The sequence below is a fragment of the Anaerosalibacter massiliensis genome, from assembly GCF_024623155.1.
Lineage (GTDB): Bacteria > Bacillota > Clostridia > Tissierellales > Sporanaerobacteraceae > Anaerosalibacter > Anaerosalibacter massiliensis.
This window is the reverse complement of the sequence record NZ_JANJZL010000005.1, coordinates 115,343-173,013: the sequence shown is the minus strand read 5'-3', so window position 1 is coordinate 173,013 and position 57,671 is coordinate 115,343. Positions and strand designations below refer to the sequence as shown.

The 57,671-nt window shown below is 28.3% G+C and carries 54 protein-coding genes, 6 tRNA genes, 2 pseudogenes, 1 riboswitch and 1 other annotated feature (2 of these 64 running past the window's edge); of the genes and pseudogenes, 55 read left to right on the top strand and 7 right to left on the bottom strand.

The features are described 5' to 3' along the window. From dnaB to NSA23_RS09580, 8 genes and pseudogenes are all read left to right on the top strand, one after another. Positions 1–1,342 carry the 3' portion of a replicative DNA helicase gene (gene dnaB, locus NSA23_RS09615; protein ID WP_257490469.1) on the top strand. The gene continues 5 nt to the left of window position 1, outside the view, so only the last 1,342 of its 1,347 coding nucleotides appear in the window; the start codon falls outside the window, past its left edge; it ends in the stop codon at positions 1,340–1,342. A 64-nt stretch (positions 1,343–1,406) separates the two neighbouring features. Beyond that, complete coding sequence (locus NSA23_RS09610) at positions 1,407–2,621, top strand: FprA family A-type flavoprotein (RefSeq protein ID WP_042679182.1); 1,215 nt, start codon at positions 1,407–1,409, stop codon at positions 2,619–2,621. A gap of 53 nt (positions 2,622–2,674) precedes the next feature. Beyond that, on the top strand, positions 2,675–3,292 hold the full coding sequence (locus tag NSA23_RS09605) for a GNAT family N-acetyltransferase (protein WP_042679122.1): 618 nt from the start codon (positions 2,675–2,677) through the stop codon (positions 3,290–3,292). A 57-nt stretch (positions 3,293–3,349) separates the two neighbouring features. Further along, the gene (locus NSA23_RS09600; RefSeq protein WP_042679124.1) at positions 3,350–4,474 is read left to right on the top strand and encodes a DnaD domain protein; all 1,125 of its coding nucleotides are present in this window, start codon (positions 3,350–3,352) and stop codon (positions 4,472–4,474) included. Positions 4,475–4,591: 117 nt separating this feature from the next. After that, positions 4,592–4,678, top strand: a pseudogene (locus NSA23_RS09595) (IS607 family transposase); the annotation flags it as partial. Beyond that, the gene (locus tag NSA23_RS09590) at positions 4,671–4,874 is read left to right on the top strand and encodes a helix-turn-helix domain-containing protein (protein ID WP_246119168.1); all 204 of its coding nucleotides are present in this window, start codon (positions 4,671–4,673) and stop codon (positions 4,872–4,874) included. The pseudogene NSA23_RS09595 and the gene NSA23_RS09590, both read left to right, overlap by 8 nt. Before the next feature lie 15 nt (positions 4,875–4,889). Continuing rightward, a pseudogene (locus tag NSA23_RS09585) lies at positions 4,890–5,840 on the top strand (RNA-guided endonuclease InsQ/TnpB family protein); the annotation flags it as partial. 178 nt (positions 5,841–6,018) lie between these two features. After that, complete coding sequence (locus NSA23_RS09580) at positions 6,019–7,002, top strand: ATP-binding protein (RefSeq protein ID WP_042679126.1); 984 nt, start codon at positions 6,019–6,021, stop codon at positions 7,000–7,002. 55 nt (positions 7,003–7,057) lie between these two features. Here the strand turns inward: NSA23_RS09580 and NSA23_RS09575 are convergent. Then, a tRNA-Asp gene (locus NSA23_RS09575) sits at positions 7,058–7,134 on the bottom strand. Positions 7,135–7,140: 6 nt separating this feature from the next. Then, a tRNA-Glu gene (locus tag NSA23_RS09570) sits at positions 7,141–7,215 on the bottom strand. Between the two features lie 538 nt (positions 7,216–7,753). Between NSA23_RS09570 and NSA23_RS09565 the strand changes: the two genes are divergently transcribed. From NSA23_RS09565 to NSA23_RS09485, 17 genes are all read left to right on the top strand, one after another. Then, positions 7,754–7,927, top strand: a complete 174-nt coding sequence (locus tag NSA23_RS09565; RefSeq protein WP_187116624.1) for a hypothetical protein — start codon at positions 7,754–7,756, stop codon at positions 7,925–7,927. A gap of 271 nt (positions 7,928–8,198) precedes the next feature. Further along, entirely contained in the window at positions 8,199–9,476 is a 1,278-nt protein-coding gene (locus tag NSA23_RS09560; RefSeq protein WP_257490468.1) for a radical SAM/SPASM domain-containing protein, read from the top strand. 39 nt (positions 9,477–9,515) lie between these two features. Next, a complete protein-coding gene (locus NSA23_RS09555; protein WP_042679131.1) occupies positions 9,516–10,784 on the top strand; it encodes a TraB/GumN family protein in 1,269 nt (422 codons plus the stop codon). Between the two features lie 464 nt (positions 10,785–11,248). Next, positions 11,249–12,913: an ABC transporter ATP-binding protein gene (locus tag NSA23_RS09550; protein WP_042679184.1), complete on the top strand. Its 1,665-nt coding sequence runs from the start codon at positions 11,249–11,251 to the stop codon at positions 12,911–12,913. 118 nt (positions 12,914–13,031) lie between these two features. Continuing rightward, positions 13,032–13,397 (top strand): hypothetical protein, encoded by a 366-nt coding sequence (locus tag NSA23_RS09545; RefSeq protein WP_042679133.1) that lies wholly within the window; start codon positions 13,032–13,034, stop codon positions 13,395–13,397. A gap of 152 nt (positions 13,398–13,549) precedes the next feature. Further along, entirely contained in the window at positions 13,550–14,146 is a 597-nt protein-coding gene (locus tag NSA23_RS09540) for a hypothetical protein (protein WP_042679135.1), read from the top strand. A gap of 225 nt (positions 14,147–14,371) precedes the next feature. Next, a complete protein-coding gene (locus NSA23_RS09535) occupies positions 14,372–14,893 on the top strand; it encodes a transcription repressor NadR (RefSeq protein WP_042679138.1) in 522 nt (173 codons plus the stop codon). Between the two features lie 68 nt (positions 14,894–14,961). Beyond that, positions 14,962–15,984 carry a PTS sugar transporter subunit IIC gene (locus tag NSA23_RS09530; protein WP_042679140.1) on the top strand — a complete coding sequence of 341 codons (1,023 nt, stop codon included), beginning with the start codon at positions 14,962–14,964 and terminating at the stop codon, positions 15,982–15,984. A 76-nt stretch (positions 15,985–16,060) separates the two neighbouring features. Beyond that, positions 16,061–16,492, top strand: a complete 432-nt coding sequence (locus NSA23_RS09525) for a MarR family winged helix-turn-helix transcriptional regulator (RefSeq protein WP_042679142.1) — start codon at positions 16,061–16,063, stop codon at positions 16,490–16,492. Positions 16,493–16,569: 77 nt separating this feature from the next. Further along, positions 16,570–16,923 carry a carboxymuconolactone decarboxylase family protein gene (locus NSA23_RS09520; RefSeq protein WP_042679144.1) on the top strand — a complete coding sequence of 118 codons (354 nt, stop codon included), beginning with the start codon at positions 16,570–16,572 and terminating at the stop codon, positions 16,921–16,923. Between the two features lie 67 nt (positions 16,924–16,990). Beyond that, on the top strand, positions 16,991–18,661 hold the full coding sequence (gene lpdA, locus NSA23_RS09515; RefSeq protein ID WP_222704708.1) for a dihydrolipoyl dehydrogenase: 1,671 nt from the start codon (positions 16,991–16,993) through the stop codon (positions 18,659–18,661). A gap of 95 nt (positions 18,662–18,756) precedes the next feature. After that, positions 18,757–18,923: a binding site (T-box leader), on the top strand. 50 nt (positions 18,924–18,973) lie between these two features. Further along, complete coding sequence (gene serS / locus NSA23_RS09510; protein ID WP_042679149.1) at positions 18,974–20,248, top strand: serine--tRNA ligase; 1,275 nt, start codon at positions 18,974–18,976, stop codon at positions 20,246–20,248. Positions 20,249–20,364: 116 nt separating this feature from the next. Further along, positions 20,365–21,867, top strand: a complete 1,503-nt coding sequence (locus NSA23_RS09505; protein ID WP_050069710.1) for a M1 family metallopeptidase — start codon at positions 20,365–20,367, stop codon at positions 21,865–21,867. A 30-nt stretch (positions 21,868–21,897) separates the two neighbouring features. Next, a complete protein-coding gene (locus NSA23_RS09500) occupies positions 21,898–23,100 on the top strand; it encodes a D-alanyl-D-alanine carboxypeptidase family protein (RefSeq protein ID WP_257490467.1) in 1,203 nt (400 codons plus the stop codon). A gap of 79 nt (positions 23,101–23,179) precedes the next feature. After that, a tRNA-Arg gene (locus NSA23_RS09495) sits at positions 23,180–23,256 on the top strand. Between the two features lie 30 nt (positions 23,257–23,286). Next, on the top strand, positions 23,287–23,736 hold the full coding sequence (gene tadA / locus NSA23_RS09490; RefSeq protein ID WP_042679151.1) for a tRNA adenosine(34) deaminase TadA: 450 nt from the start codon (positions 23,287–23,289) through the stop codon (positions 23,734–23,736). Between the two features lie 4 nt (positions 23,737–23,740). Further along, positions 23,741–23,831, top strand: a tRNA-Ser gene (locus tag NSA23_RS09485). 32 nt (positions 23,832–23,863) lie between these two features. Here NSA23_RS09485 and NSA23_RS09480 read toward each other — a convergent pair. Further along, the gene (locus NSA23_RS09480; RefSeq protein WP_042679152.1) at positions 23,864–24,781 is read right to left on the bottom strand and encodes a DUF2935 domain-containing protein; all 918 of its coding nucleotides are present in this window, start codon (positions 24,779–24,781) and stop codon (positions 23,864–23,866) included. A gap of 318 nt (positions 24,782–25,099) precedes the next feature. On the opposite strand from NSA23_RS09480, the gene NSA23_RS09475 reads away from it, so the two are divergent. Then, positions 25,100–26,488 (top strand): sodium-dependent transporter, encoded by a 1,389-nt coding sequence (locus NSA23_RS09475; protein ID WP_042679153.1) that lies wholly within the window; start codon positions 25,100–25,102, stop codon positions 26,486–26,488. 26 nt (positions 26,489–26,514) lie between these two features. Here NSA23_RS09475 and NSA23_RS09470 read toward each other — a convergent pair whose 3' ends face one another. Genes NSA23_RS09470 through NSA23_RS09460 form a run of 3 tightly spaced genes read right to left on the bottom strand, consistent with a single transcriptional unit; the run spans position 26,515 to position 28,434 of the window. Then, positions 26,515–27,018, bottom strand: coding sequence for a hypothetical protein (locus NSA23_RS09470; RefSeq protein WP_042679155.1), 504 nt, complete (start codon positions 27,016–27,018; stop codon positions 26,515–26,517). Continuing rightward, the gene (locus NSA23_RS16515; RefSeq protein WP_042679157.1) at positions 27,009–27,566 is read right to left on the bottom strand and encodes a J domain-containing protein; all 558 of its coding nucleotides are present in this window, start codon (positions 27,564–27,566) and stop codon (positions 27,009–27,011) included. Before NSA23_RS16515 ends, NSA23_RS09470 begins: the two co-directional genes overlap by 10 nt. Next, on the bottom strand, positions 27,532–28,434 hold the full coding sequence (locus NSA23_RS09460) for a DUF5685 family protein (protein WP_042679159.1): 903 nt from the start codon (positions 28,432–28,434) through the stop codon (positions 27,532–27,534). The genes NSA23_RS16515 and NSA23_RS09460 overlap by 35 nt, the downstream gene beginning before the upstream one ends. Before the next feature lie 86 nt (positions 28,435–28,520). Further along, positions 28,521–28,651: riboswitch (cobalamin riboswitch) on the top strand. A gap of 16 nt (positions 28,652–28,667) precedes the next feature. Here NSA23_RS09460 and cobT point away from each other — a divergent pair. From cobT to NSA23_RS09435, 5 genes are all read left to right on the top strand, one after another. Then, the gene (gene cobT, locus NSA23_RS09455; protein WP_246119169.1) at positions 28,668–29,813 is read left to right on the top strand and encodes a nicotinate-nucleotide--dimethylbenzimidazole phosphoribosyltransferase; all 1,146 of its coding nucleotides are present in this window, start codon (positions 28,668–28,670) and stop codon (positions 29,811–29,813) included. A 4-nt stretch (positions 29,814–29,817) separates the two neighbouring features. Then, positions 29,818–30,354, top strand: coding sequence for a bifunctional adenosylcobinamide kinase/adenosylcobinamide-phosphate guanylyltransferase (cobU, locus tag NSA23_RS09450; protein ID WP_042679161.1), 537 nt, complete (start codon positions 29,818–29,820; stop codon positions 30,352–30,354). Then, positions 30,324–31,088, top strand: coding sequence for an adenosylcobinamide-GDP ribazoletransferase (gene cobS, locus NSA23_RS09445; RefSeq protein WP_222704709.1), 765 nt, complete (start codon positions 30,324–30,326; stop codon positions 31,086–31,088). The genes cobU and cobS overlap by 31 nt, the downstream gene beginning before the upstream one ends. Next, the gene (locus NSA23_RS09440) at positions 31,079–31,648 is read left to right on the top strand and encodes a histidine phosphatase family protein (RefSeq protein WP_042679164.1); all 570 of its coding nucleotides are present in this window, start codon (positions 31,079–31,081) and stop codon (positions 31,646–31,648) included. Before cobS ends, NSA23_RS09440 begins: the two co-directional genes overlap by 10 nt. Positions 31,649–31,857: 209 nt before the next feature. Beyond that, positions 31,858–32,040 carry a hypothetical protein gene (locus NSA23_RS09435; RefSeq protein WP_147524966.1) on the top strand — a complete coding sequence of 61 codons (183 nt, stop codon included), beginning with the start codon at positions 31,858–31,860 and terminating at the stop codon, positions 32,038–32,040. A 255-nt stretch (positions 32,041–32,295) separates the two neighbouring features. Here NSA23_RS09435 and NSA23_RS09430 read toward each other — a convergent pair whose 3' ends face one another. After that, positions 32,296–32,505, bottom strand: a complete 210-nt coding sequence (locus NSA23_RS09430; protein WP_042679167.1) for a hypothetical protein — start codon at positions 32,503–32,505, stop codon at positions 32,296–32,298. A gap of 256 nt (positions 32,506–32,761) precedes the next feature. Between NSA23_RS09430 and gltX the strand changes: the two genes are divergently transcribed. From gltX to NSA23_RS09310, 24 genes are all read left to right on the top strand, one after another. Then, positions 32,762–34,237: a glutamate--tRNA ligase gene (gltX, locus tag NSA23_RS09425; protein ID WP_042679169.1), complete on the top strand. Its 1,476-nt coding sequence runs from the start codon at positions 32,762–32,764 to the stop codon at positions 34,235–34,237. 123 nt (positions 34,238–34,360) lie between these two features. Continuing rightward, positions 34,361–34,435: transfer RNA gene (locus NSA23_RS09420), tRNA-Gln, on the top strand. Positions 34,436–34,446: 11 nt separating this feature from the next. Next, a tRNA-Glu gene (locus NSA23_RS09415) sits at positions 34,447–34,521 on the top strand. Between the two features lie 258 nt (positions 34,522–34,779). After that, the gene (locus NSA23_RS09410; RefSeq protein ID WP_042679171.1) at positions 34,780–36,840 is read left to right on the top strand and encodes a sigma-54 interaction domain-containing protein; all 2,061 of its coding nucleotides are present in this window, start codon (positions 34,780–34,782) and stop codon (positions 36,838–36,840) included. A gap of 266 nt (positions 36,841–37,106) precedes the next feature. Beyond that, positions 37,107–38,420 carry a branched-chain amino acid transport system II carrier protein gene (brnQ, locus tag NSA23_RS09405; protein WP_257490466.1) on the top strand — a complete coding sequence of 438 codons (1,314 nt, stop codon included), beginning with the start codon at positions 37,107–37,109 and terminating at the stop codon, positions 38,418–38,420. A 316-nt stretch (positions 38,421–38,736) separates the two neighbouring features. After that, positions 38,737–40,515 carry an indolepyruvate ferredoxin oxidoreductase subunit alpha gene (gene iorA, locus NSA23_RS09400; RefSeq protein WP_042679308.1) on the top strand — a complete coding sequence of 593 codons (1,779 nt, stop codon included), beginning with the start codon at positions 38,737–38,739 and terminating at the stop codon, positions 40,513–40,515. A 1-nt stretch (position 40,516) separates the two neighbouring features. Next, positions 40,517–41,110, top strand: a complete 594-nt coding sequence (locus NSA23_RS09395; RefSeq protein ID WP_042679306.1) for an indolepyruvate oxidoreductase subunit beta — start codon at positions 40,517–40,519, stop codon at positions 41,108–41,110. 84 nt (positions 41,111–41,194) lie between these two features. Then, complete coding sequence (locus tag NSA23_RS09390) at positions 41,195–42,097, top strand: bifunctional enoyl-CoA hydratase/phosphate acetyltransferase (protein ID WP_042679304.1); 903 nt, start codon at positions 41,195–41,197, stop codon at positions 42,095–42,097. 68 nt (positions 42,098–42,165) lie between these two features. Beyond that, positions 42,166–43,263, top strand: coding sequence for a histidinol-phosphate transaminase (gene hisC, locus NSA23_RS09385; protein WP_042679303.1), 1,098 nt, complete (start codon positions 42,166–42,168; stop codon positions 43,261–43,263). A 30-nt stretch (positions 43,264–43,293) separates the two neighbouring features. Further along, positions 43,294–44,361: a butyrate kinase gene (gene buk, locus NSA23_RS09380; protein WP_257490465.1), complete on the top strand. Its 1,068-nt coding sequence runs from the start codon at positions 43,294–43,296 to the stop codon at positions 44,359–44,361. A 164-nt stretch (positions 44,362–44,525) separates the two neighbouring features. Then, a complete protein-coding gene (locus tag NSA23_RS09375) occupies positions 44,526–44,876 on the top strand; it encodes a DUF1622 domain-containing protein (RefSeq protein ID WP_081915162.1) in 351 nt (116 codons plus the stop codon). A 75-nt stretch (positions 44,877–44,951) separates the two neighbouring features. Then, on the top strand, positions 44,952–46,013 hold the full coding sequence (locus NSA23_RS09370; RefSeq protein ID WP_042679300.1) for a 1-aminocyclopropane-1-carboxylate deaminase/D-cysteine desulfhydrase: 1,062 nt from the start codon (positions 44,952–44,954) through the stop codon (positions 46,011–46,013). A gap of 245 nt (positions 46,014–46,258) precedes the next feature. Beyond that, positions 46,259–46,402: a hypothetical protein gene (locus tag NSA23_RS09365; protein WP_187116629.1), complete on the top strand. Its 144-nt coding sequence runs from the start codon at positions 46,259–46,261 to the stop codon at positions 46,400–46,402. 240 nt (positions 46,403–46,642) lie between these two features. Continuing rightward, positions 46,643–47,092: an Hsp20/alpha crystallin family protein gene (locus NSA23_RS09360; RefSeq protein WP_042679299.1), complete on the top strand. Its 450-nt coding sequence runs from the start codon at positions 46,643–46,645 to the stop codon at positions 47,090–47,092. 701 nt (positions 47,093–47,793) lie between these two features. After that, on the top strand, positions 47,794–49,248 hold the full coding sequence (locus NSA23_RS09355) for a sigma-54 interaction domain-containing protein (protein WP_257490464.1): 1,455 nt from the start codon (positions 47,794–47,796) through the stop codon (positions 49,246–49,248). Positions 49,249–49,528: 280 nt separating this feature from the next. Further along, positions 49,529–50,962, top strand: a complete 1,434-nt coding sequence (nhaC, locus tag NSA23_RS09350; RefSeq protein ID WP_222704714.1) for a Na+/H+ antiporter NhaC — start codon at positions 49,529–49,531, stop codon at positions 50,960–50,962. A gap of 365 nt (positions 50,963–51,327) precedes the next feature. After that, the gene (locus NSA23_RS09345; protein ID WP_042679297.1) at positions 51,328–52,212 is read left to right on the top strand and encodes a DMT family transporter; all 885 of its coding nucleotides are present in this window, start codon (positions 51,328–51,330) and stop codon (positions 52,210–52,212) included. A 214-nt stretch (positions 52,213–52,426) separates the two neighbouring features. Continuing rightward, positions 52,427–52,738 carry a hypothetical protein gene (locus NSA23_RS09340; RefSeq protein ID WP_257490463.1) on the top strand — a complete coding sequence of 104 codons (312 nt, stop codon included), beginning with the start codon at positions 52,427–52,429 and terminating at the stop codon, positions 52,736–52,738. A 17-nt stretch (positions 52,739–52,755) separates the two neighbouring features. Next, positions 52,756–53,745, top strand: a complete 990-nt coding sequence (locus tag NSA23_RS09335; protein ID WP_257490462.1) for a V-type ATPase subunit — start codon at positions 52,756–52,758, stop codon at positions 53,743–53,745. Then, a complete protein-coding gene (locus tag NSA23_RS09330; protein ID WP_257490461.1) occupies positions 53,745–55,700 on the top strand; it encodes a V-type ATP synthase subunit I in 1,956 nt (651 codons plus the stop codon). Before NSA23_RS09335 ends, NSA23_RS09330 begins: the two co-directional genes overlap by 1 nt. Before the next feature lie 11 nt (positions 55,701–55,711). Then, positions 55,712–56,134 carry an ATP synthase subunit C gene (locus NSA23_RS09325; protein WP_042679289.1) on the top strand — a complete coding sequence of 141 codons (423 nt, stop codon included), beginning with the start codon at positions 55,712–55,714 and terminating at the stop codon, positions 56,132–56,134. A 2-nt stretch (positions 56,135–56,136) separates the two neighbouring features. Beyond that, positions 56,137–56,442 (top strand): V-type ATP synthase subunit F, encoded by a 306-nt coding sequence (locus NSA23_RS09320; protein ID WP_257490460.1) that lies wholly within the window; start codon positions 56,137–56,139, stop codon positions 56,440–56,442. Positions 56,443–56,454: 12 nt separating this feature from the next. Continuing rightward, complete coding sequence (locus tag NSA23_RS09315; protein WP_042679284.1) at positions 56,455–57,084, top strand: V-type ATP synthase subunit E; 630 nt, start codon at positions 56,455–56,457, stop codon at positions 57,082–57,084. Beyond that, positions 57,077–57,671, top strand: the beginning of a protein-coding gene (locus tag NSA23_RS09310) for a V-type ATP synthase subunit A (RefSeq protein ID WP_257490459.1). 1,178 nt of this gene lie beyond the right edge of the window; only the first 595 of its 1,773 coding nucleotides appear in the window; it begins with the start codon at positions 57,077–57,079; the stop codon falls past the right edge of the window. Before NSA23_RS09315 ends, NSA23_RS09310 begins: the two co-directional genes overlap by 8 nt.

Here is a 57,671-nt window from a genome sequence, read left to right as displayed (position 1 = left end):
TAATATAGATGCTCAAGTTTTAGGGAAATTACCTCCTCATAGCTTAGAGGCAGAGCAGTCCGTACTAGGAGCCATGATAGTAGATAAAGAGGCTATCAATACAGCTGTTGAGACAATCCAACCAAATGATTTTTATAAAGAAGCCAATAAGGAAATATATGAAACTATACTTGAATTATATAACAAAAATGAACCTGTAGATCTTATAACTCTTTCTGAAGAAATGAAAAGAAGAGGTACATTAGATAGTATTGGAGGTATTGGTTATTTAACTAGCCTTTCTGGTGGCGTTGCAACTACAGCAAATGTAGAGTATTATTGTAAGATAGTAGAGGAAAAGTCTACCTTAAGGCAACTTATTAAATCTTGTGATGAAATAGTATCTAAAAGCTATGAAGATAGTGAAGATGTAAATGCCATAATTGAAAAAGCAGAAAAAAATATATTTGATATAACTCAAGGAAGAAATAATGATGGTTTTTTCCCAATAAAAGAAGTTCTATTAGAAAGCTTTACAAAAATTGAAGAGATGTCTATGAAAGGTGATGGACTTACAGGACTTACTACAGGATTTATAGATATTGATGACAAACTTTCTGGATTACAAAAATCTGATTTAGTGCTTTTAGCGGCTAGACCAAGTATGGGAAAAACTGCATTAGGGTTAAATATTGCTTTAAATAGTTCATTGGAGGCGAATGCAAATGTGGCAGTATTTAGCCTTGAAATGTCTAAGGAACAATTAGTTCAAAGAATGTTAAGTTCCATATCCCATGTAGATTTACAGAATATAATTAGTGGAAAGCTTGATGAAGATGAATGGGTGAAGATAATTGAAGCTATGGGTCCACTATCCGAAACCAATATATACATTGATGATACAGCAGGTATATCTCTTATGGAAATGAAGGCAAAATGCAGAAAGCTAAAGATAGAAAGTGGATTAGATTTGGTAGTTATAGATTACTTACAGCTTATGCAGTCAGATACACCTCATGAAAGTAGACAGCAGGAGATATCTTCTATATCAAGAGGTTTAAAAGCTTTAGCTAAAGAGATGGATTGTCCAGTCTTAGCCCTTTCACAACTTTCACGTGCTCCTGAATTAAGATCTGACCATAGACCTATACTCTCAGACTTGAGAGAGTCAGGAGCTATAGAACAAGATGCAGACGTAGTAATGTTTCTATACAGAGATGAGTACTATAATGAAGATTCAGATAAGAAAAACATAGGAGAAGTTATTGTTGCAAAACATAGAAATGGTCCAACAGGAACTGTGGATTTAGTTTGGATGGGACAATATACTAAATTTGTAAACTTAGAAAAGTATAGAGACTAGAATTTTAAATGAGACTAAAATGGGTATAAGTATATATGGTGAGGAAGTTGAAGGGAGGCATATTATGGATAACAAACAAATTTTATCTGTAAATAATACGGTTAAATGGATAGGGGTATTAGACCCTGGATTAGTAACTTTTGATGTGGTCATGGAGACTAAGTATGGAACCACTTACAATTCTTATTTTATAGATGCAGAAAAAAAGACTATAATAGAAACATCTAAGGAAAATTTTAAGGATGAATATTTAGATAAAGTTAAGAGAGTAGTAGATCCAGAAGAAATAGAATATATAGTTTTAAATCATACAGAACCAGATCACTCAGGAAATTTAAGGTATTTATTAGAAATAGCTCCTAATGCAACAGTAGTAGGTAGTAGACCAGCTATAAATTTTTTAAAGCATATGGTAGGTAAAGATGATTTCAAACATATGGTAGTAAAAGATGGCGATACTTTAGATTTAGGTAATAAGACCTTAAAATTTATAGCTGCACCATTTTTGCACTGGCCAGATACTATGTACACTTATTTAGAAGAAGACAATATATTATTTACTTGTGATTCCTTTGGATGTCATTTTTGTGATGAGAGAATGTTTGATGACCTTGTAGATGACTTTGATGATGCTTTCGATTATTATTTCAAAGTAATACTACAACCTTTTAGTAACTATATGCTAAAAGCTATAGATAAAATAAAGGATATAGACATAGACATTATATGTCCAGGACATGGTCCAATTTTAAGAGATAATTGGCAAAAATATGTGGAACGTTCGAAAAAAATGGCAGAACAAGCAGATAGAAAACCAGAAAGACATAAAGTGTTTATACCATATGTATCTGCATATGGAAATACAGAAAAAATTGGAGAAAAGATTGGAGAAGGGATAAAAGCAGCAGGAGATGTTGATGTTGAAACAATGGATGTAGAATTAGTGGATTTAGATATTATTAAAGAAAAAGTAGAAGAAAGTACTGCAATAATAATTGGTTCTACCACTATAAATCAAAATACATTACTGCCTATTTACAAGCTTCTTTCTATGATAGATCCTATAACTAATAAAGGCAAATTATCTGGAGCTTTTGGTTCCTTTGGATGGAGCGGCGAAGCAGTAAAGATTATACAGGACAATTTGAAGAATTTAAAATTAAAATTATATGATGATAAGGGGCTTAAAGTTAATTTTATACCATTTGATGAAGCACTTGAAAAAGCTTATGAGTATGGAAAAGGATTTGGCGAAAAACTAGTAGAAAATGTAAAATAGTACTTCGAGGAAATTTCCTCGAAGTATTGTTTACTAAAATAGGATGGTTAGATATGGATATAATTAGAGGAAATAAAGTTAAACTTATCCCATTAAAACTAGAAGATGCCATATATATGAAAGACTGGGGAAAACATGAGACTCCCCTGTTAAATGATTATAATTTTCCTTACTCAAAATATGAAGATATAGCGGAATGGTATGATTATAAAATAAATAGTAGAAATAAAAAATATTTTGCTATTTATAATGAAGAGGGAAGAGTTATAGGATATCTAGGTATCAAGGGTATAAGAAAAATTAGGAAGAAGGCGACCTTGGGAATAGTATTTGATCCAAATTATGTAGATAAGGGCTATGGAACAGATGCTATAAAAACTTTTATAAATTATTTTTTTAATAAAATGAAAATGAGAACTTTATTATTAGAAGTAGCCAATTTTAATAAAAGAGCAATAAAATGTTATGAAAACTGTGGTTTTATAAAATATAAAAAATATCTTACTAAATATCATGATCAAACTATAGATAGGGAAAACCCATATTTTAAAAATGAAGAAAGTTGTTTTGTAATAAAATGGAATAAGATATATAATTATATTTATAAGATGAAGATAGATAGAAATACTTATCGTGAAACAAGGGGAGAAAGTGATAAAAACAATATTTAGCATAAATCTTGGAGAGCTTCTGGTGTTATAGATAGTTAAAAAAGTAGGTGAACTTTAATGAGTTTTAATTTGGAAACTACAGAAATAGATTTAGGGGATACTCCAATAGAAAATATATTTATAAATGATTTTATGCCTATGGCAGATGGAACATATGTGAAGGTATATCTTTTAGGGTTTAAATATGCTTATGATAAAGATAGAGATATAAAAGTTGATAATGAAACTATTGCTAAAAATTTAGATATTCCTCTTTCAGATGTTTTAAGAGCTTGGGATTTTTGGCATAAAAAAGGTATAATAGAAAAGATCCCTAAAGAGGATAGAGATGAATATAATTATGGAATTAAGTTTTTAAATCTTAAACAGCTTTATATAAAAAATAATTATAAGCCTGTTTCTTCAAACTCTAATATAGATGTTCAATCTAATAAAGCATATACCTGTTCTGAAAAAGATCTCATAGAAGCTAATAATATAAAAACTATAAATGAAATGTTTAATTCCATTGATTATATTATGAGAAGGCCATTAGTCCCTAATGAAAAGAAGAAAGTTCTAGAATGGATGTATAATTATAATATGAATCCTGATATAATAGTTAGAGCATTTTTTTATTCAGTAGAAAAAAAGGGCATAAGGAAAGTAAACTATGTAGAGGGAATAATTAGAAATTGGTATGATTCTGGAATAACAAATGTAGAAGCTCTACAAGAGCAATTAAAGAAAAAAGATAAAAAGTATTATAGATATGAGAGAATAATGCAGTACTTAGGCTATAGGAAGGAAATTCCTACAGAGAGTCAAATGAAAGTTATAGATAAATGGTTTAATGAATATAGTTTTTCCTTGGAAATAGTTTTAAAAGCTTGTGAGAACACTAATAAAACTTCAAATCCAAGTATTAACTATATAGATGGAATACTGTCTTCATGGTATAACAAGGGAATAAAGACTATAGATGATATTGAAAAGAAAGATAAATTGCCAGAAAATAAGGATAAGGCATATGAACAGGGAAAATCAGGAACAAAAAGGCAGGTTAGATCTACTGGAAGACCAGTAAAAACCAGATTTCATAATTTTGAGCAGAGGACTTCCAATTATAGTTCCGACGAATTAGAAGAAATTGCAAGAAAAAAAAGAGAAGAATATTATTTTAAAATTAAAGGGGATGATTAACAGTCAACAAAACATTATAATACTTTATAAAACATACTTGATTTTTATTAATGTCTGTAGTAAATCTTAATCAAGAGGTGGTATTTATGAAATATTATCAAATAGGAGAATTTTTAAATAATAACCGTATTCAGTTGTAGACTTCAGGGCAAAAGAGCTAATAAGGCTAAGAAGATGATTAAGGAGTTGGCTAAAGGTGATTAGAGGCATTAAAGTACAACTCAAACCAAATAACAAACAAAAAACTAAATTATTTGAATCAGCAGGAGTGGCAAGATTTGCGTATAACTGGACATTGAATAGGCAGCAAGAGAATTATAAAAATGGTGGTAAATTTATTTCAGATAAAGATTTAAGAAAAGAATTTACAAAATTAAAACAAACTAAAAGATATAAATAGTTAAATAATTTTAGTAACAATATTACAAAACAAGCAATAAAAGATGCATGTAATGCTTATATCAGATTTTTTAAAGGTGAAAGTAACTTTCCAAGATTTAAAAGTAGAAGAAGAACTAAACCAAGTTTTTATGTAGATACAGACAAAATACAATTTACTGATACCCATGTAAAATTAGAAAAACTAACTACCAGCAGAAAGAAAAACAAGCAACAATTTAACTGGATAAGATTGTATGAGCATAGAAGAATACCTTATGGTAAAGGTGTTAAATATATTAACCCAAGAGTATCATTTGATGGGGTAAACTGGTGGATAGCAGTGAGTATAGAATATCCTGATAATATAGAAATACCCACAAATGAGGGAATAGGAATAGATGTAGGTATAGAAAAATTAGCAGTTGTATCAGATGGAAATATTTATAAAAACATAAATAAAACTAAAGAAATAGAGAAACTAGAAAAAAGAAAGAAAAGACTACAAAGAAAGGTATCAAGAAAATATGAAAAAGGAAGGGAGGGAGACCGTTACAAGAAAACTAAAAATATTATAAGGCTAGAAAATCAACTTAAAAAGTTAAACCAAAGGCTTACAAATATTCGTCATAATTACTCCCACCAAATAACTACTGAAATAATAAAGCGAAAACCAGGCTTTATTGTAGTAGAAGATTTGAATGTATTAGGGATGATGAAGAATAAGCATTTATCCAAAGCTATACAATATCAAGGATTTTATGAATTTTATAGACAACTTCAATATAAATCAGAATGGAATAATATAAAGTTCATAGTGGCAGATAGGTTCTTTCCCAGTAGCAAAACTTGTAGCCAATGCGGTTCATACAAAAAGAATTTAAAGTTAAGTGATAGAAAATATATCTGCGAAGATTGTGGCTCTATATTGGATAGGGATTTAAATGCTAGTTTAAATCTTAAAAACTATGGTCAGGAAATAGCCTAAATCACTTAAACGATACTATTTCCATGTACCCATACGTTAGTGGGGAATTTAAGCCTTTGGAGTGCTAGATCACTTGAGTAGGATTAATCCGAAAAAGAGTATGATGATTAAGGAATGAAACGTAAACTTTTATAAGTTGGTTATAGAGTTTTATAAGTTTTCATTAACGGAATAGCCTATGGATAAAAGTATTTTAAATGATATTTTAAGTGAATATGAAAAAAAGAGGGATAAAGCTAAGTATGAGCAAAAATTAAGACAAGATGAAGTATATTTAAAAGTACCTGAAATTAAACAAATTGATGATAAAATATCTAAAACAGGATTTCTAATATCTAAGGCTATTTTAACTAATCATAAAAGTTATGAAAAAAATTTGAAGGAAATAAAGGAAAAAATGAAAAAATTAAAAATGAGAAAAGCATTCCTTCTTACAGAAAATAATATACCTTTAGAATATTTAGATGTAAATCATGAATGCAATAATTGTAAAGATACAGGATATCTTGAGAACGGAGAGAAATGTAATTGTTTTAAACAAGCTCTTATAAGAAGGGCTTATAAGATGTCAAATATTGAAGATAATTTAGATAAGGAAAATTTTAAAACCTTTGATATAAATATATTTCCCAATAAACCTTTTCAAGATGAAAAACTAACTCCTAGAGAAAATATGATGAATATATTAAGTATATCTGAAGGTTTTGTAAATAACTTTAGTGAAAAAAATGGACAAAATCTTCTTTTTTATGGGAGTACAGGATTAGGGAAAACTTTTATGTGCAATTGTATTGCAAAATCATTATTAGATAAGAATAAAATAGTTGTATATCAAACAGCTTTTACTATATTAGAAATAATAGAAAATCATAGATTTAATAAAAAAGAGAAAAAATTTGATTATGCAGATTATAATTATTTATTTGAAGCAGATTTACTAATAATAGATGATTTAGGAACAGAAGTGTCAAATACTTTTACTAATGCAGAAATATTTAATATAGTAAATACAAGACTTATAAGTGGCAAAAAGACTATTATCTCAACTAATTTAACACCTAAAGAAATATCTGATATATATACAGATAGAGTGTTTTCAAGGATTCTTGAAAAATTTATACCATTAAAATTCTATGGACCAGATTTAAGGTGGGAAGGCTAATATATAGTTAAAGTAAATAAAAAGAGCTTAGAATTTTCTAAGCTCTTTTTTTCTATGGCGACCTGGAAGGGACTCGAACCCTCGACCTCCAGCGTGACAGGCTGGCATTCTAACCAACTGAACTACCAGGCCAATATATGGTGACCCTACCGGGATTCGAACCCGGGATACCGCCGTGAAAGGGCGATGTCTTAACCGCTTGACCATAGGGCCATATTTTGTACAAAAATAAAACCAATTATATATTACCCTAAAACAAAGGGCTTGTCAATAGTTTTTAAAAATTATTTAAGAATGTATCGTTTTAAATAAGATCGAAGCAAGTCTAGAAGAATAATTGGACTAGAGATAAATCAGAAAATAGTAAATAACGACGTTAAGGCAAGAAAAATCTAGGATTTCTAAATATTTTTTCATTTTTAGCTTATAAATATAAAGAAATGTCGAAGGGAAAATCTTGAAGATATTTAATGTTTAATGTATGATAAATATATAGAGAATTTATACAAAATTCAAAATACAATTCATAAATGTTTCTGGCATCATAAATTTTTAAAAAACAAAGTTTTATAGTATGCATATGTAAACTTAAATAATATAAAGCATATATAATAGTAGATTATTTAGTATTAGCTCTATGACATACTTATTTGCAAAATGATAAAAGCATTGTTCCAGTTATATAATGCATAATATTTTAATATTCATATAACGGGTTGAAATAAATAATTAAATTAAGGAGGTGAAATTAATGGATATTATTAAACAAGGGGTTTTAAACACAGATCTTATAAAAATAGAACCAAAGAATAATCCTCCCATCACAACAGATCAAATAGGTCATCGTATATGTACAAATGAAGGCAGCGGTAATGGCAGTTATAAATGTCCATTTCTTGCTGCAAGCCCATGTCCTATACTTTAACACCAGATGTATAGTATTATATTTGAAATAAAATTTATTTAAGTTATTACTTTGTAGAAAATACGTTGCATGACATAATAGTCTTAAAATATAATTGTATTTTAAATAGATTATTAGTCATGCAACAATCTTATATAATAAATTTGATATTGAAGGTAAATTTTTAACAATTCAAAATTATAGGGGATATTAAGAATTAATGATAAAAAATGATCTGAATAAGAAAGCCTTAAAATTAAAAAAATCTTTTTATAATATAGTGGTGAGGGAATTGGAAAATAAAGACATTCTATTATATAATAGCTTATCTGGTGCTTTTGGTATTATGAATGACAAGGGAAGACATATATATGAGAATATAGAAAATATTAAGGAATTAAATACGGAAGATGAAATTAATATATTAAATTGTATGAAGTCAAATGGTTTTTTAGTAGAACAGGATATTGATGAAAGGTTATTAATTAAAACTTTAAAGAATTTTCAAAGATTTAGTTCAGAAACTTTAGGTTTGGCAATTGTGCCTACATTAGATTGCAATATGGCCTGCCCTTATTGTTATGAGAAGAAAGGAGATATATATATGACTATAAGGGTAGCTGACGACATAATTAAATTTATTGAAGAATATTTATGTAGTAATACTATTGATAACATACACATTTCTTGGTATGGAGGAGAACCTCTACTGAGCATTGATATCATATCATATATCTCAAACAAAATAATTGACCTATGTAAGAAGTTTAAAAAATCATATAATGCATCAATAGTAACAAATGGAACTTTGCTAGATAGAGAGACAGCTAAAATTTTATATGATTTGAAAATTACACATGCGCAGGTTACATTGGATGGAACAAAGGAGGTAAACAATAATAGAAGACGTTTAAAGAATGGTTCTGATAGTTTTGAAATAATAACTAGCAATATTATTAATTGTGCGGATATAATTCCTATAACTGTAAGATGCAACATAGATAAAAACAACATTACTGGAATGGACGAGTTATACAATTTTTTCTTTAGGAATGATATAAATTTTTATATAGCACCTATTGAAAAACAAACTGATGCATGCAGTGTAAATACGGATAAATGTTTTTCATATAAAGACTTTAGTACCATTGAATTTGATGTATTAAGACAAATGTATACTAATAATAAAAATATAGATAATATATCCTATCCAAGTGTTAAATTTTTACCATGCTCAGCGTTGTCATCTAAATCATATGTAATTGATCCATATGGCAATTTGTATAAATGTTGGTGTGAGATTGGAGACAAGAACAAGGCAGTAGGTACGATTAAAGATGGTATAGAATTAAAGGGAAATCTTATAAAATGGTTATCTATAGAGCATGATAAAAAGTGTAACCAATGTAAATTATTTCCGATTTGTCTAGGTGGATGTCATTTAAAGGCAATAGAAGGCAAAGAGTTAGAGTGTCCATACGATGTAATTAATTTCAGAGATAAACTTGAATTGTATTATGAAGATTATGCAAATAAAAATAGAATAAATGATAAGATTAATACTATTTAAGTGTATAAAATTAGTATATTCAAGTAAGGGGGAGAAAATATGGACATATGTAGTATAAAGCATAAAAAAATGACATTGATATTTATTTTAATCTTTTTAACTTCAATGATATTAACAGGCTGTACTACATATACCGGAAATTCAACTGAAAGATATCTGAATAAATATATTGAAAAGAATTATATCGGATTAAATCTAAAAGATGGAGATTATATAAAAGATTTTAGTATATTAGATAAAGACATAAGAAAACATGATGTTTTTCTAGCAGGAGAGGCACATGGTGTAAAGATGAACTATGATTTGCAGTTAGAATTAATTAAATATTTGAATAATAAAGCAGATGTTAGGTACATTTTAGGGGAGTTTGGATATAGTGTTGGTGAACATATAAATAAATATTTAGACACAGGGGATGAAAAGATATTAGAATATGTTGTTAAAAATTCTGAGGGTTCAATATTTGGAAGCAATGAGTTTTATGAATTCCTTAAAAAAATACAAGAATATAATACTACTATTGCTGAAGATAAAAAAATAAAATTTGTAGGAATTGATTTGGAAATGAAATTATCTTTTGCTGTAGATTATTTGAGTTCAATTATATCAAGCAAAGAAAAGATAGCCAGTACTCCAGCTTTAATAGAGAGGTTTGAAAAAGAAAAAAATAGTATTAATAGTATTGAAAATTATGATAGATTTGTAGATTTATTAAATTTATTACAAAAAGATATAGAAGGAAATGTAAGTAAATATAAAAAGTACTTAGGAGATAGATATTTTGATTTTTGTATGGTATTAGATAATATAGTTGTTCATGTTTCTACTGAAAAAGATTCTTATCATAAAATTAGGGAAAAAAGTATATATGATAATTTTAAAGAAATGTATAATGTTTGTCAAAAAGGTAAGTTTTTTGGTCAATTCGGAGATGGACATGTATATCAAGAGAATATTATGGATTATTTATATAATAATAAAAGATTTGGAATGTATTTAAACAAAGGTGATTCACCTGTTAAAGATAGAGTATTGTCTATAAGCTATGGTTATAAAGATTGTTATGATAATGAACATTTATCTGATGAAAATTATGGGAAGGAAATTACACCAGTAAATATAAATAATATAGATATTATTGATAAGTATTTGGATGCAGATGTAACAGTATTTAAACTTAATGGAAAAAAGTCTCCTTTTAAGGATGAGCTTTATTTTGTACCAAATGCAGATAAAGGGGTGACAACGGATTATTTTCAATATCTAATAATTATGAAAGATTCATCAGCACTTACTCCTTTTCAATAGATATCTATAATCAGATAGATTAAAATATATTTAAATATGATTAAGAGATTTTATAAAATATATTTTAAATTGACAATAGGTTATAGAATGTTATATCTATAGAAAATACTTCTTCTAAGAATCTTTTCTTTAAAATTAAGTTCTGCAGTGAAGAATTAAGCACTTCTATAAAATTTATTCATATAGATAAAAGATTATATTTATAATTTTAATAATACTAAACTAGGTAAAGAAAATAAGCTTATAGTTATAGAAAAGTTAAAGTATTAAAATAGATTGATTGGATGATATTTGAATAAAGATCTAGATTAGAAATAAAAGGAATGATATTAATGCAATAATAACTGTGGAGTTAATAAAAAAGTTTGGCATAAAATCAAATTTTGAATAAATAACAAACAAAGTGATTTTATTATATTTATTGGGCCAGATATTGTGAAATTGGAAGAAAGCGGTTGATTTATATGAAAATATTTAAATTTATTAAAAAATACATATTTAAGTATAAATTACAATTGTTTATATTTTTCATACTTAGTATTCTTTCATGGATAATATCAATTTCAATACCTTATATAACCGGTAATTATATAGATTCATTAATATATTCTCAAAATAGTTCTACTATATTTAATTTTACTATGAAAATACTTCTCATAGGAATTGTAAGCATAGTGTCATCATTTATAATGAATTATTCTTATGTTAAACTTCAAACAAAATCTGCTATTGATTTGAACCTTGATGTATTAAATCATATTTTTAAGCTTCCAATACTTTATTTTAAGGACATAGATACTACATATTTGAATCAAAGAGTTAATTCCGATAGTAATACTTTAGTTTCATTCATATTGAATAATATGTTAGATTCAATAATTAAATCTCTAACCCTTATATTTGTATTTTATATTTCCATTAGAATAAATAGAAAACTAACTATATTATTGATACCATTTATTCCACTATATTTAGCAATATATTTTATATTTAAAAAACCATTATTTAAATCTGGACATGATTTGAAAGAGAAGCAAAATAAGTTTTTTTCAAAAATGAACGAGCAATTATACAATATAAAATTGATTAAGTTAAATTCTACTTTTGAGGAATCTGGGGAACAGCTTAGAGAAAATTTTTCAACAGTGTTAGTATCCCTTTTAAAATATACAAGAATATCATATATTTTTTCAAGTAGTGATTCAATGACTGTGACTATATACCAAATAACAATATTTCTATTTGGAGGAATGGAAATAATCAATGGGGGTTTAACTATAGGTCAATTTACTATAATAAATAGCTATTTTTCTATGATTATGGAATGTATAAGCTATTATTTAAGTCTAGGAAAATCTTATCAGGATGCCTTAGTTTCTTATAATAGATTGGAAAAAATATTAAATCAATCAAAGGAGGCTAATGGAGATAAAACATTAGATACTATTGATACAATAATTCTTGAAAATGTTTATTTTTCATATGATTATACGAGGAATATTATAAATGACTTTAACTATGAATTTAAAAAGGGAAGTATTTATTGTATTACTGGACGAAATGGAACAGGGAAAAGTACATTTATTAATTTAATACTGGGACTTTTCAATGATTATTATAAAGGAAATATATATTATAATTCATTGGAATTGAGAAAATTAGATATGTATAGTGTTCGAAAAAGAATTATAGGTATTAGTGAGCAAGAACCTAGACTAATTAATGATACAATTAAAAAGAATGTAGTTTATGGTATTAATAAATATAATTATGGTGATATTGAAGAATTATTAAAAAAATTGAACTTTGACTTAAATAAATTTTCAAAGGGTATAAATACAAGTCTATATGAGGATGCAAATAATATATCTGGAGGTGAAAAATTAAAAATATCTCTTACAAGAACATTTTTAAAAGATCCAGATGTGATTATATTAGATGAACCTACATCAGTATTAGATATTAATAGTATTGAAAAATTAAAATTTATATTAAATCAGATAAAAGAATATAAAATAATTATTATAGTTACTCATAGTAAAGAAATTTTAGATATAGCAGATGAAGTTATTAGTTCAAATGAAATATGCTATAATTTGAATGATAAAATTAATGTATATCAAAGTTAGTTTAAATATATTCAGTGATATGTCAAATTTATATAAAATGTTTAAACATCAATGCTTTTGTATTTGCTAAATACATTATTATATTTCACACTGTGTATTCAAGTAAGGGGGAGAAAAAATGAACATATGTAGTATAAAGCATAAAAAAATCACATTGATATTTATTTTAATCTTTTTAATTTCAGCGATATTGACGGGCTGTACTACATATACCGGAAATTCAACTGAAAGATATCTGAATAAATATATTGAGAAGAATCATATAAGTTTAAATTTAAAAGAGAAAGATTATATAAAAGATTTTAGTATACTAGATAAAGACATAAGAAAACATGATGTTTTTCTAGCAGGAGAGGTACATGGTGTAAAGATGAACTATGATTTGCAGTTAGAATTAATTAAATATTTGAATAATAAGGTAGATGTTAGGTACATTTTAGGGGAGTTTGGATATAGTGTTAGTGAACATATAAATAATATTTAGACACAGGGGATGAAAAGATATTAGAATATGTTGTTAAAAATTCTAAGGGTTCAATATTTGGAAGCAATGATTTTTATGAATTCCTTAAAAAAATACAAGAATATAATACTACTATTGCTGAAGATAAAAAAATAAAATTTGTAGGAATTGATTTGGAAACGAAATTATCTTTTGCTGCGGATTATTTGAGTTCAATTATATCAAGCAAAGAAAAGATAGCTAGTACTCCAGCTTTAATAGAGAGGTTTGAAAAAGAAAAAAATAGTATTAATAGTATTGAAAACCATGACAGATTTGTATATTTATTAAATTTATTACAAAAAGATATAGAAGGAAATGTAAGTAAATATAAAGAGTACTTAGGAGATAGATATTTTGATTTTTGTATGGTACTAAATAATATGGTTGTTCCTATTTCTACCGAAAAATATTCTTATTTTGAAATTAGAGAGAAAAATATATATGACAGTTTTAAAGAAATATATAATATTTATCAAGATGGTAAATTTTTTGGTCAATTTGGATATGGACATGTATATCAGGAAGATATTATGGGCCCTTTATATAAAAGTAAGAGACTTGGAATGTATTTAAACGAAGATGATTCACCTTTTAAAGATAGAGTATTGTCTATAAGCTATGGTTATAAAGATTGTTATAATAATTATTATTATTTATCTAATGAAAATTGTAGGGAAGAAATTACATCAGCAAATATCAATAATGTAGATATTATTGATATTTGCTGATATAACAATATTTAAACTTAATGGAAAAAAGTCTCCTTTTAAGGATAAGCTTTATTTTGTACTAAAGGCAGATAAAGGAGTAACAACGGATTATTTTCAATACTTAATAATTATGAAGGATTCACCCGCTCTTACTCCTTTTTAAAAGAATTAAAATATTATTTGCTGATAGCCTAGCCAGATAGTGATAAAATAAATATAATATAAAAAAGGAGGAAATATATTATGAGTTCAGATGATAGAAGATCAGAGATTATAAATATATTAAATAAACTAGATAAAGCTATAAGTGGTACAGATCTTGCTAAAAAGTTAGGAGTAAGTAGGCAGATAATAGTACAAGATATTGCTATTTTAAGAGCTAGTGGAGAAGAAATTATAGCTACACCTCAGGGATATATTGTCTTAAAAGATGTAAATGAAAGAAGGTTAATCAAAACTATTGTATGCAAACATTCAACTTATGAAGAAATTGAAGATGAATTAAAGACCATTGTAGATATTGGAGGAAAAGTACTAGATGTAATTATTGAACATCCAATATATGGAGAGATTAAGAGTTCTCTTATGATTAGTTCAAGACTAGATGTAGATGAATTTATAAAAAATTTAAAAGCCACTAATGCCGAACCACTATCTTCTTTAACAGAAGGAGTCCATATTCATTCTATAGAAGTAGAAAATGAAGAAAACTTTAAAAAAATTGAAAAGGTATTGGAAGAAAAAAGCTACTTGATAAAAGATTAATAAAATGATATATTTTGTATATATAGGTGACAAGACAACTGTAATAACATTAATGAGGAGTGGCTAAAATGGAAAAAGAATCTAAAGATGGAGTAAAAGAATATTTAATTAAGGTTTTAAATGGTATGGCACTTGGATTGTTTTCTTCTCTAATCATAGGACTTATAATTAAACAATTAGGAACTCTTTTTAAGATAAATTCTATAATTGAATTTGGTCAGATAGCTCAGTACATGATGGGACCAGCCATAGGAGCTGGAGTTGCATACAGTATAAATGCTTCTCCCCTTGGAATATTTGCTTCTATCATTACAGGGGCAATAGGAGCTGGAACTATCCACATTGATGGCGGAGAAACATTAATAGCAGTAGGAGAACCAGTAGGTGCATTTATTGCAGCTTTATTAGGAGCAGAGTTTTCTAAATTAGTTCAAGGAAGAACTAAGGTAGATATAGTTATAGTGCCCTTAGGAACTATAATTGTAGGAGGCTTTGTAGGTAATTATATTTCACCAATAGTAAGTGCTTTTATGATATTTGTTGGAAATATAATAAATATGGCTACAGAACTTCAACCTATTCCTATGGGAATATTAGTATCAGTATTAATGGGTATTGCCTTAACTCTTCCAATAAGTAGTGCAGCATTGGCTATTTCTCTAGGTCTTAGTGGATTAGCAGCAGGAGCAAGTACTGTAGGATGTGCTGCACAGATGATAGGCTTTGCTATTTCTTCTTATAGAGAAAATGGATTTGGAGGGCTTATAGCACAGGGAATAGGAACATCTATGCTCCAGATTCCTAATATAATTAAAAACCCTAGAATTTGGATTCCACCAATAATAGCCTCTGCAATACTGGGACCAATATCTACTACTTTATTAAAAATGGAAGGAAATATGATAGGTGCAGGTATGGGAACTAGTGGACTAGTAGGACAATTTGCAACAATAGATACAATGGGTGCAGGAGTAGGAGTATTTATAAAAATTTTATTGCTCCATTTTATACTTCCAGGTATAATATCTTTTGTAATATCTGAATGGATGAGGAAAAAAGGATATATTAAAAAAGGGGATATGAAAATATAACCCCTTTTTTCTTTTGGAAAATCTAAAATTTGTGTATAATGTAAAGTAGAATATATTTATTAGGAGAGTGGAAACTTTGTTTGATTTAGATACCTGTGTAGCATTTATAACTAACAAAGCAGCAAAAAAGATGGCAGATGCATTTAATGAAAGGCTGTCTAAATTAGGTATTACTCGTGTTCAATGGATAGCATTATTTTATTTAGGAAAAGAAGAGGGAATTAGCCAGAAAGAATTGGGAGAACTTATGGACATTAAAGATTCTACAGTAGCTAGACTTATAGACAGAATGGAAAAGGAAGAATATGTTTATAGGAAAAAAGATTCTTTAGATAGAAGAATTACAAATATATATTTAACTGAAAAAGGAAAAGAATATAGAAAAGAGTTATTGCCAGAAGGGGAAGAGATGGCAAGAATTTTTGCTAATGGCATATCAGATGAAGAAATGGATATATTTATAAATGTTGTAAATAAAATGCTGTCTAATATTGGTGAAAAAATTTAAAAAAGGGTTGTCTCTTTGTGAAGTATTTGCTATACTAATAATTAGCATAGCAAATACTTTTTTTAGGGGGTATAAAAATGAAAAACAATCCAAGAGAATTATTAAACGATTTTACTAACGGTCTTCAAGAAGCAAGTGAAACTAGTGGTGCTCAAGTAGAAGCTTTTATGAATTTATTAGGCGCATGTTATGAACCTAATGCATTAGATGTAAAGACTAAGGAGTTAATAAGTGTTGCAGTTGCAGCTTATAATAGATGTGAATATTGTATAGCATTTCATGTATATAAAGCATTAGAATCAGGAGCTAGTAGAAATGAAATAATGGAAGCGGCAATGGTAGCAGTTGCTTTTGGCGGAGGACCATCAATGGCTTATAGTGTTACATTAGTGAAAGATAGTATTGATGAGTTTGAAAAGGATTTCCAATAGGTTTTAATGGCAATAGGAGGCGATTAAAATTAAAATCCAAATTAAGTTTGAAAATGTACCAGGTGGTTTGAAAAGTGGAAAGGTAGTTAGGGTATGTAAGAATGTAGGGGATGAAATACATTCTGGAGAACCTTTAGTAGCTGTGGAAGAGAACAAGAAAACTATAGACATATATTCAAATGCAGAAGGAATTATAAAAGAGATAAATGTAAAAGAAGGAGATAAGGTTAAATTAGGCCAGTTATTAGTTTTAATTGAAGGAGAAATAGTCGAACAAAAAGAAGTTAAAAAAGAATCTAAAGGTAGTTTCAATTATTTTGAAGGTATAATGTCTCCAATAGAAGAAGAAATAGAAACTAAAGTAACTATAATAGGCTCAGGACCAGGAGGGTATGTAGCAGCTATTAAACTAGCACAAATGGGTGCTGATGTTGTAATAGTGGAAAAAGATAGTATAGGTGGTACTTGTTTAAATAGAGGATGTATTCCAACAAAGGCTTTAGTTAGATCGGCAGAAATATATAAGAATATTCAAGATGCAAATAAATATGGATGCTTTTCAAAAGAACATGGAGTAAATATGGACGAAGTAATTTCTAGAAAAGATAATATAGTAGCTCAATTAACTGGAGGTATTGAACACCTTCTTGGGTCAAATAATGTGAAAATCATAACAGGAGTTGGAGAAATAGTAGATGAAAATACAGTATTTGTAAAGAGTAAACGTAAAGAAACTACTATAAAAACAGAAGATATAATTATTGCTACAGGTTCTACTGTTTCACGACTTCCTATTCCAGGAATTGAATTAGATAATGTTCTAAAAAGCGATGAAGCATTGGAATTAATAAAACTTCCAGAAGAAATTGTGATCATTGGCGGAGGAGTCATAGGCATGGAATTTGCCTTTATATACAATAGCTTAGGTAGCAAAGTAACTATAGTTGAGTTTATGCCAAATATATTGCCTAGTTTAGATGAAGATGTACAAGATACAATTAGAGAAATTGCAGAAGATAGAGGAATAAAGATTTATACAGATTCTAAAGTAGATAGAATTTTAGATGATGAAAACCATAAATGTATAGTAGAGTTTACCAATGGTGAAAAGAAATTTATATCTACGGAGAAAGTACTGGTTTCCGTTGGTAGACAACCCTATATAGAAGGTTTAAATCTAGAAAAAGTAAAAGTTGAACTAAATGAAAACAAAAAAGGAGTAAAAGTAGATCATAAGATGAGAACAAATATACCTAATATATATGCTATAGGAGATGCAACAGGACAGGTACAATTAGCCCATGTAGCCTCAGCACAGGGTATAGTTGCTGCTAAGAATATAATGGGTAAGGAAAGTGTTATAGACTATAGTAACATACCAAGTGCTATATTTACTGACCCAGAAATTGCAACTATAGGAATTGATGAAAAAACTGCAGCTAAAGAAAATATAGATGTAGAAATAGGTAAATTTCCATTTATGTCAAATGGAAAAGCTCTAACATATGGCTCAACTGAAGGATTTGTAAAGATCATTGTTGAAAAAGATTCTAAAAAAGTTATAGGAGCTGCAATCATAGGTCCAAATGCAACAGATTTAATCAATGAAGTATCCATAGCTATTTCTAATGAATTAACAATAGACTATATTATTGATACTATACATCCTCATCCAACAACCTCTGAATCTATTTTTGAAGCAGCATTGGCGGCAGAAGGAATGTGTATTCATAACTAATTAAAAACCCTTACAGAAAGTAAGGGTTTTTAATTGTAAAAAAATAGTACTTGAAATAATTTCTTATATGTGGTATAATATTTCTCAAAATTCAATAGTTTGTGTTGATGAGAAATAGTAAGTAATTCTAGTCTCTTAAGAGAGCCAATGGTAGGTGAAAATTGGTGGGGCAAATTACTGAATCCAGCTCGGAGCAAATTATTTATACTAAGTGAGCTTTTAGCTAACTAGGGTGGCAACGCGGGTAACTCTCGTCCCTAAAGGGATGGAGAGTTTTTTTATTTCTAAAATAAGAATGGAGGGGATGGAAAAGTGTTAGATATTAAAATGATTAGAAAAAATCCTGAATTAGTAAAAAAAGGGATTGCTAAACTTTCTGGCGAACATAATATTGATGAGGTAATAAAACTGGATGAGAAGAGAAGAGAGATTTTAGTAAAGTTAGAAGAAATGAAATCACAACAAAATAAAGTTTCAAAAGAAATTCCAAAGATGAAAAAAGAGGCAAAAGATGTATCTGAGCTGTTAAAAGAGATGAAGGAATTGTCTTCAAATATTAAAAATATGGATGTAGAAGTTAAAGAAATAGATAAGGATTTAAAAAATTTACTTTTAGGTATTCCCAATATTCCGCATGATGATGTACCAGAAGGGAAAACAGATGAAGATAATGTAGAAATTAGGAAATGGGGAGAACCTACAAAATTTTCCTTTGAACCAAAAGCCCATTGGGATTTAGGAATTGAATTAAATATACTTGATTTTGAAAGGGCTTCTAAAATAACAGGTGCAAGATTTAGTATATTTAGAAACAAAGGAGCATTGCTTCAGAGAGCATTAATTAATTTCATGTTAGATCTTCATACAATTGATCAAGATTATATGGAAATGTTGACTCCATTTATGGTAAATAGAAACAGTATGACTGGTACAGGACAATTGCCTAAATTTGAAGAAGATGCTTTTTCAGTTCCAAGTAAAGATTATTTCTTAGTACCTACAGCAGAAGTTCCAGTTACAAATTTGCATAGAAATGAAATACTAAATGAAGATGAATTACCTATTTATTATACAGCATATACACCTTGTTTTAGACAGGAAGCAGGTTCAGCTGGAAGAGATACAAGAGGGCTTATAAGAAATCACCAATTTGATAAAGTAGAATTAGTTAAATTTGTAAAACCTGAAGGATCTTATGATGAACTTGAAAAACTTACAAATGATGCAGAAGAGGTTTTGAAAAAATTAGGGCTTCCTTACAGGGTTGTAAATCTCTGTACTGGAGATTTAGGTTTCTCATCAGCTAAAACTTATGATATAGAAGTATGGATGCCTAGCTATAATAGATATGTTGAAATATCTTCTTGTAGTAATTTTGAGGATTTTCAGGCTAGAAGGGCAAATATTAGATTTAGAAGAAAAGAAAACAAAAAAATAGAATATGCTCATACATTAAATGGTTCTGGTCTTGCTGTAGGAAGAACATTTGCAGCCTTAGTTGAGAATTATCAACAAGAGGATGGTTCAATACTTATTCCAGAAGTATTGAGACCATATATGAGAGGTATGGAAAGGATAACTAAATAATAAAACAACTAGTGACTGTCTTAAAATAATTTTAATTATTTTAGACAGTCATTTTTTATTAATAAAAATTTAGATTTAAAATATAATATAATAATATAGGATTTTGGAGGTTAATTATGTATAGTAAAAGGAAAATATCTAGTTTTTTAATAATTGTACTATCACTTTCTATAATATTATCTGGTTGCTTAGTATCTAATTCTACTCATGAAACGTTGATTACAAATGATTATAATGATTTGAAAATAGACAAATTAAATAATTATAAAATAGAGGTAGAATTTAATCCAAGGGAAAAAAATTACACAGGAAAGCAGGTGATTACATATGTAAACAATACAGATAGTAATTTAAAAGATATTTTTATACATCTTTATCCAAATGCTTTTAAATCAAAAGAAACTGCCCCATTTTTAGAGGATGATTTTGAAAAGATTTACAATGGAAAATATGAGCCTGGATTCATAGATTTAAATAAGGTTATGGTGAATAAAAAAGATGTAAATTATGAGATACAAGGACATGGAGATACTATTTTAAAGATAGAACCTAATTCAGCTTTAAAACCAAATGAAAAATTAGATATATATTTGGAGTATAAGGTCAAACTTCCTTCAGCACAAGATAGATTTGGCTATGGAGAAGATACATTTAATTTTGGAAATTGGTACCCTATAGTATCTGTATATGATGAAAACGGATGGAATACAGATCCTTATTATAATATTGGAGATCCTTTTTATAGTGATATAAGTAATTATGAGGTAAGAATAACAGTACCTAGAAATATAATAGTAGCTTCTAGTGGAAATATATTAGATGAAAAAATCAAAGGGAATAAAAAGACATATAATATTGAAGGGAAACTTATAAGGGATTTTGCTTGGATAGCTAGTGAATATTTTACAGTAGAAGAAAGAGAAGTTGAAGGGATAAAAATAAAAAATTATTTTTTAGAGGGAGATTCAGATATTAAAAAGTTTGTAGGAGATGTTTCGGAAAATTCTATTAGAACTTTTAATAAATTGTTTGGAAAATATCCTTATGGAAATTATTCTGTAGTAGCTACAGATTTTAGTGGAGGTATGGAATATCCAGGTTTGGTTTTTATAGGGAGAGAGTATTATAATGAGTTTGAAAAGGATTTTTTAGAAAAGGTAATAGCTCATGAAACAGGTCATCAGTGGTGGTATGGAGTAGTAGGGAACAATCAGGTAGAAGAAGCATGGCTAGATGAATCCTTAACAACTTATTCTGAAATAGTATATTTAGATGAAATATATGGTGAAGAAATGGGGAAAGAACATTATGAAGATATGAAAAACTATTATGATTATATGCAAGAATCCTACAAATTTGAAGAAGTAGTTGTTAAATCCTTAGAAGATTTTAATAATTGGAATGACTATGGAGCATTAGTTTATTATAGGGGTGCTATGTTTTTAGATGAAATAAAAAAAGACTTTGGCAAAGAAACACTATATGATATACTGGATAAGTATTATAATAAACATAAATTTTACAATGCTAAAACTGAAGATTTTATAAAGGTTTGTGAAGAGGTAACAGGCACTAGTTTTGAAAAGAGAGTATATAAATGGCTTTATAAAAGGGAATAGCATATCTAATTTTAAAATAAAGGTGATATTATGAAAATTAAATTTAAAAGGCAAGCATTTTTTTTATTAGTATTTATTTTTCTAATTAATTCAATATCTTTTGCTGGAAAAATAGGTATTGAAGAAGGAGTTTCAGCATATTTATTAGCAGATTTTGAAGAAGGCAGAATACTGGAAGAATACAATATAGATACCCCACTAGAGATAGCTAGTATTACAAAGCTTATGACCTATACTGTAGTAATGGATGAAATAAGAAATAGAAATATATCTATGAAAGATGAAATAACTATAGATAAGGAAGTGGCAAGTATCAAAGGTTCGACTTTTGAGTTAGAAGAAGGAGAAAAATTTTCAGTAGAAACTTTACTTCAAAGTACGTTGATAGTTTCTGCTAATGATTCTTGTGTAGCTTTAGCTAAGCATGTATCAGGAGATGTACCAAGCTTTGTAAAAAAGATGAATCAAAAAGCAAAAGAAATAGGATTAGAAAATGCAAAATTTTTAAACCCTAACGGTCTTCCTGAAAATAGTGGGCATAATACTATGAGTGTTAGAGATATTTTTGAACTTTCCAGATACATATTAAAAGAATATCCTCAAATACTTGAAATAACTAAAAAAGAAAAAATTGATATAGATGATAGTATAAGAGGAGAGGATTTTGTAAATAAAAATACAAATCCATTGTTGAAGGAAATACCTGAAGTAGATGGACTCAAAACAGGATTTACTGATGGAGCGGGTTACTGTCTGGTTTCTACAATTAATGTAAAAGGACAAGCTAAGGATGAAGATTCTAGACTTATTGGTATAGTAATGGGAACTAAAAGCGAAGAAGGCAGAAAAAACATGAGCAAATATTTATTAAATTATGGGCTTATAAATTACAAAAAAAATCTAGTATTATCTAAGGACTCTCCAGTAGATGTTATACATATTCCTAATGGAAATAGATTAGAAGTAGAAGTATTTCCTAAAGAAGATACATATGTATTAGAAAAAAAGAATGATAATACATTAAAAAAAGTAGTTATAGACAATGATATTAAATTACCTCTTAAAAAGGGAGATACTATAGGAAAAGTAATATTATATAGTGAAAATAGTGATAAAGTATTGAAAGAAGTTGATTTGGTTTTAGGGAAGAATATAAGAGAGGCTAATTTTCTAATAAAAGCTTTCAGAAATATAAAAGGTTTTTTAGCATACATTTGGAATTCTGTTTTCTAACAGCAACACAAGGGGACGGTTCTTCTGTGTCCATTGACTTTTCAATAAAAATAGTGTAAAATATATGAGTACACAGTGTGCATCCGTAGCTCAGTAGGATAGAGCAGCGCCCTCCTAAGGCGTGTGTCGGGGGTTCGACTCCTCTCGGGTGCACCATTTTTGTAATTAAATATATAGGTGAAAAATATGGATGAAAAATATATGTCATTGGCTTTAAAAGAAGCTGAAAAAGCTTCTAATATTTTGGAAGTGCCTGTAGGAGCTATTATTGTTCATAAAAATGAAGTGATAGCTACTGGATATAATATGAGAGAAAGTTTAAAAGATCCCACAGCTCATGCAGAGATAATTGCTATAAAAAGAGCTAGTGAATATTTAAATGGTTGGAGACTTATAAATTGTACTATGTATGTAACATTAGAACCTTGTCCTATGTGTGCAGGAGCTATACTAAATTCTAGAATAGATAGATTAGTTATTGGAACAAAAGATTATAAGATGGGATGTTGTGGTACTGTAATTGATTTACTTCACAATTCTAATTTTAATCACAAGGTAGATACTACTTTTGGAGTATTGGAAGATGAGTGTAAAATAATTTTAAAAGATTTTTTTAAAAAACTAAGGAAAAAATGAATATGGAGAGGTGACCGAGAGGTTGAAGGTGGTGGTCTCGAAAACCATTGTACAGTTTTACTGTACCGAGGGTTCAAATCCCTCTCTCTCCGCCAATAGTATATAAATTTAAAAAGCTCAAATTGAATTAATTTGAGCTTTTTAAAATTCTTAAATAATAATAAGCTTCTCTTAAAACATGATCAGCTAATAGAGGTATTATTATAGACCTTATATTGCAATTCAATAAACCTTCTGTAGCTTCTGATTTAAAATCTTTAATTTTCTCAGTAGCTTCTAAACTTTTTTCTGTAATTTCTTCGGCAGGAGAGTTATTTTCCAAAGCTTCTTTAGCTTCTATTGTTAACTCTTCAAATAGTGCAGCAAATTCATTTGCAATATTTATTAAATTTCCTTCTGTAGGATCAAGTAATCCTCTTATAAACATAGAGTGTTCTTCCATTATTTCATTCCAAAATACTTCTTTTTTTAATATATTATTATCTAATATACTTTCATCTAAGCTTTGTAGTTTTTCAAGTATATTCAAATAAACTTCTGCCTCTTCAAAGGTATGTTCTAAAAGTAAAGGATAAAGAGTTATAAAAATTTTACAGTCTAAAACGCTGTCTGTTAAATCTCTTTGTAATTGAATTAAATTATCTACTAAATTTATAGCTTCCATATTTAAATTATAGACCTTTTCATAAAGCTCTGGAGAATAATTTTTATTATATTTAGGAACTAAATTCATCTCTAATTTTGTAATATCTGTATCTATACATACTCCAGTATAAAACTCTGTAAGTAATTCGGCATTTAAAGTGTATTGAGTTACTAATTCATTTGAAGATAGAACATCTTCTCCTATTTGTTTATTGGCTAAATAAACAATTTCTAACAAAAAACTTTCAAAATCTTTTTTTAAGTCATCAATATCTAGTATTAATCTACTATTTTTTATTGGTAATGAAGCTTCAATAAAAATAAGATGTTCTTTCATTATTCTTGCAAAAAACAAATTGTATTCTAAAGAAAGTTTAATATATTCCTCTTTAGACAACAAAAAGATCTCCTCCTTTAATAACATATTAATATTATTATATTAAGCTATTAAAAAAAGGTGATTTAGTGGATGTTAAATAACTAACAAAAATAACTCATCATTTAAAGTGTTAGACAATTATCAATAAATAAGTATAAACAAAGTGGCTATTTTTGAATATTTATAAACAAATACATGAGAATGAATACCTAAAGAGCAAGAAATGTATTGTTAATATTTAGATAATTCAGATAATTTCTTGACTTTTCCCAAAATTCGTACTATGATTTGCATAGAGAATATTAAAATTTTGTAACTTTTTAGCAAGGAGGTAGAAAAATGAGTCAGAACTCAAACAAAGTAAATTTAGGTAAAAGCCCTGAAAGCAGTGGTAGGGAAACTTTTGCAACAAGCTTTGGTATACTAGCAGCAGCTATAGGTTCAGCAGTAGGGCTAGGTAATATATGGAGATTTCCTTATATTACTGGGATGAATGGTGGAGGAGCATTTATTTTAGTTTATTTAATTTGTGTTGCAATAATAGGAATTCCATTGATGTTGTCCGAATTTGTAGTAGGCAGGGAGGGTAAAAAAGATGCTATAGGTTCTTTTAAAAAATTATCTCCCAATGGAAAATGGTATATCAGTGGTATATTAGGAGTTTTAGCAGCATTTATGATACTTTCTTTTTATGGAGTTATAGCAGGATGGTCCTTAGAGTATATAGGGAAATCTATTACTAATCAGTTTGCAGGTAAGACTGTCACACAAATTGAAACAATGTTTGTAGATTTTATAACTCATCCAGTAAAACCTGTAGTTTGTCAGTTAATATTCATGGCTATAACAGGATTTATAGTAGCTGCAGGTGTTCAGGGGGGAATAGAAAAGATTTCAAAAATATTAATACCCTTATTATTAGTTATAATAATTATATTAGATATTAGGGCTATTACCTTACCAGGAGGTAGTGCAGGATTAGAGTTTTTATTTAAGCCAGATTTTTCAAAGATTACTGGAGCTAGTATATTAGATGCATTAGGCCATTCGTTTTTCTCATTGAGTTTAGGAATGGGAATAATGATTACTTACGGTTCTTATATAGGCAAAGGTGAAAAATTAGGTAAAACATCTCTAAATGTAGCTATAGCTGATACTGTAATAGCATTATTAGTAGGAATAGCTATATTCCCAGCAGTATTTGCTTTTGATATTGCTCCAAATAGTGGTCCAGGGTTAGTATTTATTACACTTCCAAATGTATTTGCTAAGATGCCAGGAGGTCCTATATTTTCTTCAATGTTTTTCATATTGTTAGCTTTAGCAGCTCTTACAAGTACTATATCCTTATTGGAAGTAGTAACTGCTTATGTAATAGAGTGTTTTAATATGGAAAGGAAGAAGGCTTCTATCTTAAGTACTGTTTTAATATCTTTATTAGGAGTATTTGCGTCACTTTCTAATGGTCCTTTATCTGGGGAAGTATTTTTTGGCAGAAATTTATTTGACTTTTTAGATTATTTAACAGCAAATTATTTCTTAACTATTGCAGCCCTTATTAGCTGTATATTTGTAGGTTGGAAGTTTAACAAAAAGACTTTAGAAAATCAACTGACGAATGATGGCATTATAAAAGCAAGTTATATAGATGTATACTATTTTATTATAAAGTTTATTTGTCCCATTCTCATACTAATAGTATTTTTAGCTGGCATTGGAATAATATAAGAATCATAAAAAAGTATAGGGTTAGATTAAATCCTATACTTTTTTAATTTATTTATATATAGTGTTAAAAAGTAGTCAAATAATAAAAAAATAGGTTGTACAAATATTATTAAATTTTTCATAGACATATTAGTATTTATAGGATTGCCAATAAATAATTCATATAATTTATAAATCAAGAAGAATGTAATATTAAAGTATATTAACTTTAAGACAATCTCTATTAAAATATTATTAGTTTTTTCTATAAGATTCTTTATTATTCCATAGGGACCAAAAAATAATATATAAAATAGTATATTTCCTCTCATTCCTAATAGCACTGTAGATAAAATAGAAGAAGCAATATATATGTATAAACTATTTTTGGTACCAGTTAATATTAATCCAATAGGAATTATTAAGGCAGATAAAAAAAGCATTAACAATTTATTATAGGGTAAAATAGTACTTAAATAAATAAAAATGATACTTAATGCTGTAAGGAGGCCACCATATGCTATAGCCTTACTTTTATTATTTAAATACATGATATAAAGTCTCCCCCCATACACTCACATAGACAATCTAAACAATAAAGGGTTGCACAAATATTACATATATTATGATCTCTATTATTATAAGGTTTTCTGTAGTTATCATTTCTTCTAAATAGGGAATTGAAAGCATTATTATATTCTCTATTTCCAGGATTCATAGAACAAGCTGTTTCTAAATTACTATAGGCTGCATCATACCATCCTCTATTCTGGTTTAATATTCCCATTAAGAAATACCATTCTCCTGTTTTTTTATTTACCATATTTAATTTTCTTTCAGCTTCAGCTAAGTTTCCATTCTGAATATCAATTCTTGCACTATATAATAATTCTTCCTCTGAAAAATTATTATTTCTATTGCTCATAAGAAAATTATAGGCATCATTTATTTCTTTTAATTTCTCCTCAGCTAACTCTCTTAAAGGATTGTCTATGAATTTATCTGGGTGGTATTTTTTTACAAGTTTTTTATAAGCCTGTTTTATTTCACTTTCTGTTGCATTTTTATTTATTTCCAATATTTCGTAAGGATCTTTCATTTGTTTTCATCTCCTTAGTTTCAAACACTTTTTCTATCTGTGCTAGAAGTCCAAAATTAAAAACATTAAATAATATATCCCTATTTTTTTCTATAGGCAATTTTTCAAATGCTCTGCTACATTCTCTAGCATAGGAAGTTAAAATGAAATGTATTCTTTTATTTGTACTTTTTACAAAATCCTTATAAGGTATATTTTTTTTATTTAAAATTAAATTTATTCCATTAAATTCATTATTTTTTATATCCTTTTCTAAATCATCATAAGCATCTATTATATAAATCCATTTTCCGAGATTATATCCTAAATGGTATAATGATTCATCATATTCTTTATTATTTATATAAGATAGTATAGTATAGGCTGTTAATTCACCAAAAGGATGACTTAATTCATCTAGGCTATCTATATTTTTACTTTTTTCAAGATAATAAAGTTTATTTAGATTTTCTTTTATATTATTCTCAATTTGTTGAAAATTTTCGGGTATTTTATTTAAATAAGTTTTAAATATAGATGAAAAAACTCTACTTCTAATAGTTTTGTCATCTATAACATCATCCAATAATTTATGATAAGTTAAAATAATATTCAAATAAGAAGCATATCTTAAAGGCTCATTATCTACTAAAAATATTCTTTTCTTAATTGGATGGAGTATACAATTTCTTTTTATATATTTTTCTTCATTGCCATTGAAAGAATCTAATAATATAGCTAGAAAAGTTGTATCATAATTTAATGTAATTCTAGGAACATTTCCAAAATTATACTTTATATTTCTACAAAGTCCACAATAATAAGCTTTGATCTTTTCATAATCTTTTATTTTCAGTTCCATTTTATAGGGGATGACATAACCAAACATAATATTCTCCTTAAGTTTACTTTCAGTCATAATATATCATACTAAAAAATCTGATTCAATTAGAAACAAATATTTGACTGAAAAAATAATAAGATATATAATAAAATTTGTAAGATAAAAAACAAGGGAAAGTGGTGTGAATCCACTGCAGCCCCCGCTACTGTAAACGATTAAATGAATCGTAAGCCAGATTACCTTAATTAATATATGCTAAAACTTCGGAGGGAAGTTTTATGCGTTTTAGATTTATTCTACCTCCAGAGGTAGTTTTTTTATTTTCTAAATATTTTTTCAAAGAAGGAAGGGATTTCATGAAGCTATTAAAAGAAACATTAGAAGCTATAAAGCCTGTAGATGAAGAAGCAAAGAAGAAGGCTAAGGAAAGAATGGATAACTTAACCAAGCCTATAGGTAGTTTAGGAGTTTTAGAAGATATAGCTATAAGAATGGCAGGAATAACAGGAAAAGTACATAACAAAATGGATAAAAGAAATATAGTGGTTATGTGTGCTGATAATGGAGTAGTAGAAGAAGGTGTTAGTGCTTGCCCTCAATGGTTTACAAAAGTACTTACTGAAAATCTTACTAGAGGATATACTGGTGTAACTGTCCTCTCTGAACTTATAAACTCCCATGTAACTACTGTAGATATAGGTGTAAATGCAGATATAGATAATCCTAAAGTTATAAATAAAAAGATTGCATATGGAACCAAAAACATGACAAAGGAACCAAGTATGACTCGTGAAGAAGCTATAAAGGCTATAGAGGTAGGAATAGAAATATCGGATAAACTTTATAGTGAAGGATATGATATACTAGGAACAGGAGAAATGGGTATAGGAAACACTACTACTAGTGGAGCAGTATTATCTGTATTTTCAGGATTGAGTCCAGATATTACTTGTGGAAAAGGTTCAGGCCTAACAGATGACCAATATGAAGGAAAGAAAAATGCTGTAAAAAAAGCTATAGAAATAAATAAGCCAGACAAAAATGATCCTTTAGATGTTATTTCAAAAGTAGGAGGGTTTGACATAGCTGGGATATGTGGTTGTTTTCTTTCAGCAGCAAAAAATAGAAAACCGATAGTTATAGATGGATTTATTTCATCGGCAGCAGCATTATGTGCAGTTAGGCTAAACCCTATAGTAAAGGATTATTTATTTCCATCTCATCTTTCAAAAGAGCCAGGAGCTATGTATATGATGGAGGAAATAGGACTTAAACCAATGCTTAACCTTGAAATGAGGCTTGGAGAAGGTTCAGGTTGTCCTTTAGCATTTCAGATTATAGATTCGGCTCTTTATATAATGGATAATCTAGCTACTTTTGAACAATCAACTCTTAATAAAGATGTATTAATAGATATTAGGTGATAATATGATTATACTTGTGACAGGTGGAGCAAGGAGTGGAAAAAGCTCCTTTGCTGAAAAACAATATGAAAATAAAAAAGATGTAGTCTATATAGCTACATCTAAGGTAATGGACAAGGAAATGGAAGATAGGGTTATTCTTCATAAAAAATCTAGGCCTAGCTATTGGAGAACCTTTGAGGGAAATTATGATTTAGATAATGCAATAGGGAAAGAAGAAAATTATTTATTAGACTGTGTAACAGTCCTTACATCAAATATAATGTATGATTTAACCAAAGATGAAGAAAGAATATCAATAGAACTTCAAAAAAAAGTAGAAGATACAGTTGTTAATGAATTAAATAAGCTTATAAATAAAATAAATGATGAAAATTATAATTTAGTACTAGTTACAAATGAGATAGGTTCTTCATTAGTACCAGAAAGTCATATAGGAAGAGTTTTTAGAGATGTTCAAGGAAGAGTAAATCAAAGGATAGCTTCTATTTCTAATGAAGTTTATTTGGTATGTTGTGGCATACCAGTGAAGATAAAGTGATAAAGGGCTTAATACTTGCTATACAATTTTTATCTAGAATACCTATAAATATAGCAGTAGATTTTAATGAGGAAAATTTAAGGAAAAGCACTTTTTTTTATCCGTTTACAGGTATGATTATAGGTGGAATTGCTGGTCTTTTTTATTATATTTTTTCCTATATAAATAAAGATATAGCTTCTTTCATAGCTGTACTAAGTATTATAATAACGACGGGAGGACTTCATTTAGATGGTATAGGAGATACTTTTGATGGTTTCTACTCTGCTAGGGATAGAGAGAGAATACTTGAAATAATGAAAGATAGTAGAGCAGGGACTTATGGTGTGGTGGCTATAATACTTGATATATTATTTAAATATATTCTCATATCTAATATAGAGGGAAATATTCCACTATACTTAGCATTTTCTTGTGCCAATGCTAGATTTATGTCAGTGCTACTTATGTCTTTTGCCAAAATTGCTAGACCAGGTGGTTTAGGAGATATGCTAGCCAGTAGCAATCCTAGAAGTTATGCTATAGCTGGAGGAATATTATATAGTATAATTGTTTTTCTTGTGAATCCATTGTTTTTAATACCTTTAGTAGCATCAATATTATGGGCATTGTTAGTTACTTTAAAGACTTACAAAACTATTGGAGGATTTACTGGAGATGTTTATGGTGCAACTATCGAAACTACAGAGATAATATCTCTCATAACTTTTGCAGGGGTGCTAAAATGGATATAATATTTGTTAGACATGGTGAAACATTAGAGAATAAAAAAGGTATCTATGGAAGTTTAGATACATCTTTATCTGAAAAAGGAAAAAAACAAATAGTTGAAACGAAAAAGCAAATAAAAAAACTTTCCTTTGAAAATATTTATATAAGTCCACTTAAAAGAACTATAGAAACATCAAAAATACTAGGAGTAGAAGGAATTTTTGATGAAAGAATTAAAGAAATAGATTTTGGACTATTTAGAGGTAAGACTTATGAGGAAGTTAAAAAACTATATCCAGAAGAAATGGTTTATTGGCTCAAAGACCATGTAAGATATAAAATGCCTGAGGGAGAAAGTCTATTGGATTTATATAATAGGACAGCAGATTTTTTGAATAATAGGATTGAAGAAGATAAAGATATATTAGTAATTACCCATGAAGGCGTTATAAGATGTGCATTATGCTGGATATTTGATAATGCTGAACATTTCTATAGGTTCAAGATTAAAAATGGAGGCATAACCATTATTGCAGTAGAAAATGATTATAAATATATAAAAGGTATAAACAATATATTCTAAGCACAGACTATTCTGTGCTTATTTTAAATTATAATTAAAGCAAGAGAAACAATCAGAAAATTAGTAAAATTATTTACAATAGAAAGTGAAATATGAAAGTTAAAATAGAGAATTTAAATTATGTTAGTAGACTAAAGTAAAATAAAAAAGAGGTAGGTAAATACAAGCTTACCTCTTTTTTATTTAATAGAGAACCTGATTTAGTTTTTGTGAAATATATGGAAGAAAAAGAGTCAATATTACATCAATATTTCTTAAAGTATATTGCTAAAGAAAGTGGTGGTAAAGAATCACATAGAATTTTAGATGATTTTGGAGGGGAAATTGATTTACCCCATTTAGCTGCGACAATTCAAGGATATGCAAGAGTATTGGGAGTTCCTGAATTTTGAGCTGGCTGGGGAGGAGATTTGGCAACACTTTAGAGAACCTTATATTGTTAATATTAATAATATAAGGTTTTTAGTTTTTATAATTTAATTATTTTTCTTTAGGACATAAAAGAGAAGAGAATATTGTACCTACAATAGCTGGAATTAAATAATAACGAAGAGATTTTATTATAGAAGGTTTTATTTGATCGATTATACTTAGATTATATCTTATTGAAGTTAAATAATATGTATAAAATGAATATGATGTAAATGCTAAAATGAAATTATAATAACAGTAATGCTTTTTTTGTACCCAATTTTAGAAACCATAATTGCATGAATTATAATGAACATAATATATCTTATCCAAAAAGGAATAATTATCATAAATCCATTATTTGATACCATAAGAACACGAGCAATTATTTCTATACCTAATATTACTGCCCATATAATACCTAACCATTTCATTACTTTTTTCATAAATATTTTCCTTTCGTTTTGTTAATTTAGTTTATAATTCTAGTATGCTGTAAAATTTTTCTAGATATTTATATTATATCATAAAGTCAATGTGTTTAGTACTTTGAAGCAAGAACAATTTGTAGATTATTTGGCTATTTCACAACTTTTTTAAGTTAAGAGGTTATTTTTTAATATAATTTTATATTTTATAAAATTATATTAAAAATAATATTAATGATATAATAGTTATAGCTATTTGAAAGGAGATGTATTTATGGTGGAAGTAAGAGTCAGATTTGCTCCTAGTCCTACGGGATATTTACATGTAGGAGGAGCTAGAACGGCATTGTTCAATTATTATTTTGCAAAGAAAAATAACGGGAAGTTTATCTTAAGAATAGAAGATACAGATAAAAAAAGGCTTAAAGAGGATTCTATATCTCAAATATTATCTAGTATGAAATGGCTAGGAATGGATTGGGATGAAGGACCAGAAATAGGAGGAGAGTACGGACCTTATTTTCAATCAGAAAGAATAAATTTATATACAGATGAAATAAAAAAACTTCTAAACGAGGGGAAAGCTTATTATTGTTTTTGTACTGAAGATGATATAGAAAAAGAAAGAGAAGAACAAAGGAAAAATAAACTTCCATATAGATATTCAGGAAAATGTAGTCATCTATCAAAAGAGGAAGTAGAAAGAAATTTAAAAATAGGAAAACCCTATGTAATAAGGATTAAAATGCCTAGAGATGGAAGTACTGAAATAGAAGATTTAATTAGAGGAAAAGTAGTAGTTGACAATACCCAATTAGATGATTATATAATTATGAAATCTAATGGTATACCTACTTATAATTTTGCTTGTGTAATAGATGATTATGCTATGAAAATTAGCCATGTAATAAGAGCGGAAGAACATTTATCTAATACTCCAAAGCAAATTTTAACTTATAAAGCATTAGGTTACGAAGTACCAAAGTTTGCCCATTTACCTATGATATTAGCTCCAGATAGGAGTAAGTTAAGTAAAAGACATGGTGCTACATCTGTTGAAGAGTTTAAAGAAAATGGATACTTACCAGAAACATTAGTAAATTATTTGACCTTGCTAGGATGGTCTCCAGGAGGTAATGAAGAAATATTTTCTATGGAGGAAACAATTGAAAAGTTTTCGTTAGATAAAGTAACCAAAACAGCAGCTATATATGATACAAAGAAGCTTAGCTGGATGAATGGACAATATTTGACAAGATCAGATTTAGAATATATAGCTAAAGAGGCTCTACCTTATCTTGTTGAAGATGGATTGATTGAAAGTAATGATATTGAAGAAAAATATGAATATATAAAAAGAGTAGTAGATATTGTAAGAGAGAAAGTTAAATTGCTCCCTGAAATTTCAGATGCTAGTAGTTATTTTTTTAAGGATATAGATGAATATGAAGAAAAAGGTGTAAAGAAAAGATTTACTAAAGATGGTGTAGTTAAAATACTTGAAAGAGGAAAAGAAGCTTTAAAAAATGCTCCTAATTTTAATGTAGACACAGTAGAAAAAGTTTATAGAGATTTAATAGATGAGTTAGGAATTAAGGGAGGAGATATTATACATCCTACAAGGCTTGCAATATCTGGAAGGACTGTAGGACCTAGTCTCTTTGATATTATTTCTGTCTTAGGAAAGGAAACTTGTATTAAAAGAATGGATAAGGCTATAGATTATATAAATGAAAATGTTTTGGAATAAATTAGTGGCATACTTCTATTTAGTATTTATTTAAAAACGAATAGAAGTATGTTTTTAAAAAATAGAAAATAATATTGCTATATTTTAAAAAAAGGAGTATAATACTAATGTAGTTGCTCATGATCCGGGATGGTGTAATTGGTAGCACCTGTGACTCTGGATCACATAGTCTAGGTTCGAGCCCTAGTCCCGGAGCCAAAAATAAATAGGGCCCCATGGTCAAGAGGTTAAGACGCTGCCCTCTCACGGCAGAATCAGGAGTTCGATTCTCCTTGGGGCTACCATTAAATTAAAAAAGAATATATTTAAATATATTCTTTTTTAATTTAATGGAGAAAGTATATTTTGATTTTTTATTTTAATAAACTCTATTAATTATCAGATAATTCAGAAGATTATTTGACTTCTTAACAAAAAAACAATTATATTATCAATTGATGCCATATATATTATATAATAAAAATTGATAATTATTATTTTGGAGATATTTATTAATTTTATAGTATGAAATTAGTTCCATAAGAATTATAAGGAGTGATTCTGTGGAGAAAATCTTAGCGATAGCAAGTTACAGTATAGAATCAGTCAATTCCTATTATGCACAGATAAGGAGCTTATTTGCAGAAAAAATTGAAGTTAAAAAAATTTACATAGATGATCCTAAAATTGAAAAAGGCATATATGCAGATGTAATACTTATGCCTTCCTATCATATGTTTGGAAAAATCAAGAAGTACATAAGGAGTAAATGCGATCTAGTATTTGCTAGTAGGACAATATCTAAATTAGGATTAGAGAAGATAATGAATATTAAAGAAGATGAGGAAGTAATATTAATTGATGAAAGTCCTGGAATGACTGAACAAATGATTTCAGTAATTTATCAATTAGGTGTAAACCATATTAATTTAAAATCCTATTGGTCAATACAAGAAAAAGATATCCAAGATAAAATTGTAATTATTTTAGGACAATCTGATTATATACCAAATACAGCAAAAGAGATTATCAATATAGGGAATAGTTTATTAGATTTTAATACAATAATTGATATTGGAATGAAATTCGATTTAATGTCTATGTTAAATAGACAAGATATTGGAAGAAGTTATAGAGAAGTTGAAACGGCTAATTTTGGTTTAGCAGAAATCTTAAGAGTAACAAATAGTCGGGAAAGCCAACTTGATATATTACTTCAAGTAACTGATGCAGGAGTTATTGGCATTGAACCTGAAGGCAATATATTCCTTTATAATGATATTGCTGAAGAAGTAATAGGGATTAGAGAAGATGAAATTATTAATAAAAATGGAATAGAATTATTTCCACAAATACCTTTTAAATGTGTTCTTAAAAGTTTAAGATCAGTAGAAGAAAAACTTGTTAGAATCAATGGATATGATGTTGTTGCTTCAGTTAATCCTTTAATACACTCGAAAAAGCTATATGGAGCTATTTCTATAATAAGAAAATATAGTGATACTGAAAAAAAACAGCATATATTAAGAAAACAGTTAATTGGAAAGGGCCATAAGGCAAAATATAGTTTTGATGATATAATTGGTGAAAGTGATGCTCTTGTAAAATGTAAAAAAATAGGAAGAAGAATGGCAAAATCTAATTCCTCAATATTAATCACAGGAGAAACTGGAACAGGAAAAGAACTATTTGCCCAAGCTATTCACAATACTTCACCAAGAAAAAACTATCAATTTGTTGCTGTAAATTGTGGTGCCATTCCAGAAAATCTTTTAGAGAGTGAATTATTTGGATATGAAGAAGGAGCTTTCACTGGTGCAAAGAAAGGTGGAAAATCAGGGCTTTTTGAATTAGCTCACAAAGGCACTTTATTCTTAGATGAAATTACTGAAATGTCTATGGATCTCCAGGTAAAACTTCTTAGGGTTTTAGAAGAAAGGGAGATAATAAGAATAGGTGGAAATAGGATGATAGATGTAGATGTTAGAATAATAGCTGCCACTAATAACAATATAAAAAACATGGTGAAAAAAGGAGAATTTAGGGAAGATTTATATTATAGATTAAATGTACTTCCATTAAGAATACCTCCTTTAAGAGTTAGAAAAGAAGATATACTAGTTCTTATAGAAGAATTTAAAAAGGAATTTAAAAGTGATTTTACATTAACTGAAAAAGCAAAGGAATTGTTATTAAATTATAGTTGGAATGGAAATGTAAGAGAATTAAGAAATTATGTTGAATACTTTGTAAACTTAGATTTAAAAGAAATAGATGCAAAAAACTTCCCTTTTGATTATGAAGAAAGTACAGATAATGAATTTGAAAATCAATATGAAAAAAGACTGATGGTAAGTTTTTTGGAAGCTGCTGGCAATAATATAAGAAAATATATTTTTGTATTAGAAGAATTAGAAAAAGGATACATTGATAATAGAAGATTAGGAAGAAGAAGTATTCATCAGATAGCAAAAGAAAAAGAAGTATTCATCAGCGAACAGGAAATAAGGAGTATATTAGTAAACCTTGAAAAGTTTTCAATGGTAGAAATATTTAAAGGAAGAAGTGGAACTGTCATAACAGAATATGGAATACGTGCATTAAGATATTTACAAATGGGTTGAAAGGTATAAAATATCTTACCTTTTAATCCATTTATTTTATATAGATATTATCAAATTATTATAATAATATTTATATAAGTTTATTTATAGTTAATAGATTATAAAGACTTAGATTGTATAATTATTAAAAATACTTGGTATAAGAAATAGATTAATTAATATTAATTAATAAAATAATAAAGTTTTAGTAATATATTTTGGATATTTTAATAAATAGAGTAGAAGAGAATTTAATACAAATACAATAAAAAGGAGAGTGAATGTAGTTGACGAAGAAGAGAAAGGATATTTTCATAGTAGGCTTTGCATTGTTTGCAATTTTTTTCGGTGCTGGTAATCTAATTTTTCCACCTAGTCTAGGTGTTGTTTCAGGAAAGCATTGGGCTTTAGCAGCATTTGGTTTTTTACTTACAGACCCAGTTCTACCAATCCTTGGTATTATTGCGACATCTAAGGCAGGTGGAAAAGCTGAAGATCTTGGAAAAAGAGTAAGTCTCACTTTTTCTAGGACTTTAGGAGCAATTTCTATTTTAGTTGTTGGACCTTTGTTTTCAATACCAAGAACTGCAGCAACTACACATGAGATAGCTATACAGCCTACTTTATCTAGCATACCACTTATAATAACATCTATAATATTTTTTGTACTTACTTATTTATTAGCAGTGAATCAAAGTAATGTAATTGATAAAATTGGGAAATACTTGACTCCGGCATTATTAATTATACTTACTATCATAATAATCACAAGTATAGTAAACCCTATTGGTTCGAGGATAGAGCCAGAACCTAATAATTATTTTTTAATAGGCTTTGAAGAAGGTTATCAAACAATGGATGCATTAGGAGCATCTTTAATGGCAGGTATAGTATTAACAGATTTAACTTTTAGAGGATATAAAGATAGAAAAGAACAAGAATATATGACTAATAGAGCAGGGCTAGTCGCAGGTGCCTTATTATTATTTATATATGGTGGACTTACATATGTAGGAGCTACAGGTAGCTCCGTATTTCGACCTGATATGCCTAGAGTTGATTTATTATTGGCATTAGTAAATGAATTATTTGGTTCTGCTGGTGCAATTGCTATATCAATTGTAGTATCTTTAGCTTGCTTGACTACTTCAGTAGGTCTTACTGCTACTACGGCAAATTATTTTAATGATATAAGCAATGGAAAAGTTTCTTATAAATTCATGGTTATAGCTGTAACAATATGTAGCTTTTTCTTATCATTGCTTGGTGTAGAGGGTTTGATTAGTATAGCAGTTCCGGTTTTATCTACAATATATCCAGTTATTATAGTTTTAATATTAATGACATTATTCGATAAATATATTCCAAGTGGTGCTACTTATACAGGTGCAGTTTTAGGAGCTTTTATAGTTAGTTTTATTATAAACCTAAATAAAACATTTAAAATACTAAATAGTTCTATGAAATTAATAAAAAAATTACCTCTTTATGAAAATGGATTTCCATGGATTGTTCCAGCTATAGTATTAAGTGTTTTATTCATGATTTATAGCAAGTTAAAGTATAAAAATAATGGGATAAATATTTCATCTAAAAAATGATGTTATTTAATAATTATAAATGGGCTTAATGGTATCGTAAAGCTATACCTTTTAACCCATTTATTTTTTTAGAAGCTTATTATAATACTATATATGATATCTATAAATACGAATTTACAAGCTATAAAATATAAAAAATAAATGTATTGTGAATAAATATATTGGTACAGAAAATGCATTAATAAAGTTTTAGTACAAATACTAATATATTTTTAGAATCCCAAATAGAAATATATTAAGGGAAGAGTATATTGATTTCATAATTAATTGTTTCCAATTTTTTAAAATTTATAGAATTTTCAAAGGAGGACAATAAATGAAAAAGTTATTGACAGGAAATGAGGCAGTAGCCCTTGGGGTTTATGAAGCTGGTATTCATTTTGCTGCTGCTTATCCTGGAACACCAAGTACAGAAATATTGGAAAATATTGCTCCTTATAAGAAAGAAGTAATAGCAGAATGGGCACCAAATGAAAAGGTTGCTTTAGAATCTGCGTTAGGTGCATCTATTGCTGGAGCAAGATCGCTTGTAACAATGAAACATGTAGGTTTGAATGTTGCTGCTGACCCATTTTTTACTATAGGTTATACAGGAATTAATGGGGGAATGATTTTAGTGAATGCAGATGATCCTAGTTTACATTCATCTCAAAATGAGCAAGACAATAGATATTATGCAAAATTTGCAAAAGTAGCAATGGTAGAGCCAAGTAACAGTCAAGAGGCTAAGGATATGGTTAAGTCTGCCATAGAGATAAGTGAGAAATTTGATACTTTAGTTATGATGAGATTGACCACTAGAATATGCCATAGCAAATCTATAGTTGAAACTGGTGAAAGGGAAGAAGTTCCTATTAAACCTTATAAAAGGGATTTGCAGAAATTTTATACTGCACCTGCTGTTTCTCAACAATTACATGTTAAAGTAGAGAAAAAGCTTAAAAAGCTAGAAAAGTTTTCTAATGAGACTGAATTGAATTATATTGAATGGAATGATAAAAAGATAGGAGTTATTTCTGCTGGTGTTGCCTATCAATATGCAAAAGAGGTATTTGGGGATAAAGCATCATATTTAAAGTTAGGATTTACATATCCACTTCCAATGGAAAAAATAAAGAAGTTTGCTGATGAAGTTGAAACACTTTATGTAGTAGAAGAGTTAGAACCATTTATGGAAGAACAAATTAAAGCTGCTGGTATTGATTGTATAGGTAAAGAAAAAATAACTAATATATGGGAACTTAATCCTGGAATTGTTGAAAAATCTATATTTGAAGAAGAAAAACCAACAATAGAATATGATGAATCTATTGTTGTAAATAGGCCTCCAACTCTTTGTGCAGGTTGTCCACATAGGGCATTTTTCTATGAGCTAGGTAAAAGAAAAAATGTAATGATACCTGGCGATATAGGATGTTATACCTTAGGAGGAGCACCTCCATTGAATGCGATGGATACTTGTATATGCATGGGGGCAAGTGTTAGTTTAGGACATGGATTTAAGAGGGTTTATGATAAATATAATAAGGATACGAGGGTAGTAAGTGTTATCGGTGACTCTACATTCTTCCATTCAGGCATGACTAGTCTATTAGATATTACTTACAATAAAAGCAATACTATCACTTGTATACTCGACAATAGGGTAACTGGCATGACAGGTCATCAAGATAACCCAGGTACAGGATATACTCTTCAAGGAGAAACTACTAATATGGCAAGTATTCCTGATATAGTTAAAGCCCTAGGAATTAAACATGTTAAAACTGTTAATCCATTAGAATTAGATGAACTTAAAAAAGCATTTGATTGGGCATTTGAACTTGATGAACCATCAGTAATTATTTCAAGATGGCCTTGTGCACTTAAAGTATTATCTAAGCATGATAAAGAAGAATTTGAATATGATTTAAGAAAATGTGAAGCAAATCAAGACAAGTGTATTGGTTGTAAAATGTGTGTAAATACTGGATGTCCAGCAATACAATTTAATAAAACAATTAAGAAATCAAGTATTGATAAATCACAATGTATAGGTTGTGAAGTTTGTATGCAGGTATGTCCTGTAAAAGCAATAAGCAAGGTGGGTGAATAAAATGACTAATACAAAGAGTATATTGCTAGTTGGAGTAGGTGGGCAAGGTACAATTTTAGCAAGCAAAGTTTTGTCAACAGGTCTTGTTGAAGCAGGTTATGATGTAAAAATGTCTGAAATTCATGGAATGGCTCAAAGAGGTGGTAGTGTTTCCACTCAAGTTAGGTATGGAGATGAAGTTTTTTCACCTATTATAGGTAAAGGAGAAGCAGATATATTAGTTTCATTTGAAACAATGGAAGCATTAAGATGGCTAGATTATTTAAAACCTAATGGAAAAGTTGTGGTAAACGATTACAAAATACCTTCTGCTCCAATACTTATGGGCAAAGTAGATTATCCTGAAGGAGTTATAGATACAATTAAGGATAAAGCAAATACCAGTGTAATAAATGCAGCAAAAATTGCAGAAGATTTAGGCAACACAAAGGTTATGAATATTGTTTTATTTGGTGCATTAGTTAAAGCTATGGGACTTACTGATATAGATTGGGGAGATGTAATAAGAAAGACAGTAAAGGAAAAATTTGTTCATGTGAATATAGAAGCTTTTAAAGCTGGAATGAACGCAATAGCTGAAGCGAGCGCAGTATAAATTAAGAGATTTCAAAATAAATTGTTCAGCAAGCCTATATGTTTTTCTTGCTGAACAATTATTTTAACAATGAGGAGAGTAGTTATGGTGATTAAAAATTTTGATGAATTAATAGAGAAAGTTTGTAGTTTTGAAAATAAAAAAAAGGTGGCTGTAGTGGCTGCACATGATGAACATACATTAGAAGCAGTATTTAAAGCTAGGGAAAACAATATTGTTGATCCTATATTAATAGGGGATAAGGCAGAAATTAATGAAATTTTAAGTAAAAATAATTATTTTCTCAATGATGAATATATTTTGGATATTAAAAATGAAAGTGATGCTGCTTACAAGGCTGTTGAGTTAGTTAACACAAATAAAGCAGATTTTATAATGAAAGGGAAGATTCAAACTGCTGATCTCTTAAAAGCTGTTGTAGATAAAGAAAAAGGTTTTAGAACAGATAGATTAATGTCTCACTTTGTAATTCAAGAAATACCTAGTTATCATAAATTGCTAGTTACTACTGACGGTGGCATGGTTATGTATCCAGGCCTTGAAGAAAAAAAGCAAATAATTCAAAATGCAGTGGATACTTTAATATCTATTGGCTATGAAAAACCTAAGGTAGCAGTTCTTGCTGCAGTAGAAAAAGTTAATCCTAAAATGCCAGAAGCTATTGATGCTGCAGAATTAAAGAAAATGAATGAAGCTGGAGAAATTCAAAATTGTATTATAGAAGGTCCAATATCTTATGATTTGGCAATGAATAAAGAGTCGGCTACAATAAAAGGTTTTAATAGTCCTGTTGCAGGAGATGCAGACATATTAGTTACTCCTAATATAACTGCAGGTAATATTTTAGGTAAATGTCTTATATATTCAGCTAATTCTAAAATGGCAGGATTTATAGTAGGTGCAAAAGTTCCGATTGTATTAACATCAAGAGGTTCTTCATCTGAAGAAAAATATTTATCTTTAGTATTGTCAGCAGCTGCTTCTTAAAAAGTTAGGAATATATTTTATTTATATATGGTTTGAGACTAGAATGAATAATAAAGGAGAATGGTATAATGTCAAAAGATTTATTTAAGAAAGAATTATCCAAATTAAATCCTTATGTTCCAGGTAAACCTATAGAAGAAGTAAAAAAAGAATATGGATTGAAAGATGTTATAAAATTAGCTTCTAACGAGAATCAACTAGGGCCATCACCAAAGGCTATAGAAGCTGTGAAGAATGAACTCAAAAATATGAATATTTATCCTGATGCTTCAGCTATGGAATTAAGAAAAAGATTAGCTAAAAAATATGGCTTAAAAAGTGATAATATAGTTGTTGGAAATGGAGGAGAACAAATACTACAAGTAATTGCTCAAACATTTATAAATCCTGGTGATGAAGCTATAATGGCTAAAACTACATTTGGTATATATGCTAATACAGTGCTACATATGGGAGGAATTCCAGTAAAGATTCCCCTTAAAGATTACAAACACGATTTTAAGGGATTTATTGAAAATATAAATGAAAAGACTAAATTAATATATGTATGTAATCCTAACAATCCTCTAGGTAATATAATGACGAAAGATGAAATTGAATATTTAGTTGAAAATGTTCCGGAAGATATTGTTTTGATATTTGATGAAGCATATTATGATTATGCAAAAGTTAATGCAGATTATCCAGAAACTTTAGATATATTGAAGAAAAGACCAAATACTATAATTTTAAGGACTTTCTCAAAAGTTACTGGAATAGCAGCTGTACGTGTAGGATTTGTACTTACATCAGAAGAAATTGCTACAGAAATGGGTAAGGTTAAAGGTACATTTAATGTTAATAGATTCGCTCAAGTTGCAGCATTAGGTGCGTTAGAAGATCAAGATCATATTGATAAAACAGTTGAATTAAACTATAAATCATTAGATATAATGGAGAATTTATTTGATAAATTGGGTTTAGAATATGTAAAATCTAATGCTAATTTTATATTTGTTAATGTAAATATGCATTCAAAAACAGTTTTTGAAGAATTAATGAAAAGAGGAATAATAATAAGACCAGGATATCTATGGGGATGGGATAATTGGTTAAGAGTTAGTACTGGAACAGTAGAACAAACAGAGAAATTTTTAACTGAGCTAAAGGAAATATTAAATAAATAGAAACTAATATAGTAGAGAGGAGTATTGTAGATGGGCTATAAAATATTGGCTATTAACCCAGGCTCAACTTCCACAAAGATAGCTTTATATGATAATGAAAATGAAGTTTTTACTGAAACACTTGAACACCCTATTGATAAAATAGAAAAATATGATAAAACCATAGATCAATTTGAAATGAGGAAGGATTTAGTAATATCCTTTTTAAAGGAAAATAGATATAATATAGGTAATTTATCAGCTGTTGTAGGAAGGGGAGGTATGCTTCCTACAGTAAAATCGGGAGCTTATATAGTGAATGAAACAATGCTTGATGTTCTTTCAAATAGGCCTGTAATGGAACATGCTTCAAATCTAGGAGCACCTATTGCTTATGAAATAGCAAAAATAGCTGGGGTTAAGGCCTATATATATGATTCAGTGAGAACAGATGAGTTAAAGGATATAGCTCGTATATCTGGCATGCCTGACATACCAAGAACAAGCACTTGTCATGTTTTAAACACTAGAGCAACAGCTATAAAAGTAGCCAAGAAATATGGTAAAAAATATCAAGATATGAATTTTGTTATTGCTCATTTAGGTGGTGGGATATCTTTAAATGTCCATGAAAAGGGGCGTATAGTAGATATAATTTCTGATGATGAAGGACCATTTTCACCTGAAAGGGCTGGTAGAGTACCTTGTAGGGAGCTTATAGATTTATGTTTCTCAGGTAAATATGATAAGAAAACTATGCAAAGAAAATTGAGGGGAAATGGTGGATTGAAAGCTTATCTCAATACAGTTGATGCTAGAGAAGTAGAAAAAATGATTAAAAATGGAGATGAAAAAGCAAAAATAATATATGAATCTATGGCTTATCAGGTTGCTAAAGGAATAGGTGAACTTGCGACTGTAATAGATGGAAAAGTAGATGTAATTATTTTGACAGGAGGAATTGCCTATTCAGATATGATGGTTTCATGGATTAAAAAACGTGTAGAATTTATTGCACCAGTTGAAATTGTGCCTGGAGAAAATGAAATGGAGTCTTTAGCTTATGGCACCCTTAGGGTACTAAAAGGAGAAGAAGCTGCTAGAGAATATGAAATTTAATTTTCCCTAATATTGGACCGATAAAAGGAAGAGTAAGCTGCAGATACTCTTCCTTTTAAATTTTAGAAACTAGCAATATAAAAAGATTTTTATTTCTTTTTTTGTTATAATATTAAAGTAAACTTGGATGAAAAAGGTCTAACTAAACAAAGGGAGAGAGAAAATTGACAATAGAAATGTTTTTAGAAAAGATAATACCATATATAACAGGTATTTTAGAAACTATAGGTGTTTTTATAATAGTATTTGCTTCTATGAAGACTTTTATTAGGTTCATTAAAAGTAGATTTAACTTCAATAATGAAAGTTTAAAAATTGAATTGGCAAAAGCATTAGCTTTAAGCTTAGAGTTTAAATTGGCAGCTGAAATTTTAAAGACAGTCATAATTAGAACATTAGATGAGTTTATAATACTTTCTGCTGTAGTTATACTTAGAGTAATCTTAACTTTTGTTATTCATTGGGAGATTAAAACTGGGATTGAAGAAGAAAAAGATAAAGAAAGAACCTACTAAGATTAGAATACTTCCGAATAAAGTGATAAAATATATATAGAGAGTTTATTAACTAAAAAAGAGGATGTGGATTTAATGAATAAGGAAAGAGTTTTAGAAAAACAAAAATTGTTCGAAAGTGTATCTCAAGCTCAACTAGGTTTTTTCCCTACCCCTTTATACAAGGTAGAAAAAATTTCTGAAGAATTAGGTATAGAATTGTATTTGAAAAGGGATGATATAACAGGTCCTAGTACTTTTGGTGGAAATAAAATCAGAAAATTGGAATTTCTATTAGGAGATGCTATTGATAAAGGTTCAACTTATATAATTACTCATGGAGCTACCCAATCAAATCACGCAATGCAAACAGCTATAGCTTGTAATAAATTAGGCTTAAACTGTATTCTTTATTTGTTAGCATTAGTATCTCCAGATATGGAAAATTTAAAAAGTAATTTATTACTAGACAAAGTTCTTGGAGCGGAAACCAATATAATAGAACTAAAAAAAGATATGTCAGAAGAAGAAGGAGAAAAGCTTGGATATAAAAAGGCTAAAGAAAGGATTAAAAAATTAGAGTCTGAAGGTAAGTTTTGTTATGAAATTCCAATAGGAGGTTCAACTCCAGTAGGTACATTAGCTTTTACAAAAGCAGTTTTAGAGCTATATGTACAACTAGAAGAAAATCATATAGGGGATATAGACAATTTATTTGTTACAGCTGGCAGTGGAGGAACATTAGCGGGAATATTGGCAGGTGAAAGTCTACTTGACTCTCATACTAATGTCATTGGTATAGCAGCTAGTCCTAAAGATGAAAAATATAAAAATAGGGTAGCAGGGTTGGCTAATGATGCATTAAAACTATTGGGAGTAAATGAAACTATATCTTTAGAAGATGTAAAGGTAGATACAAGCTATGTCGGAAAGGGATATGAGATACCAACGGAAGAATCTTCTGAAGCTATAAAATATTTTGCGAGAAAAGAAGGAATTATTTTGGATCCAGTTTATACAGGAAAAGCTATGGCAGGTCTTATAGACTATGTAGAAAAAGGAATAATCCCCCAAGGAAGTAAAGTAGTATTTTGGCATACAGGAGGAGGAACAGCATTATTTGCAGAGAAAGAAATAGTTGGTAAAATATTTGATTAATAAAGGGAGCTGTAGATTAAATCTACGGCTCTTTTGTCAATCAAATAGCACAATACGTTAAAAAAACTACATCCAAGAGGTATAGGGAGTCAATTGAAGAAATACATTAAGAAGTATACTTAATTTGAATATCGGATTTGTGTTTAAATTGGTATAGAAAATGTGAAGGTATACCAAATTTGTATTATTAGCTTCTTAAAAGGTATAATATATATAGAACAAAGGATCTGAGGAGGCGAAAAATTATGTTGATACCTTATCCTCATGATAGAAAATATAGAAATATAGGCAGATCAAATATAAAATATTCCAGAAAAGAAAAATTATTAAACTCAATGTTTATAGAATTTTATACACATATAAATTTATCTGAAGATAAAAAAAAATAAGTGTTTATAATAGGTACATTATGTACCTGTTTTTTTTATATAAATTCAATAATACAAGAATACAAGTGAAAAAATGAGAAATATAGATATAAATATGAATAATTACATAATATAATTGTTGACATATAATAATTATTATATATTGAATTTGCTATAATAAAAAAATAATGTAATAATATATACAGAAGGTCAAAGAAAGTCAAAGTCAAATAATTATAAAATTTTGGAGGTGTGTATTATATGTTTGACTTAAGTCCATATAGAAGAAATATGAATAATATGAGAGGTTTTAAGGAGATGAATCAAATATTTAATTCTATGATGGAAGAATTTTTCACACCAGAAAGTTTTCCATTTATGAATATGGATGGTATTAAAGTAGACATTAAGGAAAAGGATGAAGAATATATTGTAGAGGCAGAAATTCCAGGAGCTGATAAGAAAGATATAAAATTAGAGCTTAGAGATGATATTTTATCAATTTCTGTAGAAAGAGATGAACAAATTAACGAAGAAAGAGAAAATTATATTAGAAAAGAAAGAAGAAGTGGAAGATTACAAAGAAGTTTTTATGTAGACAATATTAAAGAGGATGAAATAAAAGCTAAATTTGAAGATGGCATTTTATATGTAAGATTGCCAAAGGATAAATCAAGTCAATCTAAAAATAATCAAATAGAAATAGAATAAATTATAAAAATAAGACGGATTTAAGTCCGTCTTATTTTTTTATATACAATCTCATATTTTGTCCGATTTTTAAACTTTAAAATAGTGGGTAAAAATAATATAAGTAATATTTTTAAAATATGAATTGTATTCTGAGAGGAGTAAGTATTTTGATTTCAAGAGATATTGATAAAGCTAGAGAAGCTACTATAGATGCACACAAGAAAAAACTCCATACTTCAGAGGAAAAACATAAGACAAGTGGAGGAAAATATATATAAAGTATAATTTATGGCGGCTTAGATGGAATTATAACTACTTTTAGAAATTGGTTTTTATCAGGACTTGAAATGCTCATAGTTGGAGGAATAGCAGCAGCATTAGCTTATGGAATAGGAGCTTTGTTTTCAGGATTGGCATAAAGATATGAAAAGACAGTAGTTTCTAATTTAGAAACTACTGTCTTTTTATGTAATTAACTAGATTAATAGGTATTAAAAGTTATGTATATTCTAATTATTTTAAACTATTAATATTGATTTTATTCACTTTTATAATAAAATATATATAGTCCTATAATAAGCAATTTTCTACAAAATATACAGAAATAATCCACTTTTTACTAGTGTTAGATTTATTTAAAATCATTTGAAAATAGGAATTTTGATTTAAGCAATATAATATGATATTTTGTTAAAAATTGATACGGGGAGGAGAAAAAATTGAAGGAAATTAAAAGATATAAATCAAATAAGAATTCTTTAATTTCAAAAGAAGATTTATTTGATATTATTTTTAACAATATATATGTAGGAATTGATATAATAGATAATAGGGGAAATATGATTTATTATAACAAAGCCATGGAAGAGTTGGAAGGTTTAAGTGCTGAAGAAGTTCTTGGAAATTTTGTTTTTGATGTTTTTCCAAGTTTTAATTATGAAAATAGTACAATGTTTAAATGTATTGAAACAGGTAAACCCATATATGACAATATTCAAAGTTATTTGAATAATAAAGGGGAACAAATTTATGCTATGGTTACTAATATTCCTATAGTAAAAGATGGGGAAGTAGAGGGAGTTGTTGAATTTGCCTTAGATATGGACACAATAGGTAATTTATATAAGACCTTTAATAGATGGTATAGTTTGAAAGATACTGTGTTTAAAAAAGAAAAAGAAAAAAAGGGAGTTGATTTTTATAATCTTCAAGATTTTAAAACTAAGAATATTGAACTAAAAAGAACTATAGAAAGACTAGAAGATGTTTCTAAATATGATTATAATGTACTTTTATTTGGAGAAACAGGTACAGGAAAGGAAATATTAGCCCAAAGTATTCATAATGCAAGCTATAGAAAAAATAAACCTTTCATAGCACAAAATTGTGCTGCTATTCCAGAAAACCTTTTAGAATCCATATTTTTTGGAACTGTAAAAGGAAGCTTTACTGGAGCAGAGAATAAACCTGGATTATTTGAATTGGCAGATGGAGGAACTATTTTCTTAGATGAATTAAATTCTTTGCCTATTCATCCTCAAGCTAAACTCTTGAGAGCAATAGAAGAAGGCTATGTAAGAAGAGTTGGAGGTCAAGAAGACATAAAAGTGGATGTAAGAGTGATAGCTAGTGTGAATAAAGAGCCTTTGAACTTAGTATATGAAAAAAAATTGAGAGAGGATCTTTTTTATAGGATATCTCAAATTTATATAGAAATTCCTCCGCTAAGAACAAGAAAGGAAGATATATTGTATTTAAGTGGGCACTTCATAAAAGAAAATTCTGAATTTTTAGACATGAAACCAATTAAATTATCTTCAAAAGTTGAAGATATATTTATGAACTATCCTTGGATGGGTAATGTAAGAGAATTAAAAAATGTTGTTATACAGTCTATGATTAACCTTAAACTTGAAGATGGAAATGAAATAGAAGTAAGGCATATACCAAAACATATTATAAATGAAAATAAAAAAAGAAAGATGAAAAAAATTCTCAAATACAATGAGGATAAAAATTATGAGGAAAGAATTATAGAAGTTGAGAAAAAGCTTATTTCAGAAGCACTGTATATGACTGATGGAAATGTTTCAGAAGCAGCAAGATTATTAAAAATAAAAAGACAAACTTTACAATATAAAATAAAAAAATATGAAATCGAAAATGTAGAATAAACACGTTTTATAGGGAAAATGCTAGAAATTCATTAGTTGTTAATATATTGGCAATGAAATAATAATTTATTTTATGGTTTCAAAAATGTATTCTCCTATAGAGCTGATAGTATTGCCATTTTGATATTATAAATTTCAAAAATGGATTTAGGCATGGATATTGCAATTATAGTATATAGGTTTCTTATAGTTTATATAGGTGGTGGTAAAAATTAATAATCGAAATAGTTAAATTTTATACAAAACTTAAAATGTTTGTCTAAAGGAAAGGAGAGTATATATGAAAGATATGACGAAAGTTAAAAAACCATCATTAGGTTTATCTCTCGTACCATTTATTTGTCTTGTTTGTTTCATGCTAATAGGAGTTGTAGGGTTAGAAAGCGAACCGCAAATTCCATTGATAGCAGCTTGTATAGTTACTGCACTTATTGGGAAATATTTAGGTTATTCATGGGATGAAATGGAACAATCAATGATTGATTCAAACGCTATGACTATGCAAGCAAATTTTATTATTATGATAGTAGGATGTCTTATTGGTGTGTGGATGTCTGGTGGAGTAGTACCTGGAATGATTTATTATGGTCTTCAATTATTTACTCCAAGCATGTTCTTATTTTTACTTCCTATTATATGTGCAGTAGTTTCTGTTTCCACAGGAAGTGCATGGAGTACAGCAGGAACTATGGGGACAGCTGCAATGGGTATAGGAGCAGGATTAGGAATTCCTCCAGCTATAACAGCAGGAGCAGTAGTATCAGGTGCTTCTTTTGGAGATAAAATGTCACCATTATCTGATAGTACAAATTTGGCAGCAGGAATTGCAGGAGTAAATGTCTTTGATCATATAAAACATATGCTTTATACCACTTTACCTAGTTTTTTAATAGCTATAGCCTTATTTGGAATAATAGGACAAGGGTATAAAGGTACAACAGTAGATACAGCTCAAATAAATGGTATATTAAGTACATTAGAGGCAAATTTTAATATTACACCTTTAATATTTATTCCTCCAATAGCAGTAATATTGATGATTATATTCAAAGTTCCAGCAGTACCAGGAATGATAGGAGGAACAGCTATAGGGATTATATTTGCATTTGCACAAGGGACTGGTGCAAGTAAAATATTATATAATTTATTCTATGGATTTGAAATAGCTACTGGGAATGAAATGGTAGATACATTGTTAAATAGAGGTGGACTCCTTGAGATGATGGAAACCATTTCCCTAGTAATGTGTGCTATGGCCTTTGGCGGGTTAATAAAGAAAATAGGATGTTTAGATAATATACTTGAAGTAATACTTAAACATTGTCATACTAGAGGTTCAATTATTTTATCAAATGTTGTAGCTTGTATAGCAATGAACTTTATGGCTGCAGATCAATATATGGCTATTGTAATACCAGGACAAATGTATGGACCAGTTTATGAAAAGTTAAATTTACATCCTAAGAATTTATCCAGAGTATTAGAAGATGCTGGTACATTGACATCAGGATTAGTACCTTGGTCTACTTGTGGTGGAGTTTATAAAACAACATTAGGAGTAACTGCATTCCAATATGGAAGATTCCATTTCTTAGGTTTTATTACTCCTATTGTTTCAGCATTATACGGATTTTTAGGCATTGCATTGGCACCATTGAATAAAGATAAGCCAATTGTTAAGGATTTAAGAAAAGAAGCAGTTGATGAAGCTTAAATAATGAGTATTTTAAAATAATAAAGATTATTATATTTAATATACAGTAGTTTTTTATTAGAAGGCTACTGTATATTTAGTTTTAAAAAACTTCTATTGATGAAGCAAATTTATTTGCATACATGCTTAAAAATTGTCGGTTAATTTTTCAGCTATTTCCTAAATGAATCTCAATAAATCTGCAGTTATCTATATAAAGACAAAATATCATGATTAAAATTTTGCGGTTTAATATATAAAAATAATATATAATTGAAGGGAAAAGGCTATTTTACTTGAGCATATAAATTCTTAAGATTTAGGCATGTATATTGCAACTATATAGGGTGATATCATGAATTTATTTTAAATTAAGGGGGAATTGAATGAAAATTTTAGCTAAAAAGAAAAGTTTATATGCAGATCTGTCTTTACTTTTAGTAGCTATAATATGGGGAAGCTCATTTGTAGTTATTAAAAATGCATTAGATTATATCAATCCTGTTTACATACTTGTATTAAGATTTGCATTATCTTCTGTACTAATGGCTTTTGTGTTTTGGAAAAGATTTAGAAAAATAAATAAGGAAGATATTAAAGCAGGGGCTATTATAGGATTCTTTTTATTTTTAGCTTTTTTGACTCAAACTATTGGTTTAAAATATACTACTGTAAGTAAACAAGCTTTTATAACTGCAAGCTATGTAGTAATAGTTCCTTTTTTCTACTGGGGTATTACAAAGAAGAAACCAGATATATATGAGTTTGTGGCAGCTATTTTATGTCTTATAGGTATAGGATTATTAAGTCTTGAAGAGGGCCTTTCTATAAATTTAGGAGATGGGCTTACAATGGTCTGTGCAGTATTTTTTGCTCTTCATATAATTTCAATAGAATATTTTGCTAAGGATCATGACCCTATCATACTAACTATAGTTCAATTTGCAGTAGCAGCTATTCTTTCATTTATAGTAGTATTAATATTTAATATTAAATTAGGTTCTTTTGGCAAGGAAGTAGGATTTTCTATATTGTATGTAGCCGTAGTAAGTACATTAATTGCCTTTGGAATTCAAAATGTAGCTCAAAAATATACTTCATCTACTCACACAGCTATAATTTTAAGTATGGAATCAGTTTTTGGTAGTATATTTTCTGTATTACTCTTAGGAGATAAACTTACTGTGAAATTGTTTTTAGGCTGTTTAATTGTATTGCTATCCATACTTACAGCTGAAACTAAATGGAACTTTTTAAGAAAAAATAATTAATATTTTAGATAAAAGCACTCTTTTTTTAAGGAGTGCTTTTTTGTGTATTAAATAATAACTAGATAATCAAAGATTTTTATTAATATTATACGATTTATTGCAAAAAGTAAGTTTAAGGTAATTATATTAGACTCATAGCATTAATTAATGGTCAAAATAAAAATTTACAACTAAATTTGAAGGAGTATAATGAAATAATCATGAGGTGATGTATATGGAAGATATAATAGGAAAAATAATAAATATTGATAATGAAACTGTAAAAGTAAAGGAGAAAATTGAAGCTATAAAAAGAGAAAATACTAAAGAGATAGAGAAAAGTTCAAGAAAAATGGAAGAGGAAATAATAGGTGAAGCTAAATCTAGAGGGAAAAACATATATGAAGAAATATTGAAAAATGCAAAAGAAGAGACTGACAAGATTGAAGAGAATGAAATGGCTATATATAAACAAATTGAAAGAATTTATGAAGAAAAAAGAGATTTAATTATTGATAGACTTTTTAATCAAATATTCATGAGCTAATTTAAGGAGCTGAAATCATGGGAAATGAGAGACGATTTGCAGCACTAAATACTAAAATAAGGGTTTTAAAAGGGAACTTTCTTACAAATGAGCATTTTATAGATCTGTTTAATAAGAAAGATGTATCTGAAGTTGCTCAGTATTTAAAGGAAAATACAAACTATAAAATAGTTTTAGAAGATATAAATGTGAAGGATATTCATAGAAGAGAATTAGAAAAACTACTAAAAGAATATGTATTAATTCAACACAAGAAACTTATTCATTATTTTACAGATGAATATAAAAAATTATTTAAAACTATATTTATTAGGTATGAAATAGAGGATTTGAAATTGAATTTAAGAAATTTGTTAAGAGAAGAAGATACTAGTGATTTAGAAACATTTATTAAAAGTTTAAAAGATACTATGTATTATCCAATATTAAAGCCTTATTTGAATGAAGATAGTAGAAGAATTTTATTCTATATGGAAATGAATTTAGATAGATTATATTTTTTGTTGCTTAGGAAAAATAGTACTGCGTTAGATAAAAAAGATAGTATTTTATTTAAAGAGTTTCTTGGAAAGAATATTGATTTATTAAATTTAGAATGGATTTATAGAGGAATAAAATTTTATAATCTAATTCCTGAAGAACTTATAAATTATACTATTCAGGAAGGATATGAATTCAAATATAATGATATAAAAGTTCTTTGTTATTGTAATGAAAAAGAGTTTAAAAAAAGAGTGTTAAATTCAAAATATAGCTTTTTATTTGATACAGAACAAAATATAGATTTATATATGGAAAGAAGGATAGAAAGATATTTATATTTTCAATCTTTAGAAATGCTTAAAAAGGAAAAACTAGATATTACAGTATTTTTAGCGTATATTCATCTATTAGAATATGAATTGAGAGATCTTTTTTCTACTATAGAAATTATAAAGTATGGAATATCTTTTGATGAAGGTAAGAACTATCTCATAAGGAAAATTGAAGGAAGTGATATTAGATAATGGCCATTGAAAAAATGTCTATGATGAATATTGTAGGGGATATAAAAACTGTAGATGAAGTATTAAAAGATTTAATACTTTTAGAAAACATTAGCTTAGTTAATTCTTTAGCACAAATAGAAGAAGATAGTTTTATGTTCAACGTAAAAGATGAAAATGTAGAAAAAATTGTAGATTTAAATTTTATATCTTCTTTTTCTAAAGATAAAGAATGTGAAGACTGTCTAAAAAAAGTAGAGGAATTAAACAAAATATTTAAAGGAGAGATTTATCTAGATAAAAATTCCTTAAAAGAAGATTATAATTTTAAGGATTCTATAAAATCTTTCCAAAGTATTTATGAAGAAATCACATCAATGTACAATAAATTATTAAATTTGAAAGATGGATTAAGTAAGATTGATAAATTTTATAGTAATTTCATGTATTTAAAAGATACAGAAGTTTATATTGAGGATTTGAGAAATTTAAAATATTTCAATTATGTTTTTGGAGTTTTAACAAAGGAAGATAGATTAAAGCTAAAAAAGAATTATGAAAATATACTTGCAGTAGTTTTCCATACAGGTAGTGGAGATAATGGAGAAGTATATCTTATTATATATCCTTCTAGTTTGGAGGAGGAAACTACTAGAATACTAAAATCTTTAAATTTTAATAGGATAGATATTCCTGAAGAATTTTCTGGTACTCCAGATGAGATAGTTAGAGATCTTAATAAAAAGAAAGTTGAAGTTAAAAAGAAGATAGAAGAAGTAGAAAGTAAGTTAGAAGATTTGAAGCGAAAAAACATAGTTAAAGTTCAAAAGTTTCTAGGTAAATTTCAAATGGCAGAGAAAATTAAGGAAGCAAAAGAATATATGGCTCATTCTGATCACTTTTTCTACCTTTCAGCTTGGACACCAATCAAGGATAAAAATAAGATAGAGGAAGTTTTATCTAAATATGAAGGTTTACTTACTGTATTTAAAAGCGAAGAAGAGATTTCAAAATCTAAAATACCTACTAAACTTAGAAATAATAAAATATTTAAACCCTTTGAAACTTTAGTTAAAATGTATGGAACGCCCTCTTATAATGAATTAGATCCAACTCCCTTTTTAAGTATTACCTATATGCTTTTATTTGGAGCTATGTTTGGAGATTTAGGTCAAGGTTTAATACTCCTTCTGGGAGGTTATGTTCTTTCTAAGAAAAAAGGAAATAAGATATTTGGAAGCTTAATTTCTAGGTTGGGAATTAGTTCCATGGTATTTGGAACTCTTTATGGTGCTTTTTTTGGGTTTGAGGACATAATTCCTGCTCTTCTAATTAGACCTTTTGAAAATATAGATACAGTTTTAAAAGCGGCCATAGTGGCAGGAATATTTTTAATATTTATAAGTTATATATACAGCATATTAAATAGCATCAAGAGAAAGGATTTAAAAAATGGATTATTTGGAAAAGATGGAGTAGTAGGTTTTATGTTCTATATTACATTATTACTTCTTTTGGGAGAAGTAGTATTAAAAAGAACTATTATACCTAAAACAGTAGGAGTAGTATTGTCTATTGCTTTTATAGCTTTAATGATTTTAAAAGAGCCATTGTCTAATTTAATTTTAGGAAAGAAACCATTATATACTGAAGATGTTTCAAGTTATTATATTGAAAGCAGTTTTTCTATTTTAGAAACTCTTTTAAGTATGCTTAGTGGTACAGTTTCTTTTATAAGGGTAGGTGCTTTTGCTCTTACTCATGTAGGTTTATTTATAGCTTTTCAAACTATAGGAAAAATGATAGGTACTCAAATAGGCAATGTAATAGTTTTAGTTTTAGGAAATATAATCATCATAGGTCTTGAGGGGCTAATAGTGTTTATACAAGGCTTAAGATTACAATACTATGAATTATTTAGTAGATACTATGAAGGAGAAGGTATTGAATTTAAACCAATAAAAATTGATCGATAGGAGGAAATTAAATGACTTTTATAATGATATCAACTACAATTATGGTTTTAATGACTATTGGAACAGGAATTTATTTTCTATATAAGGGAGTAGAAGTTAATAAAAGTAAACTTAAGAAGGCACTCCGTTTTAATTTGTATGCTTTTTTACCTTTATTAGTTTCAGCAATTATTATATTTGTACCAAACTTTTCTCAAGCCCAAGGCACTAATGCTACTTCGCCTTCAGGATTAGGCCTTATGGCAGCAGCTCTCTCAACAGGATTAGCTACAATTGGTGCTGGATATGCAGTAGGAGTAGTAGGTTCATCTGCATTAGGTGCTGTTTCAGAAGAGCCTGGAATATTAGGAAAAACTCTTATATTTGTTGGATTAGCTGAAGGTATTGCTATATATGGACTTATAGTATCAATACTTATATTAGGGAGATTGTAGAAATGAAATCTTTTCTAATTAGTGACAATAAGGATACAATAGTAGGACTTAGACTTGCTGGAATGAATGGAATTGTAGCTGTAGAAAGAGAAGAAATTATTAAAGAATTAGACAAAGCTATTGAAGATAAGGATATAGGAATAATAATTCTTACGGAAGGCATATTTAACAAAGTAAAAGATAGAGTTTTGGAAATAAAGTTAAAAGAAAGTATTCCATTGATAATTACTATTCCAAGCAGATATGGAATGAGAGATAAAGATTTTATTACAAAATATATAAGAGACTCAATAGGTATTAAAATTTAAGGTGGTGGCAGTATGATTACCATTGAAGACAAGTTAGATATATTTTATAAACTAGTATTAGAAAAAGAAAGAGAACAAGGTTCAAAAATAATAGATGAAATCAAGGAAAAGAATAGAGTTCTTCTGGAAGATTATGAGAAAAAATTGCTTGAAAAGAAGGATGAAATTATAGAGGAAAGTGTTAGAAATGGGGAGTTGAAAAAAGATGAGTTAATTTCCCAGAGAATAATAGAGGCAAGGAAAAAGATATTTAATAAAAAGGAAGAACTATTAGAGGATCTTATACTAGGTTTAGAGAAAAAAGCCGAGGATTTTGTTTGTTCTAAAGAGTATGAAGATTATTTATTAAGGGATATAAAAGAGGTATTAAACAATATAGAAGATGAAAGTATAATATTATATTTAAAAGATGAGGATAGATATAATTTTAGCAGTAGTATAGTTAAAATAGGAGAGGACATGGATAAGAAAATTTCCTTTAAAAACCCTAAAGAAAATATACTTGGAGGATTCTTAGTTTCTGATATTAATGAAAAATATTTAATAGATGAAAGCTTTAGGGGGAAAATAGAGGAAAATAAATATCTAATTGGAGAATTATTATATAGTACTTTAGAAAAAGCAGGTGATATCCTTGACTAATATAGTAGGCAAAGTAAGTATGATAAATGGACCTGTTATTAGGGGAGTAGATATGACAGGATTTAAAATGCGTGAAATGGTATTAGTTGGTGAAAAGAAGCTTATAGGTGAAGTTATATCTATTGATAGGGATACAGGAATTATACAGGTATATGAAGAGACAGAAGGATTGAAAAAAGGTGAGAAGATTGTATCTACAGGAAAGCCTTTAAGTCTTAAATTAGGGCCAGGAATTCTTGGAAATATGCTTGATGGTATAGAAAGACCATTAAAAAAGATAAATAATGATTTTGGAAGCTTTATACCAGAAGGTATAGGTCTTATATCTCTTGATGAAGAAAAAACATGGGAAGTAAATGTTTTGGTTGATATAGGAGATTTTATAAGTGAAGGAGAGGTTTATGGAAGTGTAGAGGAAACTTCTCTTATTACCCACAAGTTAATAGTACCTTTTGGAGTTAAAGGAAAGGTTGTTGAAGCTAAGGAAAGTGGTAAATATTCCATAGAAGAAGAACTAGTGGTGGTAGAGGATAAAAAGGGAAGAATCCATTCATTAAAAATGTATCAGGAGTGGTCTATTAGAACCC

What these genes read in the sequence shown, in the direction of transcription:
- NSA23_RS09610 (WP_042679182.1), top strand. Translation starts at nt 1,407, where the DNA reads ATGGATAACAAACAAATTTTATCTGTAAATAATACGGTTAAATGGATA.
- NSA23_RS09605 (WP_042679122.1), top strand. Translation starts at nt 2,675, where the DNA reads ATGGATATAATTAGAGGAAATAAAGTTAAACTTATCCCATTAAAACTA.
- NSA23_RS09600 (WP_042679124.1), top strand. Translation starts at nt 3,350, where the DNA reads ATGAGTTTTAATTTGGAAACTACAGAAATAGATTTAGGGGATACTCCA.
- NSA23_RS09580 (WP_042679126.1), top strand. Translation starts at nt 6,019, where the DNA reads ATGGATAAAAGTATTTTAAATGATATTTTAAGTGAATATGAAAAAAAG.
- NSA23_RS09565 (WP_187116624.1), top strand. Translation starts at nt 7,754, where the DNA reads ATGGATATTATTAAACAAGGGGTTTTAAACACAGATCTTATAAAAATA.
- NSA23_RS09555 (WP_042679131.1), top strand. Translation starts at nt 9,516, where the DNA reads ATGGACATATGTAGTATAAAGCATAAAAAAATGACATTGATATTTATT.
- NSA23_RS09550 (WP_042679184.1), top strand. Translation starts at nt 11,249, where the DNA reads ATGAAAATATTTAAATTTATTAAAAAATACATATTTAAGTATAAATTA.
- NSA23_RS09545 (WP_042679133.1), top strand. Translation starts at nt 13,032, where the DNA reads ATGAACATATGTAGTATAAAGCATAAAAAAATCACATTGATATTTATT.
- NSA23_RS09535 (WP_042679138.1), top strand. Translation starts at nt 14,372, where the DNA reads ATGAGTTCAGATGATAGAAGATCAGAGATTATAAATATATTAAATAAA.
- NSA23_RS09530 (WP_042679140.1), top strand. Translation starts at nt 14,962, where the DNA reads ATGGAAAAAGAATCTAAAGATGGAGTAAAAGAATATTTAATTAAGGTT.
- NSA23_RS09520 (WP_042679144.1), top strand. Translation starts at nt 16,570, where the DNA reads ATGAAAAACAATCCAAGAGAATTATTAAACGATTTTACTAACGGTCTT.
- NSA23_RS09505 (WP_050069710.1), top strand. Translation starts at nt 20,365, where the DNA reads ATGTATAGTAAAAGGAAAATATCTAGTTTTTTAATAATTGTACTATCA.
- NSA23_RS09500 (WP_257490467.1), top strand. Translation starts at nt 21,898, where the DNA reads ATGAAAATTAAATTTAAAAGGCAAGCATTTTTTTTATTAGTATTTATT.
- tadA (WP_042679151.1), top strand. Translation starts at nt 23,287, where the DNA reads ATGGATGAAAAATATATGTCATTGGCTTTAAAAGAAGCTGAAAAAGCT.
- NSA23_RS09475 (WP_042679153.1), top strand. Translation starts at nt 25,100, where the DNA reads ATGAGTCAGAACTCAAACAAAGTAAATTTAGGTAAAAGCCCTGAAAGC.
- NSA23_RS09470 (WP_042679155.1), bottom strand. Translation starts at nt 27,018, where the DNA reads ATGTATTTAAATAATAAAAGTAAGGCTATAGCATATGGTGGCCTCCTT.
- NSA23_RS16515 (WP_042679157.1), bottom strand. Translation starts at nt 27,566, where the DNA reads ATGAAAGATCCTTACGAAATATTGGAAATAAATAAAAATGCAACAGAA.
- NSA23_RS09460 (WP_042679159.1), bottom strand. Translation starts at nt 28,434, where the DNA reads ATGTTTGGTTATGTCATCCCCTATAAAATGGAACTGAAAATAAAAGAT.
- cobT (WP_246119169.1), top strand. Translation starts at nt 28,668, where the DNA reads ATGCGTTTTAGATTTATTCTACCTCCAGAGGTAGTTTTTTTATTTTCT.
- cobU (WP_042679161.1), top strand. Translation starts at nt 29,818, where the DNA reads ATGATTATACTTGTGACAGGTGGAGCAAGGAGTGGAAAAAGCTCCTTT.
- cobS (WP_222704709.1), top strand. Translation starts at nt 30,324, where the DNA reads ATGTTGTGGCATACCAGTGAAGATAAAGTGATAAAGGGCTTAATACTT.
- NSA23_RS09440 (WP_042679164.1), top strand. Translation starts at nt 31,079, where the DNA reads ATGGATATAATATTTGTTAGACATGGTGAAACATTAGAGAATAAAAAA.
- NSA23_RS09430 (WP_042679167.1), bottom strand. Translation starts at nt 32,505, where the DNA reads ATGAAAAAAGTAATGAAATGGTTAGGTATTATATGGGCAGTAATATTA.
- gltX (WP_042679169.1), top strand. Translation starts at nt 32,762, where the DNA reads ATGGTGGAAGTAAGAGTCAGATTTGCTCCTAGTCCTACGGGATATTTA.
- iorA (WP_042679308.1), top strand. Translation starts at nt 38,737, where the DNA reads ATGAAAAAGTTATTGACAGGAAATGAGGCAGTAGCCCTTGGGGTTTAT.
- NSA23_RS09395 (WP_042679306.1), top strand. Translation starts at nt 40,517, where the DNA reads ATGACTAATACAAAGAGTATATTGCTAGTTGGAGTAGGTGGGCAAGGT.
- NSA23_RS09390 (WP_042679304.1), top strand. Translation starts at nt 41,195, where the DNA reads ATGGTGATTAAAAATTTTGATGAATTAATAGAGAAAGTTTGTAGTTTT.
- hisC (WP_042679303.1), top strand. Translation starts at nt 42,166, where the DNA reads ATGTCAAAAGATTTATTTAAGAAAGAATTATCCAAATTAAATCCTTAT.
- buk (WP_257490465.1), top strand. Translation starts at nt 43,294, where the DNA reads ATGGGCTATAAAATATTGGCTATTAACCCAGGCTCAACTTCCACAAAG.
- NSA23_RS09370 (WP_042679300.1), top strand. Translation starts at nt 44,952, where the DNA reads ATGAATAAGGAAAGAGTTTTAGAAAAACAAAAATTGTTCGAAAGTGTA.
- NSA23_RS09365 (WP_187116629.1), top strand. Translation starts at nt 46,259, where the DNA reads ATGTTGATACCTTATCCTCATGATAGAAAATATAGAAATATAGGCAGA.
- NSA23_RS09360 (WP_042679299.1), top strand. Translation starts at nt 46,643, where the DNA reads ATGTTTGACTTAAGTCCATATAGAAGAAATATGAATAATATGAGAGGT.
- nhaC (WP_222704714.1), top strand. Translation starts at nt 49,529, where the DNA reads ATGAAAGATATGACGAAAGTTAAAAAACCATCATTAGGTTTATCTCTC.
- NSA23_RS09345 (WP_042679297.1), top strand. Translation starts at nt 51,328, where the DNA reads ATGAAAATTTTAGCTAAAAAGAAAAGTTTATATGCAGATCTGTCTTTA.
- NSA23_RS09340 (WP_257490463.1), top strand. Translation starts at nt 52,427, where the DNA reads ATGGAAGATATAATAGGAAAAATAATAAATATTGATAATGAAACTGTA.
- NSA23_RS09335 (WP_257490462.1), top strand. Translation starts at nt 52,756, where the DNA reads ATGGGAAATGAGAGACGATTTGCAGCACTAAATACTAAAATAAGGGTT.
- NSA23_RS09330 (WP_257490461.1), top strand. Translation starts at nt 53,745, where the DNA reads ATGGCCATTGAAAAAATGTCTATGATGAATATTGTAGGGGATATAAAA.
- NSA23_RS09325 (WP_042679289.1), top strand. Translation starts at nt 55,712, where the DNA reads ATGACTTTTATAATGATATCAACTACAATTATGGTTTTAATGACTATT.
- NSA23_RS09320 (WP_257490460.1), top strand. Translation starts at nt 56,137, where the DNA reads ATGAAATCTTTTCTAATTAGTGACAATAAGGATACAATAGTAGGACTT.
- NSA23_RS09315 (WP_042679284.1), top strand. Translation starts at nt 56,455, where the DNA reads ATGATTACCATTGAAGACAAGTTAGATATATTTTATAAACTAGTATTA.